59 protein-coding genes and 1 tRNA gene (2 of these 60 running past the window's edge) are annotated in these 54,464 nt (G+C 67.3%); 28 read left to right on the top strand and 32 right to left on the bottom strand.

Annotated features, from left to right (window positions below):
* From BKA03_RS13455 to BKA03_RS13440, 4 genes are all read right to left on the bottom strand, one after another.
* A protein-coding gene (locus BKA03_RS13455) for a DUF2254 domain-containing protein (RefSeq protein WP_062074387.1) crosses the window boundary here: on the bottom strand, positions 1 to 989 show its 5' portion. The gene continues 268 nt to the left of window position 1, outside the view; only the first 989 of its 1,257 coding nucleotides appear in the window; its start codon is at positions 987 to 989; the stop codon falls past the left edge of the window.
* Positions 990 to 1,066: 77 nt separating this feature from the next.
* On the bottom strand, positions 1,067 to 2,224 hold the full coding sequence (locus BKA03_RS13450) for a transglutaminase domain-containing protein (protein ID WP_083971216.1): 1,158 nt from the start codon (positions 2,222 to 2,224) through the stop codon (positions 1,067 to 1,069).
* A gap of 104 nt (positions 2,225 to 2,328) precedes the next feature.
* Positions 2,329 to 2,661: a hypothetical protein gene (locus BKA03_RS13445; RefSeq protein WP_152649485.1), complete on the bottom strand. Its 333-nt coding sequence runs from the start codon at positions 2,659 to 2,661 to the stop codon at positions 2,329 to 2,331.
* 140 nt (positions 2,662 to 2,801) lie between these two features.
* Positions 2,802 to 3,845 carry a DUF4190 domain-containing protein gene (locus BKA03_RS13440; RefSeq protein WP_062074384.1) on the bottom strand — a complete coding sequence of 348 codons (1,044 nt, stop codon included), beginning with the start codon at positions 3,843 to 3,845 and terminating at the stop codon, positions 2,802 to 2,804.
* A 258-nt stretch (positions 3,846 to 4,103) separates the two neighbouring features.
* Between BKA03_RS13440 and BKA03_RS13435 the strand changes: the two genes are divergently transcribed.
* Positions 4,104 to 5,540 (top strand): MFS transporter, encoded by a 1,437-nt coding sequence (locus tag BKA03_RS13435; RefSeq protein ID WP_062074383.1) that lies wholly within the window; start codon positions 4,104 to 4,106, stop codon positions 5,538 to 5,540.
* 1 nt (position 5,541) lies between these two features.
* On the opposite strand, the gene BKA03_RS13430 is transcribed toward BKA03_RS13435, so the two are convergent.
* Positions 5,542 to 6,537 (bottom strand): ADP-ribosylglycohydrolase family protein, encoded by a 996-nt coding sequence (locus BKA03_RS13430; RefSeq protein ID WP_062074382.1) that lies wholly within the window; start codon positions 6,535 to 6,537, stop codon positions 5,542 to 5,544.
* A gap of 544 nt (positions 6,538 to 7,081) precedes the next feature.
* On the opposite strand from BKA03_RS13430, the gene BKA03_RS13425 reads away from it, so the two are divergent.
* The 3 genes from BKA03_RS13425 (at position 7,082) to BKA03_RS13415 (ending at position 10,038) form a co-directional block, all read left to right on the top strand.
* Positions 7,082 to 7,636, top strand: coding sequence for a class I SAM-dependent methyltransferase (locus tag BKA03_RS13425; protein WP_179398101.1), 555 nt, complete (start codon positions 7,082 to 7,084; stop codon positions 7,634 to 7,636).
* Between the two features lie 106 nt (positions 7,637 to 7,742).
* Entirely contained in the window at positions 7,743 to 9,509 is a 1,767-nt protein-coding gene (locus tag BKA03_RS13420) for an AlkA N-terminal domain-containing protein (RefSeq protein WP_083971214.1), read from the top strand.
* Between the two features lie 34 nt (positions 9,510 to 9,543).
* Positions 9,544 to 10,038, top strand: a complete 495-nt coding sequence (locus BKA03_RS13415) for a methylated-DNA--[protein]-cysteine S-methyltransferase (RefSeq protein ID WP_062074380.1) — start codon at positions 9,544 to 9,546, stop codon at positions 10,036 to 10,038.
* 135 nt (positions 10,039 to 10,173) lie between these two features.
* Here the strand turns inward: BKA03_RS13415 and BKA03_RS13410 are convergent, their stop codons facing one another.
* On the bottom strand, positions 10,174 to 11,631 hold the full coding sequence (locus tag BKA03_RS13410; RefSeq protein ID WP_238579376.1) for an MDR family MFS transporter: 1,458 nt from the start codon (positions 11,629 to 11,631) through the stop codon (positions 10,174 to 10,176).
* Positions 11,632 to 11,699: 68 nt separating this feature from the next.
* Between BKA03_RS13410 and BKA03_RS13405 the strand changes: the two genes are divergently transcribed.
* Positions 11,700 to 12,350 carry a TetR/AcrR family transcriptional regulator gene (locus BKA03_RS13405; protein ID WP_083971211.1) on the top strand — a complete coding sequence of 217 codons (651 nt, stop codon included), beginning with the start codon at positions 11,700 to 11,702 and terminating at the stop codon, positions 12,348 to 12,350.
* Positions 12,351 to 12,394: 44 nt separating this feature from the next.
* Here BKA03_RS13405 and BKA03_RS13400 read toward each other — a convergent pair whose 3' ends face one another.
* Positions 12,395 to 12,913, bottom strand: coding sequence for an aminoacyl-tRNA deacylase (locus BKA03_RS13400; protein WP_062074440.1), 519 nt, complete (start codon positions 12,911 to 12,913; stop codon positions 12,395 to 12,397).
* An 86-nt stretch (positions 12,914 to 12,999) separates the two neighbouring features.
* On the opposite strand from BKA03_RS13400, the gene BKA03_RS13395 reads away from it, so the two are divergent.
* The 6 genes from BKA03_RS13395 to BKA03_RS13370 all read left to right on the top strand — a co-directional run bounded on the left by BKA03_RS13395 (position 13,000) and on the right by BKA03_RS13370 (position 16,728).
* Entirely contained in the window at positions 13,000 to 13,458 is a 459-nt protein-coding gene (locus BKA03_RS13395) for a hypothetical protein (protein WP_062074378.1), read from the top strand.
* Positions 13,455 to 13,928 carry a hypothetical protein gene (locus BKA03_RS13390; protein ID WP_152649484.1) on the top strand — a complete coding sequence of 158 codons (474 nt, stop codon included), beginning with the start codon at positions 13,455 to 13,457 and terminating at the stop codon, positions 13,926 to 13,928. The genes BKA03_RS13395 and BKA03_RS13390 overlap by 4 nt, the downstream gene beginning before the upstream one ends.
* Positions 13,925 to 14,224 carry a transcriptional regulator gene (locus tag BKA03_RS13385; RefSeq protein ID WP_238579375.1) on the top strand — a complete coding sequence of 100 codons (300 nt, stop codon included), beginning with the start codon at positions 13,925 to 13,927 and terminating at the stop codon, positions 14,222 to 14,224. The genes BKA03_RS13390 and BKA03_RS13385 overlap by 4 nt, the downstream gene beginning before the upstream one ends.
* A 204-nt stretch (positions 14,225 to 14,428) precedes the next feature.
* A complete protein-coding gene (locus BKA03_RS13380; RefSeq protein ID WP_062074376.1) occupies positions 14,429 to 15,502 on the top strand; it encodes an alanine racemase in 1,074 nt (357 codons plus the stop codon).
* A 189-nt stretch (positions 15,503 to 15,691) separates the two neighbouring features.
* Positions 15,692 to 16,042, top strand: coding sequence for an HNH endonuclease (locus BKA03_RS13375; RefSeq protein ID WP_062074438.1), 351 nt, complete (start codon positions 15,692 to 15,694; stop codon positions 16,040 to 16,042).
* Positions 16,043 to 16,182: 140 nt separating this feature from the next.
* The gene (locus BKA03_RS13370; RefSeq protein ID WP_062074375.1) at positions 16,183 to 16,728 is read left to right on the top strand and encodes a flavodoxin domain-containing protein; all 546 of its coding nucleotides are present in this window, start codon (positions 16,183 to 16,185) and stop codon (positions 16,726 to 16,728) included.
* Between the two features lie 53 nt (positions 16,729 to 16,781).
* On the opposite strand, the gene BKA03_RS13365 is transcribed toward BKA03_RS13370, so the two are convergent.
* A complete protein-coding gene (locus tag BKA03_RS13365; RefSeq protein WP_062074374.1) occupies positions 16,782 to 17,816 on the bottom strand; it encodes a P1 family peptidase in 1,035 nt (344 codons plus the stop codon).
* 162 nt (positions 17,817 to 17,978) lie between these two features.
* Here BKA03_RS13365 and BKA03_RS15615 point away from each other — a divergent pair, with 162 nt between their 5' ends.
* Positions 17,979 to 18,449, top strand: coding sequence for a hypothetical protein (locus BKA03_RS15615; RefSeq protein WP_062074373.1), 471 nt, complete (start codon positions 17,979 to 17,981; stop codon positions 18,447 to 18,449).
* Positions 18,450 to 18,800: 351 nt separating this feature from the next.
* Positions 18,801 to 19,196: an FKBP-type peptidyl-prolyl cis-trans isomerase gene (locus BKA03_RS13355; protein WP_062074372.1), complete on the top strand. Its 396-nt coding sequence runs from the start codon at positions 18,801 to 18,803 to the stop codon at positions 19,194 to 19,196.
* Between the two features lie 69 nt (positions 19,197 to 19,265).
* Here BKA03_RS13355 and BKA03_RS13350 read toward each other — a convergent pair whose 3' ends face one another.
* Entirely contained in the window at positions 19,266 to 19,853 is a 588-nt protein-coding gene (locus tag BKA03_RS13350) for a M15 family metallopeptidase (protein WP_083971204.1), read from the bottom strand.
* On the opposite strand from BKA03_RS13350, the gene BKA03_RS15875 reads away from it, so the two are divergent.
* Positions 19,749 to 20,129 (top strand): Fic family protein, encoded by a 381-nt coding sequence (locus BKA03_RS15875; RefSeq protein ID WP_083971277.1) that lies wholly within the window; start codon positions 19,749 to 19,751, stop codon positions 20,127 to 20,129. The two genes, BKA03_RS13350 and BKA03_RS15875, sit on opposite strands and share 105 nt — an antisense overlap.
* Positions 20,039 to 20,494, top strand: a complete 456-nt coding sequence (locus BKA03_RS13340; RefSeq protein ID WP_062074371.1) for a hypothetical protein — start codon at positions 20,039 to 20,041, stop codon at positions 20,492 to 20,494. Before BKA03_RS15875 ends, BKA03_RS13340 begins: the two co-directional genes overlap by 91 nt.
* 63 nt (positions 20,495 to 20,557) lie before the next feature.
* Here BKA03_RS13340 and BKA03_RS13335 read toward each other — a convergent pair whose 3' ends face one another.
* From BKA03_RS13335 to proC, 3 genes are all read right to left on the bottom strand, one after another.
* A complete protein-coding gene (locus tag BKA03_RS13335; RefSeq protein WP_062074370.1) occupies positions 20,558 to 20,890 on the bottom strand; it encodes a GRAM domain-containing protein in 333 nt (110 codons plus the stop codon).
* Positions 20,891 to 20,925: 35 nt separating this feature from the next.
* Positions 20,926 to 23,421 (bottom strand): GH36-type glycosyl hydrolase domain-containing protein, encoded by a 2,496-nt coding sequence (locus tag BKA03_RS13330; protein ID WP_062074369.1) that lies wholly within the window; start codon positions 23,419 to 23,421, stop codon positions 20,926 to 20,928.
* A 118-nt stretch (positions 23,422 to 23,539) separates the two neighbouring features.
* Entirely contained in the window at positions 23,540 to 24,382 is an 843-nt protein-coding gene (gene proC, locus BKA03_RS13325) for a pyrroline-5-carboxylate reductase (RefSeq protein ID WP_062074368.1), read from the bottom strand.
* Between the two features lie 27 nt (positions 24,383 to 24,409).
* Between proC and BKA03_RS15430 the strand changes: the two genes are divergently transcribed.
* On the top strand, positions 24,410 to 24,544 hold the full coding sequence (locus BKA03_RS15430; RefSeq protein ID WP_257020138.1) for a hypothetical protein: 135 nt from the start codon (positions 24,410 to 24,412) through the stop codon (positions 24,542 to 24,544).
* An 18-nt stretch (positions 24,545 to 24,562) separates the two neighbouring features.
* Here BKA03_RS15430 and BKA03_RS13320 read toward each other — a convergent pair whose 3' ends face one another.
* From BKA03_RS13320 to BKA03_RS13305, 4 genes are read right to left on the bottom strand one after another with little or no spacing between them, the layout of a single operon-like run.
* Complete coding sequence (locus BKA03_RS13320) at positions 24,563 to 25,309, bottom strand: ABC transporter permease (RefSeq protein ID WP_062074367.1); 747 nt, start codon at positions 25,307 to 25,309, stop codon at positions 24,563 to 24,565.
* Positions 25,306 to 26,037, bottom strand: coding sequence for an ABC transporter ATP-binding protein (locus BKA03_RS13315; RefSeq protein WP_062074366.1), 732 nt, complete (start codon positions 26,035 to 26,037; stop codon positions 25,306 to 25,308). Before BKA03_RS13315 ends, BKA03_RS13320 begins: the two co-directional genes overlap by 4 nt.
* Positions 26,038 to 26,048: 11 nt before the next feature.
* A complete protein-coding gene (locus BKA03_RS13310) occupies positions 26,049 to 26,723 on the bottom strand; it encodes a TetR/AcrR family transcriptional regulator (RefSeq protein WP_062074365.1) in 675 nt (224 codons plus the stop codon).
* Between the two features lie 3 nt (positions 26,724 to 26,726).
* A complete protein-coding gene (locus BKA03_RS13305) occupies positions 26,727 to 29,681 on the bottom strand; it encodes a hypothetical protein (RefSeq protein WP_179398099.1) in 2,955 nt (984 codons plus the stop codon).
* A gap of 81 nt (positions 29,682 to 29,762) precedes the next feature.
* Here BKA03_RS13305 and radA point away from each other — a divergent pair, with 81 nt between their 5' ends.
* Positions 29,763 to 31,139: a DNA repair protein RadA gene (gene radA, locus BKA03_RS13300; protein ID WP_062074363.1), complete on the top strand. Its 1,377-nt coding sequence runs from the start codon at positions 29,763 to 29,765 to the stop codon at positions 31,137 to 31,139.
* Between the two features lie 20 nt (positions 31,140 to 31,159).
* Here the strand turns inward: radA and BKA03_RS13295 are convergent, their stop codons facing one another.
* Complete coding sequence (locus BKA03_RS13295) at positions 31,160 to 31,780, bottom strand: hypothetical protein (protein ID WP_062074362.1); 621 nt, start codon at positions 31,778 to 31,780, stop codon at positions 31,160 to 31,162.
* A gap of 60 nt (positions 31,781 to 31,840) precedes the next feature.
* Between BKA03_RS13295 and BKA03_RS13290 the strand changes: the two genes are divergently transcribed.
* Complete coding sequence (locus BKA03_RS13290) at positions 31,841 to 32,749, top strand: iron-sulfur binding domain-containing protein (RefSeq protein ID WP_062074361.1); 909 nt, start codon at positions 31,841 to 31,843, stop codon at positions 32,747 to 32,749.
* A gap of 41 nt (positions 32,750 to 32,790) precedes the next feature.
* Here the strand turns inward: BKA03_RS13290 and BKA03_RS13285 are convergent, their stop codons facing one another.
* Entirely contained in the window at positions 32,791 to 33,810 is a 1,020-nt protein-coding gene (locus tag BKA03_RS13285; RefSeq protein WP_062074360.1) for an aldo/keto reductase, read from the bottom strand.
* Between the two features lie 17 nt (positions 33,811 to 33,827).
* Between BKA03_RS13285 and BKA03_RS13280 the strand changes: the two genes are divergently transcribed.
* Complete coding sequence (locus tag BKA03_RS13280) at positions 33,828 to 33,965, top strand: hypothetical protein (protein WP_179398098.1); 138 nt, start codon at positions 33,828 to 33,830, stop codon at positions 33,963 to 33,965.
* Positions 33,966 to 34,037: 72 nt separating this feature from the next.
* On the opposite strand, the gene BKA03_RS13275 is transcribed toward BKA03_RS13280, so the two are convergent.
* The 9 genes from BKA03_RS13275 to BKA03_RS13235 form a co-directional block, all read right to left on the bottom strand.
* Positions 34,038 to 36,611 (bottom strand): ATP-dependent Clp protease ATP-binding subunit, encoded by a 2,574-nt coding sequence (locus tag BKA03_RS13275; protein ID WP_062074359.1) that lies wholly within the window; start codon positions 36,609 to 36,611, stop codon positions 34,038 to 34,040.
* Between the two features lie 133 nt (positions 36,612 to 36,744).
* Positions 36,745 to 37,170 carry a D-aminoacyl-tRNA deacylase gene (dtd, locus tag BKA03_RS13270; protein ID WP_062074358.1) on the bottom strand — a complete coding sequence of 142 codons (426 nt, stop codon included), beginning with the start codon at positions 37,168 to 37,170 and terminating at the stop codon, positions 36,745 to 36,747.
* 3 nt (positions 37,171 to 37,173) lie between these two features.
* The gene (locus BKA03_RS13265) at positions 37,174 to 37,515 is read right to left on the bottom strand and encodes a DUF2516 family protein (RefSeq protein WP_062074357.1); all 342 of its coding nucleotides are present in this window, start codon (positions 37,513 to 37,515) and stop codon (positions 37,174 to 37,176) included.
* A 101-nt stretch (positions 37,516 to 37,616) separates the two neighbouring features.
* Positions 37,617 to 38,762, bottom strand: a complete 1,146-nt coding sequence (gene ygfZ / locus BKA03_RS13260; RefSeq protein WP_062074356.1) for a CAF17-like 4Fe-4S cluster assembly/insertion protein YgfZ — start codon at positions 38,760 to 38,762, stop codon at positions 37,617 to 37,619.
* A gap of 25 nt (positions 38,763 to 38,787) precedes the next feature.
* Positions 38,788 to 39,324: a heme-binding beta-barrel domain-containing protein gene (locus BKA03_RS13255; protein WP_062074355.1), complete on the bottom strand. Its 537-nt coding sequence runs from the start codon at positions 39,322 to 39,324 to the stop codon at positions 38,788 to 38,790.
* A 167-nt stretch (positions 39,325 to 39,491) separates the two neighbouring features.
* Positions 39,492 to 39,848: a DsrE family protein gene (locus BKA03_RS13250; protein ID WP_062074354.1), complete on the bottom strand. Its 357-nt coding sequence runs from the start codon at positions 39,846 to 39,848 to the stop codon at positions 39,492 to 39,494.
* A 1-nt stretch (position 39,849) separates the two neighbouring features.
* Positions 39,850 to 40,296, bottom strand: coding sequence for a DUF4395 domain-containing protein (locus tag BKA03_RS13245; protein ID WP_062074353.1), 447 nt, complete (start codon positions 40,294 to 40,296; stop codon positions 39,850 to 39,852).
* 46 nt (positions 40,297 to 40,342) lie between these two features.
* Entirely contained in the window at positions 40,343 to 40,774 is a 432-nt protein-coding gene (locus BKA03_RS13240) for a thioredoxin family protein (protein WP_179398097.1), read from the bottom strand.
* Entirely contained in the window at positions 40,774 to 41,508 is a 735-nt protein-coding gene (locus BKA03_RS13235) for a hypothetical protein (protein WP_062074352.1), read from the bottom strand. Before BKA03_RS13235 ends, BKA03_RS13240 begins: the two co-directional genes overlap by 1 nt.
* 54 nt (positions 41,509 to 41,562) lie before the next feature.
* On the opposite strand from BKA03_RS13235, the gene BKA03_RS13230 reads away from it, so the two are divergent.
* Positions 41,563 to 42,282, top strand: a complete 720-nt coding sequence (locus BKA03_RS13230) for a response regulator transcription factor (protein ID WP_062074351.1) — start codon at positions 41,563 to 41,565, stop codon at positions 42,280 to 42,282.
* 130 nt (positions 42,283 to 42,412) lie between these two features.
* On the top strand, positions 42,413 to 43,714 hold the full coding sequence (nhaA, locus tag BKA03_RS13225; protein WP_083971201.1) for a Na+/H+ antiporter NhaA: 1,302 nt from the start codon (positions 42,413 to 42,415) through the stop codon (positions 43,712 to 43,714).
* A 10-nt stretch (positions 43,715 to 43,724) separates the two neighbouring features.
* Here the strand turns inward: nhaA and nth are convergent, their stop codons facing one another.
* Positions 43,725 to 44,411 (bottom strand): endonuclease III, encoded by a 687-nt coding sequence (nth, locus tag BKA03_RS13220; RefSeq protein ID WP_062074350.1) that lies wholly within the window; start codon positions 44,409 to 44,411, stop codon positions 43,725 to 43,727.
* Positions 44,412 to 44,504: 93 nt separating this feature from the next.
* Between nth and BKA03_RS13215 the strand changes: the two genes are divergently transcribed.
* Positions 44,505 to 44,912: a hypothetical protein gene (locus BKA03_RS13215; RefSeq protein ID WP_062074349.1), complete on the top strand. Its 408-nt coding sequence runs from the start codon at positions 44,505 to 44,507 to the stop codon at positions 44,910 to 44,912.
* Complete coding sequence (locus BKA03_RS13210; protein WP_062074348.1) at positions 44,905 to 45,597, top strand: Crp/Fnr family transcriptional regulator; 693 nt, start codon at positions 44,905 to 44,907, stop codon at positions 45,595 to 45,597. Before BKA03_RS13215 ends, BKA03_RS13210 begins: the two co-directional genes overlap by 8 nt.
* Before the next feature lie 45 nt (positions 45,598 to 45,642).
* Here BKA03_RS13210 and BKA03_RS13205 read toward each other — a convergent pair whose 3' ends face one another.
* Both BKA03_RS13205 and sp36 read right to left on the bottom strand, forming a co-directional pair.
* Positions 45,643 to 46,101 (bottom strand): RidA family protein, encoded by a 459-nt coding sequence (locus tag BKA03_RS13205; RefSeq protein ID WP_062074347.1) that lies wholly within the window; start codon positions 46,099 to 46,101, stop codon positions 45,643 to 45,645.
* Positions 46,098 to 46,250 carry a Sp36 family protein gene (gene sp36, locus BKA03_RS13200; protein ID WP_152649477.1) on the bottom strand — a complete coding sequence of 51 codons (153 nt, stop codon included), beginning with the start codon at positions 46,248 to 46,250 and terminating at the stop codon, positions 46,098 to 46,100. Before sp36 ends, BKA03_RS13205 begins: the two co-directional genes overlap by 4 nt.
* Positions 46,251 to 46,339: 89 nt before the next feature.
* On the opposite strand from sp36, the gene BKA03_RS13195 reads away from it, so the two are divergent.
* The 4 genes from BKA03_RS13195 to BKA03_RS13180 all read left to right on the top strand — a co-directional run bounded on the left by BKA03_RS13195 (position 46,340) and on the right by BKA03_RS13180 (position 51,523).
* Positions 46,340 to 48,967 (top strand): penicillin-binding protein, encoded by a 2,628-nt coding sequence (locus BKA03_RS13195; RefSeq protein WP_062074346.1) that lies wholly within the window; start codon positions 46,340 to 46,342, stop codon positions 48,965 to 48,967.
* Positions 48,968 to 48,973: 6 nt separating this feature from the next.
* Positions 48,974 to 49,870 (top strand): metallophosphoesterase, encoded by an 897-nt coding sequence (locus BKA03_RS13190; RefSeq protein WP_062074345.1) that lies wholly within the window; start codon positions 48,974 to 48,976, stop codon positions 49,868 to 49,870.
* A gap of 59 nt (positions 49,871 to 49,929) precedes the next feature.
* A tRNA-Pro gene (locus tag BKA03_RS13185) sits at positions 49,930 to 50,003 on the top strand.
* Positions 50,004 to 50,290: 287 nt separating this feature from the next.
* On the top strand, positions 50,291 to 51,523 hold the full coding sequence (locus BKA03_RS13180) for an ROK family transcriptional regulator (protein WP_062074344.1): 1,233 nt from the start codon (positions 50,291 to 50,293) through the stop codon (positions 51,521 to 51,523).
* 21 nt (positions 51,524 to 51,544) lie between these two features.
* Here BKA03_RS13180 and BKA03_RS13175 read toward each other — a convergent pair whose 3' ends face one another.
* Together BKA03_RS13175 and BKA03_RS13170 are read right to left on the bottom strand one after the other, a co-directional pair.
* Positions 51,545 to 52,591, bottom strand: coding sequence for an aspartate-semialdehyde dehydrogenase (locus BKA03_RS13175; RefSeq protein WP_062074343.1), 1,047 nt, complete (start codon positions 52,589 to 52,591; stop codon positions 51,545 to 51,547).
* Complete coding sequence (locus BKA03_RS13170; RefSeq protein ID WP_062074342.1) at positions 52,588 to 53,856, bottom strand: aspartate kinase; 1,269 nt, start codon at positions 53,854 to 53,856, stop codon at positions 52,588 to 52,590. The genes BKA03_RS13175 and BKA03_RS13170 overlap by 4 nt, the downstream gene beginning before the upstream one ends.
* Before the next feature lie 110 nt (positions 53,857 to 53,966).
* On the opposite strand from BKA03_RS13170, the gene BKA03_RS13165 reads away from it, so the two are divergent.
* Positions 53,967 to 54,464, top strand: partial view of a carboxylesterase family protein gene (locus BKA03_RS13165; protein ID WP_062074341.1) — the 5' portion only. It continues 1,002 nt past the right edge of the window; 498 of the gene's 1,500 nt are visible here — the first part of the coding sequence; it begins with the start codon at positions 53,967 to 53,969; its stop codon lies beyond the right edge, outside the window.

Raw genomic sequence — 54,464 nt, 5'->3', positions numbered from 1 at the left:
CGCGGGAATCGAGGCTCGCCGTCGTCGGCCTCGGACTTCAGCAGCTCCGTCACCACGCGCTCGATGGCGCCAAGCACCTCGATCGCGGTTCCGGGATCATTCACGGCGGGGGACAGCGCGTGCGAGCCGATCTCGGCGAGCGCAATCAGGCCAAGGCGCGGATCCTGCTCATACGTCCGATGCTTCTCCAACCTGAACGCCCCGCGTATCCCCGCCGCGACGTCGTCGTCGAGAGGACCCACTACGCGCGCTAGCGCCGTCCCATGCCCCACCAAGGCCCCCGGCATCGCGTCGAGGTGCACCGTCACCCCTGCGGCATCGGCCACGCGTTGTAGCCGCCCGATGTCCACCCCAGTCACGTAGCCCACCTGCTCCGAGAGCGCCGTCAGTGCGCCATCGGGCACGCCGACGGGTGCCACCCCGCCCAGGTGGGGATCGCGCGCGTAGGCGTGGATCGCCTTGGTCGCTGCGCGCTCCACCCTGTCAATGACATCGGGCACCCTGCCAAAACCGGTGAGGTGGTGGATCCACCGCAGCAGCGTGGCCACCACCAGCGCGATCACGCCGAGCGTGCCGAGGAACAGCACGGACCGCCCCCCGTCGGTGAACGAGCCGGTGCTGAGCGCCACGATCCCCACGATCGCGAACACGAAGGTGCCCAGGAACGTGGACAGCGCGTTCTGCGAGGTGCGATCCGCGACGAGCAGTTGCGTGGCGCGGGGCGTGGTGCCCTGGGCAGCCGCCGCATACGCCGAGATCATTGCCGTCAGCGAGAAGGTGGTGACCGCGAGCATGGACGTCGCGAGAATCTGCAAAATCCGGTACGCGGCGTCCTGGCCGAAGTTGACGGAGAGCGTGCTTGGCAGTATTTTCCCGACGGCCAAAGCCGAGCCCACCAAAGCCAGTGCCGCCACGGCGAACACCACCAGCCGGAACCACATCCGCTCGGGCAGGCGCTTCACGAAGGTGTGCCAGTCGATCGCTGCCATGATTCCTCCGTCGGGGGGCGTCGAGCGTCGTGCCTCCATTGTGCTCCGGCCGCCTGCGGAACGACGGTCGCGCCTCGCTACCCCCCGTACATCCCCACGTCGGCATCGACCACCCAGTCCATGTCGACAGTCCGGGTCTTCATCAACGGGTCCTGGCTGCTAATCATCAGGTAGTCCGTGCCCAGCCGCGCGTCGGTGGCGTCGTCCCACGTGGTGTCGACCACGAGCCACTGGCCGCCCACCAACACCCGGTTCCACGCGTGCCCGCCCGTGGTCACCCCGCTGGTCGCGACGCCCGTCACCACCACGGATTGCAGGCCCGACGCTTGGGCAAGCGCCTGGAATGCCATCGCGTATCCGGTGCACACCGCAGTCCCTGCCACCAGGATTCCGTACGCCTGTTGAGACTGGGCCACCTCTGGCGAGGCCGCCGATGTCACGCCCGCAGCGATCGCGGCGCCCGCCGCCTTGTCGTATGTGGCGGCGCGCAGCACGGCATCGTGGATGGCCTTGACCTTGGCGCGCGTGTCGGACGCTTGCGCGACCGCGGGTGTCGCGACGATGGCCGCCACCGCGCTGGCGGTCGCGACGCGGCGCCGTTCCGCCTCGGCGGCCGAATACGTGTATTTCGGCTCCACGCGCACCCGCGCGGTCCCGATCGACATATTCCAGCCGTTGACGAACGCGTAGGGGTTCTGCAGCATCGCCTCATCCATCGCGTCCTGCACCACGGTCCTCACGTCGCGGCCCGATGCTTGAATCCACGTCACGTCGATCTCCGGCTCTTGAGCGACGAGGTTGCGCGCCAGGTAGGTCACCGTGTCGTTTGACCCGAATACGGGGTAGGCGACGGCGGGACCCGTCGGCATCGAGCGAACGAACTCCGCGGGCCACGGCACCCACGAGGGCAGGGCCCCCAGGTAGCCAGCCCCTCCCACCACGAGGAGCGCCACCAGTACGAACGTCAGGAACCCGGCGAACCCGCCGCCTTGCTTCTGCCGCGAGCGGCGGCCCTGTGAGAGTCGGCCCCGTGAGTTGCGGCCCTCGGTCTCGCCGGGATACCCAAGGGGCACGCGCTCGAGTTTGGACACGATGTCGCGGGTGCGCGCCGTCCAACTGGTCCCGTTCCAGAATCGCTCGAGGTCCATGCGGCTCGGGTCCGGCAGCCACCCAGGGCCAGGCAGGCGCGGGGCGCGCGGCTGTGGCACCTGGCCGTCGCCCTCTGAGTGCGTCATGGTTCCCCTAGAAGTGTGGAGTTCAGGGTAACCGGGCCGCGGGTCAGGTGATGGACGACCAGCGTGAGCGCCCGCTGGCCTTCAGCGGGACGCGCCACCGCCGCTTACGCCTTGCGGCGCGTGACCGATGCGAAGAGCGCGAGGGCGACGCCCACCAAGAGGACGATGAGCCGCACCGAGAAGTTGATCGAGTCGGAGCGGAGCATGTCCACCAGTTGAATGAGGGCGATGGTCGCCGCGACCATGGCCGTGTATCCGGTCGCGAGGCGATTCGACACGAGCGAAAACGCGATGACCCCGAGGGCCGCGATAAACAGGATGAGTGGCACGGTTTCCTTGATGGCCGCGCCCGAGAATGTGATGGTGTTGCCAGTGAGGAACACCGCGACGGCGATGCACATGCCGCCGACGACACCTAGGAATGTATTGCTTCTCATGACAGCCTTCCCAAGGCCTGGTGCGCGCGCTCCATTGCGCCCGCTGCTTTGACAGTAGGCGCAACGCTGTCAAAGGGCGAGCGGAATCTAGCCTGGTTCCGCGACGGTGTCGACTCGCGCCGCGCGACCCAGTACCGCGACTACTTCCCGACGGTGATTGCAGCCCACATCATCACGGCGAGCAGGGCCAGCATCCCGATGCTCAAGCCGATGCCTAACTTCGCTAGCCCGCCATTGCTCGCCTCGCCGCGGTGGGCGGCGCGCGCTCCCAGAATCCCAAGGACCAGACCCACCGGGGCGAAGAAGAACGTGAACGGCAGCAACACGGAGAGTCTCCCGAATAGGTTCTTGTCTCGCTGCGCGATCTCGCCGGTGCGCACGACCGAGGCGGTAAGGCCCGGCCCCGGTAAGTGTTCCCCAGGCATCGTCACGGGAGTTCCGGTCGGGTCCCGTAACACGGTCGCGCTTCCGGCCATCGAATAGTGAGAAAGCACCTGGTTGCTGATAGCGCCGCGCAGGGCCGCAAGCGACTCGAACCGACCGTCAATCTCCTTGATGCTTTGCGCGCTCAGTGGTGTCCACGTGCAAACAAAGCCGCCCTCGAAGAGCACCGGAACGCCCCGGAGCCGCTCGCTGGCGAAGAGCGCTCGCACCGCATCCGAGAGCATCGCCCGCGCATATTCCGGGTACCGACACCAGACCCGCCACGCGGCGTCGAACGCCGCGTCACCCGTGAGGAAGTCCGAGCCTCCGCCCATGGCCTTCGCGAACGCCTTCGTGTTGGGGATGACGTGCAATGCGGGCATGTTGCCTCGTAAAGCGACCGCCTCCACAGCAAATTGCGACCCCAAGAGCCACCGGCGCGCCTCATGGTCACGCCACCTGCCCACGCTAAGAGCCTGAGGCTTGAGCGTCAGTCGGAACGGATACTGCGTGCCAGGAATAGTCTCCACGGCCTCGGCCGCCGGGCGAGACGCCCACCCCATCGACGCGGCGATTCGTTTCGCCTTGATCGTCTCGGGCGCCACGCCCGTCCGTACGATCAAGAAACCTGCGCCAAAAAGGAGTAGGCCCGCATTCGTCGCGGTCCATGGGACCGCCCCAAACAGCGCTAATGCCGCGAGCGTGATGGTCAGAGGGGTCGCGAGCCACATCAGAACGCGGCCCCACACGACTTGCCTCATTGCCCGTCTCCCTCGTTGCTGAGAACCCTATCTACTGCGCGTGAAGTGGGGGCTACGCGCTGAGCCGACACCAAGGACACGTTGCGGCGCCGCGAAGCTCACCGCGCTGGTGTTGGTGATGCGCGCAGCGTAGGAGACCATGCCGCCGGGATCGGGAGCTCCGCAACGGACATTCCGCGCAACTTGCAAGTGGGGGACAAGGCCCGTCCGGCGCCTTTGTCCGCGCCGGGATATGCCCGTTGCACCTACCCTCAAGAGGTGTCCCGCAGCGCCACCCGCACCCCGCAGCAGCGCCTCATCCTGGCCATCGCCATCACGGCCAGCTTTGTGGCGTTCCTCGACTCGAGCGTGGTCAACGTGGCGCTGCCGGCGATCGTGAAGCAACTGGGCGGGGGCCTCACCACCCAGCAGTGGACGGTCGATGCCTACCTGCTGACTCTCGGCTCGCTCATCCTGGTCGCGGGCTCCGTCTCCGATGCCTTCGGCCGCCAGCGGGTGTTGCGCATTGGGCTGATCCTGTTTGGGATCGCCTCGCTGGCGACCGCGGCGGCCCCCACCGCTGGGGTGCTCATCGCGGCCAGGCTCCTCCAGGGAGTCGCGGGCGCGATGCTGGTGCCCTCTTCCTTGGCGCTCATCGCCTCGACCTTTGATGGGGCCGAGCGCGGCCGAGCCATCGGCACCTGGACCGCCGCGACGTCGGGCGCAATGATCGCGGGCCCCCTGCTTGGCGGGCTTGCCGTCGACCTCGCGTCGTGGCGATGGGCGTTCGTCATCAACGTGCTGCCGATCGCGGCGGCGATGTACCTCCTGACTCGGGTGGAGGCCGGCGACGTTCGCAGTGACAATGCACGCAGTGACAATGCACGCAGTGACAACGCTCACGTCGACCTGGTCTCCGCGGCCCTGTGCGCGTTGGGCCTGGGCGGCGCCGTGTTCGCGCTGATTGAGCAGCCCAACCTCGGTTGGGGCGACCCGGCGGTGTGGGGTGCGGGCCTCGGGGGAGCTGCGGTGTTTGGGGCGTTCGTCTGGAGGCAGGCGCGCATCGCCCGGCCTATGCTTCCGCTCGGCCTATTCGCGGCGCGCAACTTCGCGTGGGGCAACATCTCCACGCTGCTGGTCTACGGCGCCCTGGGCCTCAACGGCTTCGTGGTGTCGGTGTATTTGCAGGAGCGCGCGGGTCTCACCGCGACGGCCGCCGGGCTGTCGACCATGCCCATCACCGTGGCGCTCATCGTGCTGAGCTCCCGCGCGGGTGTCCTGGCCGGGCGCATCGGGCCCCGGCTCTTCATGACGCTTGGACCGCTCGCGATGGCCGGCGGCGCGCTGCTCATGCTGACGGTATCCGAGCCGTTTAACTATTGGACCCAGCTCTTGCCAGGGGTGATGCTGTTTGGCGTGGGTGTGGCCGCGACGGTCTCGCCGCTCACCGCGGCGGTGCTCGGCGCGGTGGACTCGGCGCGCTCCGGCATCGCCTCCGCGGTCAACAACGCGGTGGCTCGTGTGGCGGGCCTCGTGACGGTTGCCGCCCTTGGTGCCGTGGTGGGGGGTCAGCTCGACCTCGCGGGATTCCACCGCGCGGTGGCGTTCACCGCGGTGCTGCTGGCGCTCGGCGGGGTCGCGTCCTGGGTGGGCATCCGCAACGTCGGGTCCGTCCCGGAGGGGCGAGGGCCCGGGAATTCGCTAGTGCGAGAGTGACCTAGCGGGTCACGACGAGAGCGGCGTGGGTGAGACTCTCGAGCTCGGAGGCGCCGATTCCTGGCCATCCGTGCAGGAGGTCGAGCCAAGCCTCGGGAAGGGCGCTCGCGCCAACGAGCGCACCCGCGAGAGAGCCGGCGATCGTTGCGACGGTGTCGGTGTCGCCCGCGGCGTTGATGACGGCCTCGATCGTGGCGAGGTACGGCGTGAGCATGCCCTGAGCCCATGAGCTCCGCGTGGGTCCGGCGCTCGCGAGGGCCGAAACGGCCTCTTGGAACGCGTGCACCACCCAGCCGTTGTTGGGGAACGCGTCGGGTTGTGCAGAGCCCGCCTCCTGCACGAGCTGTTGCCAGCGAGGTCGCCTGGCCTCCGGAAGCGCCGCGAGGGCAGCCGTCCAATCGACGGCGCCATCGAGAATTGCCGAGCGCACGGCAAGCGACCACACGACGCACGCGTCTCCGGCATCGGAGTCATAGTGGGTGAGGCAGCTGATGGCACGAGCCGCGGCCGCCGTGCGAGCGGCGCCTTTGGGGGCGGCGAGATAGGCCAGCGCCACGGGAGGCGTCCGCATGAGGGCGCCGTTCCCGGCCGACCGGCCCGTCTCCCGGTGCACGTTATACGCGGAGATTCGGAGGTCGACCGCGCTCGGCCTGGCCATCTCGGAGAGCACGCGGCGCGTCTGCACCCCCACGTCCTTCGCATCCTTGGCCCAGGCCCACCACACCACCCCGATGCGGTCGAGAGTCTTGTCCGATGTGAGCTCGTCTCCGTCGGAAATGGCTTCAAGGACCGGCACGGCCATCGAGGTGTCGTCCGTCCACTCGCCCGGCCTCCAGCGGTGGGCGCCGCCGCCTGGGAAGTCATCCGCGGTTCCGTGCAGGGTCACTCCGGGCGAGGAGGTGCTGAATTCGTAGGGCGCTCCGAGCGCGTCGCCGAGGGCTGCACCGAGGATCGCGCCCGCCGCACGATCGCGTTGCTCGAGAGACAACTCCGTCATAGGCCAAGCCTGGCACCTGTTTGAACGCCAATCCCGCCGCAATCGCGGGCGAAAATGAGCCCGCGATGGTCGGCCTAGGTGGGCAGCGCCCGCGCCGCCTTCTGCTCCCTCGTCGGGCTCTCAAGAGAAATTGCCCGCACTCTTGGCAAAATCTGAGAATGGGGATGTCTACTTGTAGTTGAAGCGGCCCGGCAAACCCCCCCTCTGCCGGGCCGCTCTCCACGTCTTGGCCCAATCGGTGGCCGGGGCCGGTGGATCACGCGCGGCGGCATCGGCGCCGGATAGTTTTCGAAAATCCCCCCATTCTCAATCCTGAGACGCGTAGAATTGAATTGGCACGGTCCGGCGACCCCCCTCTGCCGGGCCGTGTCCTTTTCTCTGCTTTGGCGGGGCACACCACACCGCAAGAAGCACTGGAAGCGCGGCCGCCGTGTCGCCGTGTCGCCGTGTCGCCGTGTCGCCGTGTCGGCCCCCTCGGCCGCCGCTCTCGCGAGAGCCGCCTCCCATGAGAGCGGTCGAGCGGACGCCTCCCTATGATCGACGCATGGTGGATTCTCAGGCGGCCGTGCTCGTGCACAGCAGGCGGTGGGTTGCCTCGCGGGCGCTCGGCGAGACCCTCGAGATTGGCATCGGCGGCTGGCCATCCTTGGCCTTCTATCCGGCCGACGCCGTTCTTACGGGCCTCGATCGGCAGCCAAAGGCCGTCGCGAGGGCCGACCGCGCCGCCACCCGATTGGGGCGATCTGCCGCCGCGGTCGAAGGCGACGCCATGGCATTGTCCTTCGCCGATGCATCCTTCGACTCCGTGGTCTTCTCCTTCTCGCTCTGTGGTGTGCCCGAGGTGCGTGGCGCGCTGCTCGAGGCGCTGCGGGTGCTGCGACCGGGCGGCGCGTTGCTCATGGCGGATCACGTGGTCTCGACATCGTTGCCGCTACGGGCGGCTCAACGTGTGGTGGAGACGTTCACGCGGCCGGTTTTCGGTGAGCATTTCACGCGCAGGCCGTCTCTTGTGGCGCGATCCCTTGATATCGAGATCGTGGTGATCGAGCGGCTGGGGCGCGGCGCGATCGAGCGCCTTCACGCGACAAAGCCCTCCTAGGCGCTGGCGCCGCCGGCATGTGCGCGGCGTCGGCGGCTGACATGTGGCCATAGCCATGTCCGAAAACCGCTAGCGCCCGGGCCCAGGCCGGGGCATTCTTGAGGGCATGAACGCGATCCCGCTCGACGCCGACGCCTGCTACAGGGCATCGGCCGGGCGCGATCGGCGCTTCGACGGCCAGTTCGTGATGGCCGTGCGGACGACGGGGATCTACTGCAAGCCCAGCTGCCCCGCGCGCATGCCCCGGCCAGCCAACGTCGAGTTCTACCGCACGTCTGCGGCGGCGCATCTCGCGGGGTTTCGCGCGTGCAAGCGATGCCTACCCGAGGCGGTGCCTGGCAGCCCCGAGTGGGCGATCAGGGAGGACGTGGCGGCCCGCGCGATGCGGCTCATCGGCGACGGCGTCGTGGACCGCGAAGGAGTGCCAGGCCTGGCCGCGCGCGTGGGGTATTCGGGAAGGCAGCTGGGCCGCGTGCTCAGCGAGGAATTGGGCGCTGGGGCCCTGGCGCTCGCACGAGCGCAGCGGGCCCAGACGGCCCGCACGCTGTTGGTCTCCACCGCGATGCCGGCGAGCGATGTGGCCTTCGCGGCGGGGTTCGCGTCGATCCGCCAATTCAACGACACGGTGGCCGAGGTGTTCGGGATGACCCCCACGCAGGTGCGCGCGGCGGCGCGGCGGGTGGATCGGCTGGCGAATGCCGGGGCGGCGCGCTCCGGTGTGGCCCGGTCCGGCGTGGCCCGGTCCGGTGCGGCAGAGCCCGGCGTGGCTCGGTCCGGTGTTGCTTACCCCGGAGCGGCGTTCCGAAGTGCCGGGACTCCCGCTCCCCAGGGAGCAGCCGCCGGTCTGGACAAACCCGCGGACAGCCCCGGATCCGGCACTTCTGCACACCGAGGCACGGCGGCCATCACGGTGCGTCTCGCCGCCCGCGAGCCCTTTGACGGAGCGGGAGTGCTGAAGTGGCTTGCTACCAGGGCAATTCCTGGAATCGAGTCGGTCCAAGACGGGGCGTATACGAGGTCAGTGCGGCTGGCAGGCGGAATGGGCGTGGTGAGCGTGACCCCCGAGCCCGGTGCCGTGAGCGTGACGGCCCGTCTCGCCGACCTTGCCGACCTGCCGTCGCTCCTGGCTCGCGTCCGCAGGCTCTTCGACCTCGACGCCGACCCCGCCATGTATGAGGCGGCGCTCGCGGCTGACCCCCGGATGGCAGCATCCATCGCGACCACCCGGGGCATCCGCATCCCCGGTGCGCTCGATCCCGTGGAGATGGTGGTGCGCGCGATCCTTGGCCAGCAGGTGACGGTGGCCGCCGCGCGCACCGCGGTGCGGAGGCTTGTGGCCGAGCTCGCGGAGCCGCTCCCGCCCGCGTTGGCTCCGATGCCGCTTGAGGTCACCCACCTCTTTCCCACTGCGGCCACCCTCGCGTCGGCGGTGCGCGACGTCGTGACGGGGCCGGGCAGGCGTCGCGAGGCGCTCGCGCTCGCATGCGAGGCCGCCGCATCCGGCGAGCTCCCCCTCGACGTGGGCGCGACCCGCGACGAGCTCACGTCCGTCCTTGAGGCGATCCCAGGCATCGGCCCGTGGACCTCGAACTATGTGGCGCTGCGCGTGCTTGGCAGCCCCGACCTGCTGCTCACGGGCGACATCGCCGTGCGCAACGGCGCGGCCGCGCTCGGCCTCCCGCGCGATGCGAAACCCCTCTCCGAGGCTGCGGCGGCGTTCGCTCCGTGGCGCAGTTACCTGATGATGCACCTGTGGCGGGCGGCGGCGTCGCCCGTGAGCGCACCCCCAACCAGCTCACCCACCGCACGCCCCGCACGCCCCGCACGCCCCACCGCACCTCGAACCCCCGCACCTCGAACCCCCGCACCCTGACCAGCTCACCCCCCTCACTCCCTGGAGGACCATCGTGACCACCTACACGGTCGAGACGCTCGACACCCCAGACGGCCCCTTCACTCTGGTCGAGAATCCCGAAGGCGCCGTGGTCGCCGCGGGGTGGTCGGCGGATGTGGAGGGCGTGGCCGGTCGCGCACGCCTTGCGCCAGCGGATCTCACCGCGGGAGCGTGCCGCGCGTCGGCCGCGGTGCGGGCTTTCTACGCCGGAGATGTCGAGGCGCCCGCTCGCGTGCCCGTCGCCCAACACGGCACGGCGTTCCAGCGTGCCGTGTGGACCGCGCTGCGAGAGATTCCGCGTGGCGAGGTGCGCCGCTATGGCGAACTCGCGGCCGAACTCGGCAGCCCAGGCGCGAGCCGCGCGGTCGGCGCGGCGTGCGGCCGCAACGCGGTCGCCCTGTTCGTGCCGTGTCACAGAGTGGTGGGCGCGTCCGGCTCGCTCACGGGCTTCGCTTGGGGTGTCGAGGTGAAGCGCGAGCTGCTGACGCGCGAGGGCGCAACCGTCTAGGCGCCCCCACTCCCCAGCAAGTGGGTCACCACGTACCCGTTCGCGCGGCGACGGTGTCGTAGTGGGTCACCACGTACCCGTTTCCCTGGCGGACGTCACCTAGTGGGTCATCACGCACCCGGCCCCCGCGGCCGGCTAAACCTCCGCGTCGACGAGCTCGAGCGGCGGCGCGGCCTGGGTCATGGACTTGCCTGGCAGCAGGGGCGACACGGCCAGGCCCAGCGCCATGAATCCCACGGCCCACCAGAACGTGTGGCTGAACGCGTGCGCCGCCTGCGCGGGCGAGGACACGTTGCGCACCTGGGTCTGCAGCACCACAGCTAGCACCGCGATTCCGAACGACCCCCCGATCTGTTGCGACACACGCGTCACGATCGAGGCGTGCGGAATCTCCTCGTGGGACAGGCCCACGTACGCGGTGGCCATGAGCGGCATGAACACCGCGCCCACACCAAAGCCGCGAATGAACAGAATGGCGCCGAGGAACCAGGCATTGGTGCTGGCGTCGGCAAAGGCGAAGGGGATGGTCGCGGCGGTCATGATGGCGAATCCCGCAATCACCACCACGCGCGAACCGATCGAGTCGGTGAGGCGCCCCGCGATGCCGCGCGACGCGAGCGAACCCACACCCTGCGGGATCAATAGCAGCCCCGTGGCGAGCACGTCGGAGCCACGAAGCTGCTGGTAGAACAGCGGAATCATGAACATTGCGCCATACAGCGCTGTGCCCGCAAGGAACATCAGCAGCGTGGAAGTCGCGAGCGGTCGGTGCTTGAGTAGCGCCAGGTCGATGAGCGCGTTCTCGCCGCGGCGCATCGAATACGCGACGTACCCAAGCGTGATGGCTAGGCCGCCGATGCCGGGGATCAGGACGTCGGCGTGGCCGAAGCCGCCGTCGCCGGCGACGTTCGACAGTCCGTAGATGAGCGACACAACGCCCACGGTGGACAGCACGGCACCCAGCCCGTCGAGCCGCGGGCGTTCGGTGGCGCCGTCGGAAGGGAGCATGCGCACCGCCATGAACAGCCCGAGCGCGCCCAGCGGGATGTTGATCCAGAACAGCCACGACCAGTGGACAAAGTGCAGGACGATGCCGCCGATGACCGGACCGAGGATGGGCCCGAGCGCCATGGGTAGCCCGACCACGGCCATGAGCCTTCCGGGGGCGCGCCCGCCCGCGGCCTGCATGAGGATGGTGGCCATGAGCGGGATGATGATGCCGCCACCGAGGCCCTGCAAGGCCCGGAACGCGATGAGGCTCGTGGCGCTCCACGCGAACCCGCACAGCAGCGAGCCGAGCGTGAACAGGCTGAGCGCCGCGATCCACAAGTGCTTGCCGCCGAAGCGGCGCTGCGCCCAGCCGGTCAGCGGGATGACCGCGAACATCGCGAGCAGGTAACCGGTGACGACCCACTGAATGGTGTTGAGAGGCGCGTTGAAGTCCTTGGTCAGCGTGGGGATCGCGATCGACAGGATGGTGGTGTCGAAGACGACGGCCATAGCGCCCACCATGATGGCGATGATGCTGCGCCTCAGGACCGGGTCCTTGAAGGGGTCGACGGCGGGATCGAGCATGGGGGTTGAGGCTGACACCTTGATACTCCTAGGGGACGGCGTGTATCTTATGAATCACACGGTACATCGGGCGGAGAAGATACGCAATGTCTCTTATTAAGGACGACGGCAACGACGCCGACGCCCCCGAGCCAGACGCCCCCGCGCCCAAGCATCGGCGCCGCGGCGAGGACCTCGAGATTGCCCTCCTCGACGCCGCCTGGGAGGAGTTCAAGGCGGTCGGGTTCTACGACCTGACGATCGACGCGGTCGCGCAGCGCGCGGGCACGAGCAGGGCAGTGCTCTACAGGCGCTGGCCAGGCAAGGTCGAACTCGTCGCGGCCGCCGCGCGCCACGTGATCCTGAAGGGCCGCGGACCGGCACCGGAACCCACTGGTTCCCTGCGCGAGGACCTCATCGAAATGATGCGTTGGGCCAACCGCACCGATGTGCGCACGCTCATCGACGCCACTCAGCACGTCGGCATCTACCTGGCCGGGGAGGGCCTCACGTTCGCGGATATCAGGCAACTCTTTATGCAGGGTCGCCCCGTCAGATCCTTCTCGCCCATCGAGCTCGCCGTTCAGCGCGGTGAGGTCGACCCCAGGAACGTCACCGCGCGCACGGCGTCGCTGCCCTTCGACCTGTTCAGGCACGAGGTCATCCTCAACGCTCAGCCGCTCAGCGACGAGACCATCAACGAGATCGTCGACGACATCGTGCTCCCCTTGCTGACGCGCAAGCGGGACGACGCCTAGGCCGTCTTCGGCCTGTGTGGGCCCCGGCTTACAGGGGCTCCGGTTTACAACGGCTCAGTCACGTCGGCCACTTGAGCGCCGAGCGCGGCGACCAGGTCGTCGGTTGCGACGCTCGCAGCCACCCCATGCGCACCCGCGCCGATGCTCACCGGGCCCGGGCGAGAGGCCGCCAGGGCATCGGCGATGACGGGCCACGGCGTGCCCGCGGGAGACTGAAGAGAGCCGAACGGCGTGATCGTGCCGCGCTCGTAGCCCGTGGCCGCGCGGGCGACCTCCTTGTCCGGCATCGACAGGCGACTCACGCCCAGGAGTGTGCGCAGCTTTGGCCAACTAATCTGGCGATCGCCCGGCACTAGCACCAGCAAGAAGTCGTCGTCGGCCTTGCGCACCACGAGCGTCTTGAGGATCTGCCACGGCTCGAGCCCCCTCGCCGCCGCGGCTTCCTCCAGGGAGTTCACTCGCCCGTGGACGGTCACGGTGTAGCCGATGCCCGACGCGGCAAGCGCCCTGGTGGCGGGGGTGTCGGGCACGGATGGGTCAAGTGGAGCGGTCGCGTCGGTCATGATCGTGACAACGTCGCCGATGCCGTGGCTCTTCCGGCCGATGCCCATCACTTGACAACATGGAAAGTCAGGCTTAACTTTCCATTATGGAAAGTGACGTCGACGGCGAGAGCGAAGAGTTGACCCCGGCAGAGTCTCTCGCGAGCGCGAAGGCGGCCCGCGAGCGCCTTGCCCGCCGCGTCAAGGTTCCGTGGGTGTGGGACGCGTTCCAGGCGGTTGGCGCAGGCGCGGTGGTGGGCTTAGTGATGTGGTCTCCCAGCCTAGGTTTCTTGGGCGCGGCCTTCTACTTCACCTTTAGATGGTTGAGCAGCGCGCGTCAGCGACGCGTGGGTGTGGTCTCCGAAGGGACAACGAGGCGCACCTTCGACCCCCTGCAGTTGTGGATGATCTTGGCGGTCTTGGCCACCTTCGCGACCGGGTTCGCGGTTCGCACGCGGTGGGCGGCCACTCCCCTCGTCGCGGCCGTGTTCATCGCTGCGGTCGTGTTCCTTGGCTCCCGCTGGATCAACCGCCGCGCGATCGCCAGAATCAGGAGCGCATCGTGATGGAAAGTGAGGAAAGTGACGACCTCGCCGAGCGCGAAGACCTGAGCCCAGCGGAGGCGCTCGCCAGCACCAAGGTCGCCCGCGAGACTCTCGCGCGCCGGGTCAGCGTCCCGTGGACGTGGGATGCCTTCATGGCCACAAGCATTGGTGTGGTGCTGTGGTTGTCGCCGGATTTTCCGACGACGGCCCCGTTCGTTGTCGTTCCGTGCGCCTTTGCGGTGTTGTGGATGAAGCGCGCGCGCCAGTGGCGCATCGGCGTGGTTTCCGACGGCCGCACGAGCCGCACCCACGACCCACTTCACTGGTGGGTACCACTAGTGGCGCTGGCCGTGGGCGAGACCGGACTCTGGAACTATGACACCTGGGCGCCCGCGGCCCCCGTCGCGGCCGTGCTCGCCACCGCCATCGTCTATGTGGGCTTCCGCTGGATCAACCGTCGAGCGATCGCCAGGATCAGGAACGCACCGTGACGGAGCGACGCATCACCGAGCCCCGCTTCGACCAGACCATCCACGCGGCGCTGCGCCTGCAGCTCTGCGCGATGCTCGCCGAGGTCGACGCGATGGACTTCGCGGCCGCACGCGAGGATCTCGACGTGAGCGACTCGGTGCTCAGCAAACACGTGAAGGTGTTGGCGGACGAGGGTTACGTGGTGATCACGTCGCACACATCGGGCGGGCGGTCGCGCAAGCGCTTGGCACTGACCCGCGCGGGCTCCGAGGCCTACGCGGGCCACGTCGCGGAGTTGCGCCGCCTGATCGGCTAGGGCCAAACAGCCCCCATCGCGGCCTCCGCGAGGGCGCTCCCTACGCGTACACTGGAGTTCCACCACTTCTTAGTGGGGACCTCTCGTTGATCCCGGCCCCCTGGTCGGCACGATCCAGGGCGCCTCCTCTGAGTCAGACTCGAGGCCCCGCGCCATGCGCCCCTTCCGCACCCCCGTGACTCGCTGGCCCTCGAAGGCCGCAGCGTGAGAACGCCGCGCATCGAGATCGATCTGAGCGCCGTCGAACACAACGCGCGCGAGCTCGTGAAGCGTCTGCATGCTCGCGGGATCGACGTCACGGGTGTGACTCAAGCGACGCTCGGCTCGCCCGAGGTGGCGAAGGCAATGATCAACGGCGGGGTCAAGCGGCTGGGTGACACCCGCATCGAGAACATCGAGGCCTTGCGCGACGCGGGTATCAAGGTGCCCGTCATCTTGCTGCGCTCGCCGTCGCCCGAATGGGCAGAACGCGCCGTCGCTTGCGCCACCCACTCGCTCGTCAGCGACCTCGACATCGTCACTGCGCTGTCCGTCGCGGCCGGTAAGCGCGCGCTCAATCACGGCATCGTGCTCATGGTCGAGATGGGTGACCTTGGCGAGGGCATGATGACGGCCGATGTCCTCGACGCCGCCCGCATCATCTCCCGTACCAGGCACGTCACCTTGACGGGCATCGGGACGAACCTCGCTACCCGCAGCGGCGTGGTACCGGGCGACGACCAGATGCAGCAGCTCACTGGCCTCGCATCGACGATCAGTTCCAAGTTCGGAGTCGACCCCGCGATCATCACCGGCGGCAACTCGGCCAACCTCGGTTGGGCGCTCGGCGAGGGTCGCGTCGGGGCCATCAATGACCTCCGCCTGGGCGAGTCGATCCTGCTTGGTGTGGATCCGCTCACCCGCAGGCCCATCGAGGGGCTGCGCGGCGACGCGTTCGCCGTCGTGGCGCCCGTGATCGAGTCGATCGAGAAGCCGTCGGCCCCATGGGGTGTGCGGGCAGGCGTCGCCGTTGGCGCCGCCGCGCAAACGCGAGAACGCGGCACCATCATCCAGACCATCGTCGCGCTTGGTCGCCAAGACGTGGACCCCGACGGACTCAAGCCGCCCGCTGGCGTCACGGTGCTGTCCGCGAGTAGCGATCACCTGGTGCTTGAGACACCCGTCCGCTTGGCCGCGGGCACCGAGATTCGCTTCGGCGTGGACTACTCGGCGCTCATCCGTGCCATGACCTCGCCGTTCGTCGTCGAGCGCCTGCTGACCCACACGCCCGCGCGCTAGGCCCGTCGGCGCCCCACGCCGTGCGGACCCCGGCCCCGGTGTCGCCTCGCGCGGCCTAGTTTTGCGCCCTGTGCGCACATGGCACACGGTTTTGACCCCGCGACCTTGCGTCAGGTGCGGATAGGGCGCTGCCGGGACCCTGGCGTGGGTTGCGGTCGCCAGCAGCGTCGCCTCAGTACGCTCGACACTGTGGCAATCAGTCAGACCCGTCGCGCTCGGGCCGCCCGCAAGAGAAAGCGTCGCGTCGACGCCGCGGACAACGACCTCACGTCGGCCCAGTGGGAAGCAATCCTGGTGGCGTGGGGTGGCTGCGCGTATTGCGGCGCCCAGGCATCGGCCGATGCCTCGCTCCAGCGGGACTGCGTGCTTCCCATATCGCGCGGAGGCCGCTACACCGCCGAGAGCGTGGTGCCCGCGTGCAGGTCATGCAACGCGAGCAAGTGCAACGAAGAGGTGACGCACTGGCTGCGCCGCAAACGCCTCGACGAGCGGGCCTTCCTGGTGCGGCTCTACGAGATCAACGCAGCCCGTGAGCGGTGAGATCCCTTGCCGTCTTATGAGTCACCGTCGGCGCGGTCGTCGTAGTTCCACCACGAGAGGGCCTTGTAGCAGGTACACCGTTGCGGTATAGATGAGAGGTAGCGGAGGGCTTGGCCCCCTGCTCAGAGCGGAGGAACGTCATGAACGTCCTGGTCGCCTACTCGTCGCGGCACGGAGCCACCGCTGGCATCGCCGAGCACATCGCCACCCATCTCGGCAAAGCAGGCGTCCCCGCGACCGCGCTGTCCGTCGACAAGGTGACAGATGTCGAAGGCTACGACGCGGTGGTGCTCGGGGCGTCGACGTACATGTTTCGCTGGCAGAAGGAAGCCGTGCGCTTCGCCCGCGAGTACGCCGAGCACCTCGCCAAGCACCCGTTGTGGCTCTTCAGCAGCGGCCCGATCGGCACCGATCTGGTCAACAAGCAGGGCGTCGACGCGTTGGTGGCTAGCCGCCCCAAGGAGTTTGACGAACTCGTCGACCTGCTCCACCCCGTCGCCGAAAAGGTGTTCTTCGGCGCCTACGATCCCACCGCGCGGCCCATTGGCATGTCGGAGCGGCTCATCCGCACCATGCCGGCGGCACGCGACGGACTTCCCGCCGGCGACTTCCGCGACTGGCCCGCGATTGAGGCTTGGGCGCAGGAAATAGCCGCCGAGTTGAAGGGTGAGGCGGCGAGCGCCTGACCGACTGGCCACCTCGTCCACGGGGCGGCGTCAAGCCGACCTGACCCCGTGCGTCAGCCGCCCACCGCAGGCACGATGCCGCCGTACGCCGCGTCGAAGGCGACGGTCTTCGCCTGGCGGCAAGCGTCGTAGATGCTCTCTTGGACGGCGGTCGCCGCCGCGTGGCCCAGGATGTCGACCTGCAGGTGGATGTCGCTCGTCCCGGTGGTGAAGAGCGGACCGTCGGCGTTGAGGGGGTTGCGAAGTTCGGCGGTCGAGAAGACGAAGATCGAGTCGCCGTCGCCCGAGGTGTGGACCGGATTGATGGCGCGCACCTGACCGTGCGAGGCGAGGTGGGCAACCTTCTCGTAGTGCTCCGTCGAGCCGAGGTCGACGTTGATGCCCACGACCGTGATGGTGGTGTTCTGCAGGTTGCGGGTCACGCGCTCGCCCACGTCCTCGAATCGCTTGAAGCCGCCCTCGCCGTCGCGGTTGCCCGCCAGTACGGAGCCGTCGGGGAGTACCACGTTGCCCATGGCATTGACCACGGTGAGGGCCGTGACGATGATCCCGCCTCCCACATCCACGCGCGCCGAGCCGATGCCGCCCTTCATGGCACCCACCTTGGCCCCGCCGTCGAGCCACAAGAACTTGCCCACCGCCGCGCCGGTGCCCGCGCCCACGTTGCCGCCCACGACGGGGGCATCGGTCGCGTTGCGGTAGGCCTCGGCGCCGTATTCGGCGTCGTAAGGAGCGATGTCCATGCCAAGGTCGTAGATGGCCGCGCCCGTGACGGACGGGTTGACGATCCCGCCGTCGGGGCCGGACCGGGACCCGCGACCATCGGCGCGCAGGCACTGCATGATCGACGTCGCGCCCATAAGCCCGGTGCCGCTGCCGCCGGTCACGAAAATGCCGTTGAGCTTGTAATTGGTCTTTCCGCTTTGCAGGCCCTCGGTGTTGTAGCCACCCGCGCCGCCGCCGTACGACTGGAACGCGACCGTGAGGCGCTTGTCGAACATGATGGCAGTGCAGCCGGTGAGCTTGTCCAGGTGGGTGGCATGGCCCACGCGCACTCCCGTGAGCGCGGTGAGGGTGTTGTTGGTCATGGAGTGACAGTAGTTCACATGCCCGCCGCGCCCCACGGCCAGCGACCGCTCCCAGGACGCCGACAGCGGCTTCACACAATCTTCACGGAAGCGCACCCCTGATCTGCATGTGGCGCAGGTGGAATGGAGGCATCCAGTCACCACCAAGGAAAGGAGCACATCATGATCAAGACAAGGACTTGGGCAATCGCAGGGGCCTCGGCGGCACTGATTTTGGTACCCGCCGGCGTCTCTTACGCCGTCACCAGTGCGTCGGACGGCACTCAACCGACCGTCACCGAGCGCGTGCAGGCGCGTGAACAGCTGCACGCAGACCAACAGGTCAACTACGGGACGCCCGCGGGCGGAATGTATGGCGCCGCCAATGGCAATCAGGTACAGAGCCAGGCCGGCAACCAGGCACAGAGCCAGGCCGGCAACCAGGCACAGAGCCAGGCTGGCGACCAGACACAGAACCAGACCCGCAACCAGGTGCGCGACCCGGCGCAGGACCCGTCGGGGGACCAGACCCGCGACCAGGTGCGCGACCAGCTTCGTGACACCGCGAACTGCGACGGCAACGGGCCCATCGGCGACGGGCCCCAGGTCGGCGTCGGCGCCGGGCAAGGCGGCATGATGGGCGGACGCAGCTGAGGTCGTTGACCTGAGCGACGGTCGGACGCGGCGACGACTCCCGCAGACGGCAGCGGCGGCGGTGCACTTCGGTGCATCGTCGCTGCTGCTCGTTGGCCGCAGGTAAGCCGGCGCCGCAGCCTTTTTCGCCACATCCCCTGCCGCTACATCGGCCGGTGCCACCCACCCCGGCATCGGCACGCCCAGGCGGACTGCATCCCTGTGTCAGGGACGGTACGTCGGACCCATGTGGGGAACTGCAGGCGGGCCGGCTTGGCCGACACGCGAACCGGCTCCGGGCCGAGTCTCGCCTAGGCTTGTCCCAGAGCTGTTGCGCAGACCGCGTGCCGAGACCCAATCCGAGGAGCCGATATGAGCACCCTTCCCCAGATCACCCGCGCCGCCAATGGCGCCCCCTCCGTCGACTTCGCCGGCGCGATCAAGCCCGAGGGCCTCGTCGTCGAGGTGCTTGAGGCAGGCGACGGCGCCGCAGTGGTCGAGGGCCAGCAGATCACCGTGCATTACGCAGGTTGGCTGTGGGACGGCGCCAAGTTTGACGCCTCGTGGGACCGCGGCGAGCCCATCTCGTTTGGCATCGCGCGCGGCTCGCTCATTGACGGCTGGGTAGAGGGCATCGTTGGCCAGCCCGTGGGTTCCAAGCTGCTGTTGTCAGTCCCGCCCGAGAAGGGCTACGGCGCGCGCTCGATGGGCCCCATCCCCGGTGGATCGACGCTGGTATTCGCCGTGGACGTGCTCGAGGCCGAGTAGGCGCGGAGCGGGCCACTTCCCGCCGTCGCGATCCTCGTCGCGGAGGGCCGATCCCGGGTCACTGCTAGCTCAAGATGGCCGGGGCTGGTCCACGGGTCCGTAGAGCGCGTGGGGCGCGCCGGCGGCGAGCGCCCAGTAGCGGTCACCGTAGGTCCAGTGCCACCACTCGGTGGGGTAGTTCACCAAGCCGACGGCGGTGAGTGCGGACGCGAGGATGTCACGGTTGGCCCGGGCCTCGGGTGACAACCCGTCGACGTCGGTGTAGCAGCGGCCGTCGCTCTCCTCGGGCGAGGCGTTGACGCGAGTGCCCATATCGAGTTCTTTGCCCGCGCTGTCGCACAGCGTGAGATAGACGGCTGCGCCGCTCGAGTGCGGCGCGATCTCGGGCGGAGACACGTAGCGGCTGGCGAGAGACGCCAACTCGGTTGCGCCGAGGCCAGGGTGTAGCGCGCGCAGTTCGTCCAGGTACTCATCGAAGTAGCGCCGATGCAGCGCATTCGGGAGCTGTCCCAGCATCCGCTCACGCCCGACATGGTGCTTGAGCTTCACCGCATCGTCACAGACGGAACGCTCGACCATCCGGAGTATGCGGGGCGTCTGCAGGACGACGAGCGCGAGCGCGTCTCGGTGGGGGGTGACGGCGACCAGCTGCTGCATCGGCCACCGCCGGTGACGGAGCTTCCCCAGCGGCTCGATGCGCTGTGCGCCTTTGCGAACGGCGAGGGTGACGCGCCCTACATGCCCAAGGTGCTGCGCGCCATCACCATCCACTTCATGATGGGCTATGACCACTACTTCGAGGACGGCATGGGCGCACGGCGCGCGCTTTGTTCTATTGGTCGATGCTGCGCGAGGGGTACTGGCTCACCGAGTACTTCTCGATCTCCTGGATCCTGCGCAAGGCACCGTCCCAATACGCGCAGTCATTCCTGATGACCGAGGACGACGAAGGCGACCTCACCCACTTCTACGCCTATCACCTCGACGTGATTCGCCGCGCGATCGAGGAACTGCACGAGTACCTGGCCGTGAAGGCTCAGGAGATCCGCAAGGTTCAGTCCAGACTCAAGGGCCTGCCGGGAGAGTTCAACCATCGGCAATTGGCGCTCCTCGAGCATGCTGCCAGGAATCCGTCGGCCCACTACACCGCGAAGTCCCACGGTGGCAGCCATCGAGTGACCATCGAGACCGCCAGGCAGGACCTGCTGGCGCTTGAGGCTCGGGGCTTGGTCGAGCGCTTCAAGGTCAGCAAGCAGTTCGCGTGGCGGCCGGTTGCTGACCTGGCCGAGCGGATTTAGGGGCGTTCTCCCAATCTTCTCCAAGTGTGACTTGGACTTGGAGAATCGGCCCAGCCATCCGAACTAGAGAGTGAGCCCCAACGGGGCGAGCTCCGTCATCCACGAGCCGATGCCATTGAGCGTATACAGCTGTGAGTCTCCGGCCTTGGAGGTGACGAGCAGCGCGTTCTTGAACATGCGGATGAATCCAAACAGCTTCGTGTACGTCTGCTCAAGCGACTGGATGTCGCTCAACTCCACTGCCACCGCACCTGTTTGGATGTTGAATCCGTGGGACTCAAAGACGAGGCGTTGATTAGTGAAGTAAAACATGCCGCCGACCGCTTCGATGCCGCGGCGCAGTTTGGCACCGCCGCTCTTGATGGTGGTTTCGCCTTCGCGGAGTTGAGTCTTCATGGGCCCACTGTATCGCCGCCGACTGCGCCAGTTGCCTAACCCATCGTCACCGTAAGCACGTCCCCGTCGGCAAGCGCCTCGACGGGCACGAGCGCCCCGCGCTTGCCGTCGTCGAAGGGGGCGACCTCGATGCCTTCAATCGTCACCGAAGACACTCCCGTCGCGAGCCCATCAACGTTCACCACGTTGATCGTCAGGTTCATCCCGCGGAACCGGCGCGTTATGGCAAAACCGCCCCAGCCCTCGGGCAGGCACGGGTCGATGCGTAGCCCATCGAGCTCCGGCCGGATGCCCAGGATGTACTGGGTCACGCCCACGTACGACCACGAGGCCGTGCCGGTCAGCCACGGGTTGCGGGCCTGGCCAAAGCGCGGGGACTCGGGGCCGTGCACGAACTGTGAGTAGACATACGGCTCGACCTGGTGGAGTTCCGCCTGATCGTTGTACTTGGCGGGCAGGAAGGCGCGGTAATACTCATACGCGCGGTCGCCCCGGCCCAGGACGCCCTCGGCCACGATGGTCCACGCGTTCGCGTGGCAGAAGATGCCGCCGTTTTCCTTGTGCCCCGGCGGGAAGACCAGCAGCGACAGGCCGACGCCGGGGACCTCCTTGGTATGCGCGGGGGCACACAGCGCGACGCCATGTTCGGTCGAGAGGCGCTCGTAGACCGAGTCCATCGCGCCGACCGCTCGGGCCTCGGGCACGGTGCCGGAGATGGCGGCCCACACGTTGGGCTCGAGGTAGATCTTGCCCTCGTCCAAGGCATCGGAACCCAGCTTGGCGCCAGTCGAGGAGATGCCGCGGATGTACCACTCGCCGTCCCACGCGTTCTCGAGCACTGGCTCCAGCCCATCCAATACGTGCCGTGCCCATTCGGCGTCGTCGTGGCGGCCGGTTTGGTCGGCGAGCTCCGCGATGACGCGCATGCCGTTGGCCATCAGGAACGTCGAGAACATCGACTCGCCCGTGGTGCCAAACTGGATGCAGTCGTTCCAGTCGGCCTGCAGGCCCTGGACCAGCCCGTTGTTTCCCAGGTGGTTGAGCGAGAACTGGATGGCCTGCTTGAGGTGCTCGAACACCGTCGCCTCGCCGTGGTCGGCGTAGGGCAGCACCTGGTCCAGGTATTCGACGTCGCCCGTCTCGTACACAAAGTTCGCCACCGTGATGGGCAGCCACAGTGGGTCGTCCGAGCGATACTGCTCAAGCGTCGGCGTCTTCTCGTGGCCGGGGTTGTGCGTCAGCGGCTTGACGAGAGGCATCGCGCCGCCCTCTTCGGTTTGGCCGGTGAGGATCATATTGAGGCGCTCGCGGACGGCGTCAGGGATCGCATGGATCACGGCGAGCATGTCCTGCACCGTGTCGCGGTAGCCGAGGCCGTCGCGGTCGCCGGCCTCGATCAGCGAGACGCCGCGCGACCAGTTGAACGTCATGTGCGTCTGGTACGCGTGCCAGACGTTGATCATCGAGTTCATCTGTTCGTCGGGGGTCGCGACCTGGAGGGGGGCCAGATATTCGCGCCACTCCTCGCGGATCGCCTCAAGTTCACGCGAGACCGCCTCGGGGGTGCCGAACTCGGCCATGATCTCCCGTCCGGGGCGCAGGGCGACGCCGTCGGCGTCCTCCCATGAGGCATCGGGCGCGCCGACGCCCATCATGTAGATGACCTGGCGGGTCTCGCCGGGAGCCAGCTCGAGCCTGGCCTGGATGGTCGAACACGCGTTGTCGCCGGTGGTCTCGGAGCCGGAGCACGCGCCGCGCTCGACCGCGATGGGGGCCGACTGCGTCCGGTACGCGCCCAGGAATGCGTCGCGGTCGGTGTCAAACCCGGCGACATCGGCGCCGGCCATGCCAAACCACAGCTCCGAGGTGCGCTCACGCGTGGAGTTGAGGCGATGGATCATGCCGTCCTTCATGCGGCACACCACCACGTATTGCGAGTACTGGAGGTTCTCCAGGTCCTGGCGGTAGTTCCACTCGTTGGACAACTCGGCGTAGGAGAAGAGCGAGACGGTGCGCGGTGCGTCGGTCGTGTTGGTGACCTTCACCGACCAGTACTCGAACGCCTGGCCCTGGGGGATGAAGAACGTCGCCTCGGAGTCGATGCCGCGGTACGACGAATTGAAGATTGAGTACCCGAGGCCGTGGCGCACGGACGACGCCTGGGTCGGGTTTCCCGCCGCGTCGAGCGTCGCGTCGTCGGCGTGGGCCTCGACGGTGCCGCGCAGGGTCTTGCCCACCGGCTGCCAGGACGCCGACCAGAAGTCGCCATCGGCATCGTCGCGCAGGTAGACAAACCGGCCGGGCTCGTCTTGAGGCACGCCGTTGAAGCGGAAGCGCAGCACGCGGCCCGTGCCGCCCGACTTGTAGAACGAATACCCGCCTGCGCCCTGCGTGATGATGCCGCCGTACAGTCGCGACCCCAAGTAGTTGGACCATGACCGCGGGGTGTCCGGGCGAGTGATGACGTACTCGCGCGCCGCGTCGTCAAAGTATCCGTACTGCATCAAAGCCTCCGTGCGGGGTGGTGCCATTTGGGGCCTTCCAAGCCGGGCCGACGCCGCGGCGGGAGAGCGCTCACCAGCGTAGCGCCCCGGGGGGACGACGATGTGGGGGTGCGGTGCGCGACACGGCCACCCGGGTTTGCGCGCCCTAGCCGGCGAGTTCGACGGCCATCTCGCGCGTGCGCCTGGCCGCTGCCGCGAGGCCGACGGCCACCACGGTCTGGAGTCCGGCGTCGGACATGGCTCCCAGCGCGGCCAGCGTCGTGCCGCCCTTCGATGAGACGCGGGCGCGCAACTCGCCGGGGCCCTCTTCGGACGATTCCAGCAGGGCGGCCGCGCCGATGAACGTCTGGATCGCAAGCTCAGTCGCGAGTTTGCGTTCGAGGCCCTCCGCGATGCCCGACTCGATGATGGCCTCGACGAAGGCGTAGAAGTACGCGGGGCCGGAGCCGGACACGGTCCCGACGGCAACGATCTGGTCCTCCTCGACCTCGACGACGAGCCCCGTCGCGGAGAGCACCGACGCGGCGAGCGCCATGTGCGCGGGGGTGGCGCGGGCACCGGGCGCGATCGCGGTGGCGCCCTTGCCGATGAGGGCAGGCGTGTTCGGCATGGCCCTCACCACGGGAGTTCCTGCCGGTAGCCGAGCCTCGTAGAACGACGACGGTAGGCCCGCGGCGACGGTCAACAGGATGGTGCCTGGGCGCACCGAGGTCGCGAAGGCGTCGAGCGCTAGGGCGGCATCCTGCGGCTTCACGGCGAAAACGATGATGTCCGCACCCGCGGCGGCCTCCGCGAGGTCTTGGGTGGTGCTCACACCGAGTGCCGATGCGAGGGCGGCAAGGGCGTCGGCGTTCTTGTCGGCGACGGTCACTTGCGCGGCGGTCCAACCCGCGGCGCGCGCGCCTGCGGCGATAGCACCGCCCATGACGCCGCCGCCGAGGACGGCGATGGATGTGGTTGGGGCGGGTGCTGCGGTTGCGTCAGTCATGGGTCCAGGCTAGCCCCGCGCGGTGACGTGAGTCTCAAGATCGGCTCGCGGCGCCGATGCGCCGATGCGCCGATGCGCGGACGTGCCGATGCGCGGCTGCGTGGACCTGCCGAGTACGTGATGACCCACTGTGACGCCGATGCGGCGCAAACGGGTACGTGATGACCCACTTCCGGGGGGCTAGGTGGTGCGGCGGCGCAGCGTGAGCGAACCGAGCACCAGAGCGCCCGCGATGAAGGCCACCAGTATCGCCACGGGCGCCCAGATCGCATTCCCGTCGCCGGCGAGGATGCTGTTCACCGCGTCGATCGAGTAGCTCACCGGCAGTGCGTCGGAGACGTAGGTGAGGCCCGCGGGCATGTCGGTGCGGTTGACGAACAGCCCGGCCAGCAACAGCTGGGGGATGATGACGAGCGGCATCATCTGCACGGCCTGGAACTCCGTCTTGGCAACCGCCGAGGCCAACAGGCCAAGCGCCGTGCCCACTAGTGCATCGAGAACCATCACGATCCCGAGGTGCCACAGGCCGGTGGGAATCTCGAGCCCGAGCGGCCACACGGACCACGCGGTCATCACGATGGCCTGCACCGCCGCCACCAGGCCGAATGCGAGCGCGTAGCCGAGGATCACGTCGGCCTTGCCGGTGGGGCCCACCATGAGTCGCTCCAGGGTGCCGGATTGGCGCTCACGGAGCATCGTGATCGACGTGATGAGGAACATCAGGATGAGGGGGAACAGGCCCATGATGCGCGGACCGATGGTGTTGAAGATCGGGCCCGTGGGCGGCACGGGCGATTCGGAGAACATGTACTGAAGCAGCCACGTGAGCCCTGCGGGGAGCACGATGAGCATCACGAGCGTGCGCGGGTCGCGGCGCAGTTGCGTCAGCACTCGTTTGGCGGTGTTCCACGTGAGCCCCGGGCTCATGCTGCGGTCCTTTCGGTCAGAGCCAGGAAGGCGGCATCGGCGTTGTCGGTGCCGGTGTCTGCCAAAATGTTCTCGAAGGTGTCGTCGGCGAGGATGCCGCCATCGCGCACGAACACGAGGCGGTCACAGCGGCTCGCCTCGTCCATGACGTGCGAGCTGACGAGCAGGGTCTTGCCGGAGTCGCGCAGCTCGTGGAAGAGTCCCCAGAGGTCCCGGCGCAGCGCGGGGTCGAGGCCAACGGTGGGTTCGTCAAGCACCAGAAGCTCCGGGTCGCCCACGAGTGCGGCGCCAAGGGAGACCCGCGACGCCTGACCGCCGGAGAGCGTCGAGACCGGGCGATCGGCTACATCGGCCAGGCCGATGTGGTGCAGCGTCGCGGTCACGCCGTCGGAGACCACGCCCACCGTCTTGGCGAAGTAGGCGAGGTTCTCGCGAGCGGTCAGGTCCGGGTAGATCGACGCGGCTTGGGTGACGTAGCCAATGCGGCGGCGCAACGCGGGAGAACCAGCCTCGATGCCGAAGACCTCGACCGACCCGCCCGCGATGATCTGCGCGCCCACGATGGCGCGCATGAGGGTGGTCTTGCCGCCGCCTGACGGGCCAAGTAGCCCGACGATCTGGCCGCGCGGAACGTCCAGGTCGATGTGCGGAAGGACGAGGTTGCCTCCGCGGATGACGCGCAGGCCGCGGATCGAGACGGCGGCGTCGGGTTCGGTGTTATTCCTCATGCGGGGAATTATCAACCTGTCTGTAGGGGGCTGTCAACAGCAACGCCCAAACGGAACCGTGATGAGGTGGTTTGTTTCGTGGTGGAGTCGCCGCTCGCGTCCGTGAGCAGTCGCGTCAAGATGGGTCCGAACCTCGCGATCAATTCATCCCCCGGCTCGGAAGCCAGCGGCTCGATGTGGGCCGCATGCCGCAACATCGCCAGCCCGATCACCTGGCTGGCCGCCGTGGCCGCGGCGCGCGCGGGATTCGGGGCTCCCACAGCCGCCGCTACACGCTGGATGACCCCCTCGATGACGAGGGTTCGCACGAACTCGGCGACATCGGGATGATCGAGGGCCGCGCGCATGAGTTGAATGATGCGCGGGCCCCGCACCGGGTCGTCCCATACCTCGACAAAGAACGCCATCACGCGGTGCCCGACGAGTTGGGGGTCGCCCTCGGTCATGCGCGTCACTTGCTCGGAGAGATCGAACGGCGGCCGAAGCGCCTCTACGAAAAGTTCGCTCTTGGACGCAAAGTAGTGCCGCACCAGGGCCGGGTCGACGCCGGCCGCGCGCGCGATGCCCCGCACCGAGCCTCGCTGGTAGCCGTCCCTCGAGAAGACGGCGGCCGCGGCCTCCAGGATCTCGGTCCTGGTGTCGGTTCCTCCCGGCCGAGGCCCCCTGCGTATGGCGCCCGTCGCCATCAGTTAGACGCCGAAGTGCTCGAAGAAACCAAGAACGTCGCTGGCGGGACCGGTCAGGTCAAAGACGGCAGTGCCGTTGCGCCACACCACCGTGCCTTTGGACCCTGTCGTCGAGAATGCGCGCTTGCCGACGGTCGTGCCGTTGACTACGACGTCCTTGACGTCGGTCGCGCCCTTCGCGTACGAGTCGTACGCGGTTTGGGCATCGGTCTGGTTGTAGTGCTGGTACGCCTCGACGGTGAAGACCGTCGACGACGAGCCAGGGCCGTAGTCCAAGGTGACCTGTTCAGCGGTTCGCGCGGGCATCGTCGAGTCTCCGACGGTGTCGGTGACCGTGTAGTCGATCAACACGTCGGTGCCCACGACGGTGGGCATTGCGGTAGCAAAAGCGCTCGCGTTCGTGATCGCTATCGGCTTTGCGGTGGGGGCCGGAGCCTCAGCCGTGGCGGTCGGAGTCGGCAAGATGACGGGGTCGGGCATGAAGTAGAGCCGGTATGCCAGGAAGACGGCCGCGCCAGCGACCAGGGCACCGAGGACGATCCACACCACCAGTCGTCTGCGTGTGTGCGCCTTCCGGGTCTTGACGGCTTCCTCCGGGTTGTGGCCTGTTGCCGTCGCTTCCGTTGACGATCCGGCGGGTGTCACCGTGTCGGTCGCCTTCAGTTCGGTGGTGTCTGCAACTCGCGCCATGCCGTCCACCTGTGTAACGGCATCGGCAGGTGCGAACACGGGCCGCGACCATGCGCCAGTTGACGGCGTGTACGCCGTTGCCGTGGTGCGGACCGGCTCCAAGCGAAGGGGTTCGTTGGGGATGGACGCGGGTGCCGATGCCTCGACGGGAACGGACGCGGGTGCCGATGCCTCGACGGGAACGGGGTCGACCGACGGAGTCGCGAGCGCGGCGGTCTCGGCGTTGTCAGCGCGATGGGCGCTGCGCGCTGCCGTTGCCGCGAAGAAGGACGCGACGGGGGTGACGGGGGTGACGGGCGTGACGGGCGCGGCGGGAGTCTCCGGGGTTGCCGCGGGGGTTGCCGCGGGGGTTGCCGGGGGGGTTGCCGGGGTTGCAGGCGGTGTTGCAGGCGGTGTTGCCGCCGGGCTTGCGAAAGCTGGTGCCAGCGGTTCAGTGGAGGCGGCTTCGGTTTCCGTGGACGGCCCGGTCGGATCCGGTGCAAGGTCGTCGTCCGCCACAGCGGCCTCGCTGCCCGCAGGCTCGGCCGCCACATCGGCGACGGGAGGGAAGCTACCGGGCTGAACAGTGACCGGAACGTCGTGCGGCGCGGGAGCCTGAGGGGTCACGGTCTCGCCCCCCATGATGCCTTCCCACGAAGGCGCCGTTGGTGTGAGGGGGTTCCCGGGCGCACCATCGTCGAGGCCGTCGACGGGATCGAGTGCCTCGGAGCCGAACGTGCCGACCTCGACACTGAGCGGCTCGCCGTCGACGAATTCGAACTCAGTTGGATCGACCGCCGCCCATGGACGTACCGGTGCGGTTGCGGGTGCGGCCGTCGTCGTGTGGGCGTCCTTGTCCTTGCCGACTTTGTAAGGAAATTCCGTGTCGAGGAACTCCTCCTTGGGCGCGTAGGCGGGTCCGTCGGACTCGGGAATCGCGATGTCGGCGAGCGGCGACTGGGGCCGCGTTGCCGGGCTGGGGGTCGTGAAACTCACGGTGGGCAACGGCGCGGGGGCGGCACCGCCAAAGGGTTCAAACCTGGGAACGAACGGCTCTTCCTCGCCAAACGAAGGCACAGCGCCGCGGTCTCCACCGCTGAGGGGGACGCCTTGTCGTGGAGTGGGGGCGCCCGCAGCTTCGAGGCTCGCGGTTGAGAGTGCCGATTCTCCGAGTCGCCTCACTGGATCGGCGGCGTCCGGAATGTACTCCTGGGTTGAGCCCTGCGGTTCGGCAGGGGTGCGAGTCTCGGCGGTCGCGGGGGCGCCGAATGAGAGCAAAGGGTCGGCGCCTCGAGGTTGGATCTCCGTAGCGTCAGGAGGCAGGACTGGCGCGACAATATCGGCCTCCTCTGCCTCAACGGGCGTCGGCACGAGGCCGCCTACCAGCATCGGGGCGTCCAATTCCTGGGCGGGCAGGGGCTCCTGCGCGAATGTGGGAGTGGGAGTGGGTTCCGGCTCGGCTTCCACCGTTGGCGTTGGCGTTGGCGTTGGCGTTGGCGTTGCAGTCGGAGTCGGAGTCGGTGTGGTGGCGGGGACCGGAAGCTCTACCTGCGGGATCGCGCCCGTCCACGGTGCGTAAGGAATAGGCGGTTGCGCCTCAGCCTTTGGCATGTCCAACACGGCAGGGCTCGGCTGTTCGATGGGTCCAGTGGAAGTTGGTGGAGTCGCAATCGGTCCGGTTGCGGGGAACCCTGCGCGACGGTCAGGGCGCCAGGCCTCGTCGGCGCTGTATGTCGGTGCGGGCGCGGCGGACGGCTGTGCGTAGGGGTTGGCGAACGCGGCGGGTGCGGGCGCGGCGGACGGCTGGTAGGCATCCGCGGCGGCTGCGGGTGCGGGCGCGGCGGGCGGTTGGTAGGCATCCGGGACGGGTGTCCGCTCAGGCGGGGTGGCCTGAAAGGCGCCCGATGTGGGCGGTTCGTAGGGGCCTTGGGGAATGCTCGGCCTGCCGGCGCTGAGGTAGGGGCTGAGAGCAGGGGGCTGTTGGCTCAGACCCTGCGGGCTCGGATCCTGCCGGGTGACGTTGGGGATGGGGGCCGTCGCGGGTCGCGTCATGGAAGGCCGCGACGGAGTGAGATCGAACGGGCGCGCACTTTCGGGCGCTCCGGCAGACGCTGCCCGCTCGGGCGCCACAACATCATCGAAAGAGGGCATGGCGGCAGGAGGTGTGGTGGCGGGCGCCGCTGGTGGGGCAGGCTCGGCGGTCGCGTCCACGGCGGCTGGGGCGTCGTCGAGCGGTTGCCCCTCCGGCTGGATGGGGAACCATGGTGATTTCTGTTCGTCACTGGCCATGGTGCAAGGTTATGTCCTGGAGTCGGTCTGCGCTCGGGGCTGCGCGCCGCGCGTGTCAGATTGCGGCGCTACGGTGGCCCAATGGCGATCACCAAGAAGGCTCCGACCGGCTACCGCTGCAGTGAGTGCGGGTGGACTGCCGTCAAGTGGGTCGGGCGTTGCGGGGAATGCCAAGCGTGGGGAACTGTCGTCGAGGTGGGGGCCGCATCCGGACCTGCGACCAAGGCGAGCGCGGTGACAACCCCCGCGAGGCCCATCGGCGATATCCCGGTCTCGGAATCGACGCGCCACCCCACTCATGTGGCCGAATTCGATCGAGTTCTAGGCGGGGGGCTCGTGGTGGGCGCCGCAGTGTTGCTCGCCGGCGAGCCAGGAGTGGGCAAGTCGACCCTGCTGCTCGAGGTTGCGGCGCGCGCTGCACGGGAGGGACGCAATGTCCTCTACGTGAGCGGCGAGGAATCGGCGGGTCAGGTGCGCTTGCGGGCGGAACGCATGGGCGCCCTCGAACCGCGCCTCAAGCTAGCTGCCGAGACGGACCTCGGAGTGGTGCTCGCCCACCTCGCCGCCGAGGCCCCCGACCTTGTGGTCGTCGACTCGATCCAGACGATCTCCTCGGGAGCGATCGAGGGTTCGCCTGGGGGAGTCTCTCAGGTGCGCGAGGTCGCGGGTGCGCTGATCCAGGCGGCGAAGGCCACGGGAACACCGATGGTGCTTGTGGGCCACGTCACCAAGGACGGCTCGGTCGCGGGGCCGCGGATCGTCGAGCACCTTGTGGACGTCGTGTGTCAGTTCGAGGGCGACCCTCATTCGCCCTTGCGGCTGTTGCGCGCGCTCAAGAACCGTTTCGGTTCCGTCGACGAGGTGGGGTGCTTCCAACTGGTTGAGGCGGGCATCGAGGAGGTGCCCGATCCCTCGGGCCTGTTCCTCACTCGCACCGATGAGGCGATTGCGGGCACGTGTCCCACGATCACCCTCGATGGCCGCCGGGCGCTCCCCGCGGAGATCCAGGCGCTCGTGGCTCCTTCGGCTCTCGCGAACCCGCGCAGGGCTACGTCCGGAATGGACTCGGCCCGCGTGGCAATGATTCTTGCCGTGCTTCACCGTCGAGTAGGCGTCGCCCTCGCCGCGGATGATGTCTATGTGGCGACCGTCGGCGGCGCTCGGGTCGCAGAACCGGCGGCCGACCTCGCGCTCGCGCTGGCGCTCGCGTCGGCTCGGGCGGACCGACCCGTGCGCAAGGGGCTTGTGGCGATCGGCGAGGTGGCGCTCTCGGGAGCGGTGCGTCCCATCAGCGCGATAGGGACGCGGCTTTCGGAGGCCGCTCGACTTGGATTCACGCACGCGATCGTGCCGGCTGGTGTGGCCGACGCCGCGCGCGAGGCATCGGGCGGCAAGGTCACCGTCCTCGGGGTTGAGACCCTTGCCGATGCCGTGCGGGCAGGGCTCCAGCCCGAGTAGTTCGCGCCTCTCGCGTCGTTCTAGTTACTCAGCGTGAACGTGGCGTCGTTTGATGCGATCCCCTGGATGGTAAGCACCGCGTGGTAGGTCCCCGCGCCAGGCGCGGCCGTTACTGTGGTGCACTGCGGCGCTGTCCTCTTGCGGTCCCAGGTCACCTGGAACGTCTCGTTGGCAGCGGGAGCGAGCAAGAACTGGCGGGCGTTGATGGTCCCGTCCGTGGGGCAGTCGAGGGATGAAAAGATCCTGTCGGTTCCGGACGTGATCTTGAGCTCGGTGCCAGTGGCGGCCGTGTCAAGGCGACAGGGCGTTGGGCCTGCCTGTTTGATCCCGACATTGAACATGGGTAGAGCGACCCCGGCGAAGTCCGTCGGGTTGGGCGTCAACGTCAGCTTCACATCCGCGGAGGTGCACGGGCGCGAGGTGGCGGCGCTGGGATCCGCGCTCGGATTCGCGCTCGGATCTGCGCTTGTCACTGGCGGGGTCAAGCCGGATGCCGTGACGTCAGTCTTCTTTCCGCCCGGTGAGGACGCAAGGAAATAGATCACCACGATGACAAGCACCACACCGATCGCCGCAACGATGCGCCGACGCCAGTAAATCTCAGGCGACTTGCCGCCCACGGGATCACGAAGACCGTCCATGTCCAGACTCCTTCCGACGCTCCCACCGTAGTCGTGGATCGGCCTGGAACAATGAAAGCCATGCCGACGTCTCAAGAACACATTTTCGGCCTCGACGCGCGTCGAGTGGCCCTGGTACTCGGCTGGTTTGAAGCGTCGGCGCGCGATCTGCCCTGGCGTCAGCCGGACTGCTCGGCCTGGGGAGTGCTCGTGAGTGAGGTCATGCTGCAGCAGACGCCCGTCGCTCGCGTGTTGCCGGCGTGGGAAGAGTGGATGAAGAGATGGCCGACGCCGGGGCACCTCGCGGCAGCCAGTCAGGCCGATGCGGTGCGTGCGTGGGGAAGGCTCGGCTACCCGCGCCGAGCCAAGCGACTGTGGGAGTGCGCGCGCGTCCTGGTCGATCGTCACGGCGGCGAGGTGCCCGCCGACGCCGATACCCTGCTCTCGCTTCCCGGCGTCGGCGATTACACGGCGTCGGCCGTGCGGGCCTTCGCGTTCGGCGAGCGCGCCGTGGTGCTCGACACCAATGTGCGGCGCGTGCTCGCCAGGGTGTGGGGCGGCGAGCCGCTACCGGCGACCTCAGTGCGCGCTGGGGAAAGGCAGCTTGCCGAGCGCGTCACCCCGCTCGATCCCGCGAGTGCTGCTGCGTGGGCCGCCGCGTCGATGGAGCTTGGCGCACTGATCTGTACCGCCCGCGCCCCGCGCTGTGAGGAGTGTCCCGTCGCGTCATCGTGCGCGTGGTTCGCCGGCGGGCGCCAAGGGCTTGAGGAGGCGCCGCGCAGGACCCAGGCGTGGCACGGCACCGACCGCCAGGTGCGGGGCCGGATTCTCGCCTTGCTGCGGGAGGCCGACGCCCCGCTCATCGTCGAGGGGCGCACGGCACTCGCCGATGTCGAGCCCGGCCAGGTTGAGAGCTGCCTAGAATCGCTCCTGGCAGATGGCCTTGTAGCGCTCGTGGACGCGGAGCGCGGGCTGGTTGCTCTCGCCTAGAGCCATCCCGTTGAGAGCCACCCCGCCTAGAGCCACCCCGCCTATAACCATTCAGTCCCGTGGACGGCATAGGGCTCGATTGCGGCGATCTCGTCGCCGGTGAGCGGGTCAAAGCTGAGGGCGGCGACGTTGTCGCGCAACTGCTCCACGGACGATGCGCCCACGAGCGCCGACGTGACCCGGTCGTCGCGCAGTACCCATTGGATCGCCATCTGGGCGAGCGACTGGCCGCGCTTGGCTGCGATGTCGTTCAGGGCGCTCGCGCGCTCGAGGTAGACCGTGTTCTGGGCCTGGCCCTCGTTGAGGAACTGGGAGTGCGTGATGCGCGATCCGGCCGGGATGCCCTTGAGGTAGCGGTTGGTGAGCAGTCCCTGCGCGAGCGGGGAGAACACGATCGAGCCGACCCCCGCCTCCCCGATCACGTCGAACAGGGCCTCTTCGGGGCGCCGGTCGAACATGCTGTAGCGCGGCTGGTGAATCAGCATGGGCGTGCCGAGGCCCTGCAGGATGCGGATGGCCTCCTCGGTGTTGGCCGCGTCGTAGTTGCTGACGCCCGCGTAGAGGGCCTTGCCGGAACGCACGATGTGATCGAGCGCGCCCATCGTCTCTTCGAGGGGCGTCTCGGGGTCCGGACGGTGGTGGTAGAAGATGTCCACGTACTCGAGGCCCATGCGCTGCAGCGACTGGTCGATCGAACTGACCAGGTACTTCCGTGAGCCGAAGTCGCCATAAGGGCCCGGCCACATGCCGTAACCGGCCTTGGAGGAGATCAGGATCTCGTCGCGGTAGGGCCCCAGGTCGCGTGCGAAGATGGCGCCAAAGTTGCGCTCGGCGGCACCCGGAGGCGGGCCGTAGTTGTTGGCCAAGTCGTAGTGGGTGATACCCATGTCGAAGGCGGCGAGGATGATGTCGCGCTGGCGTTCGAGCGGAGTGGCATCGCCGAAGTTCTGCCAGAGGCCAAGCGAGACGCCTGGAAGGTGGATGCCTGATCGCCCGCATCGGCGATAGGTCATGGAGTCGTATCGGTCCTCGGCAGCGACATGTGGGGAGTGAATGCTCATGCTGCGAGCCTATCGCCGTGTTCTCAGAGCCTGCGCTGAGGCGCCCCGTCATGGACGGCGAGGGACTGAAGGGCTCGATGCCCGCGATCGTTCTGGGTGTGCTGGCGCTGATCGTGGCCAGTGGCCGCATTTGGTTGGCCCCTTTCGGCGGCTAGCCGTGGAGCCGTGCGCGCAGAAGGCCCCGGCCCCCTGATGGGGAGCCGGGGCCTTCTCGCGTTGCGGGTGTTCTAGGACTCGGTCGAGGCGACCTCGTCGGCGGGACCGCTCGCGGCGCTGGCCTTGTCGGCCGATGCCGGCACGGGGGCCTTGGTGAGCGGCTCGCCCATCGTTTCGTCCCTGCTGACACCCTCGAACGTGAACTCGCCGAGGATGCCCTCGCCCTGAGCGTCCACGCGGATGATCTGGCCCGACGTGACTTCGCCGAACAGGATCTTCTCGGACAACGGGTCCTCGATCTCGCGCTGGAGAGCCCTACGCAACGGACGGGCACCGAGGACTGGGTCGTAGCCGCGCTCGGCCAACAGCTTCTTGGCCGCGTCGGTGAGCTCGATGCCCATGTCCTTGTCCTTCATGCGGGTGTCCAGGCGGGCGACCATGAGGTCCACGATCTGGATGATCTCGTCCTGAGTGAGCTGCGGGAACACCACGACGTTGTCGACGCGGTTGAGGAACTCGGGCTTGAAGTGCTCCTTCAGCTTCGTGTTCACCAGCTTGACCATCTCGTCGTACGACTGGCTTCCCTCGGTGATCATCGAGAATCCCGTCGCCTGACGCTTCGAGATTGCGTCGGCACCCAGGTTGGTGGTCATGATGATGACGGTGTTCTTGAAGTTGATCTCGCGGCCCTGAGCATCGGTCAACTTGCCGTCTTCCAGGATCTGGAGAAGCGAGTTGAAGATGTCGGGGTGGGCCTTCTCGACCTCGTCGAACAGGACCACGGAGAACGGCTTGCGGCGCACCTTTTCGGTGAGCTGGCCGCCCTCTTCGAAGCCGACGTAACCAGGAGGCGCACCGAACAGGCGGGCCACGGTGTGCTTCTCGCCGTACTCGGACATGTCGAGGCTGATGAGCGCGCTCTCGTCGCCGAACAGGAACTCGGCAAGAGCCTTGGCAAGCTCGGTCTTTCCGACGCCCGTGGGGCCAGCGAAGATGAACGAACCACCTGGACGCTTGGGGTCCTTGAGGCCTGCACGCGTGCGGCGGATGGCCTGAGACAGCACCTTGATCGCGGCCTCTTGGCCCACGATGCGCTTGTGCAGCTCCTTCTCCATCGACAGCAGTCGCGCTGACTCGTCGGAGCTGACGCGTGCCACCGGCACGCCGGTCGACATCGCCAGTACCTCGGCGATGAGGTCCTCGTCAACCACGGCGGCGACGTCGAGGTCGCCGGACTTCCAGGCCTGCTCCTTGGTGGAGCGCTCCTCCGTGAGCTTGCGCTCGACGTCACGCAGCGAGGCGGCCTTTTCGAAGTCCTGCTCGTCGATGGCGCCCTCCTTATCGCGGCGCACGTTGGCGATCTTGTCGTCAAGGTCGCGCAACTCGGGGGGCGAGGTCATGCGGCGGATGCGCAGGCGCGCGCCAGCCTCATCGATGAGGTCGATCGCCTTGTCCGGAAGGAACCGGTCGCTGATGTAGCGGTCGGCCATCTGCGCGGCGGCCACGATCGCGCCGTCCGTGATGGTGACACGGTGGAACGCCTCGTAACGGTCGCGCAGGCCCTTGAGGATCTCGATGGTCTGACCGAGTTCCGGCTCAGGCACCTGGATGGGCTGGAAGCGGCGCTCGAGCGCGGGGTCCTTCTCGACGTGCTTGCGGTACTCATCGAGCGTCGTCGCGCCGATGGTCTGCAGTTCGCCTCGCGCCAGCATGGGCTTGAGGATCGAGGCGGCGTCGATCGCGCCCTCGGCGGCGCCCGCACCCACGAGGGTGTGGATCTCGTCGATGAACAGGATGATGTCGCCGCGGGTGCGGATCTCCTTGAGTACCTTCTTGAGGCGCTCCTCGAAGTCACCGCGGTAGCGCGAGCCAGCGACGAGTGAGCCGAGGTCGAGCGTGTAGAGGTGCTTGTCCTTGAGCGTCTCGGGCACGTCTCCGCGCACGATCGCCTGGGCGAGGCCCTCGACGACGGCGGTCTTGCCGACGCCGGGCTCGCCGATCAGCACCGGGTTGTTCTTGGTGCGACGCGACAGCACCTGCATCACGCGCTCCATGATGAGCTCGCGGCCGATGACGGGGTCGAGCTTGCCCTCGCGCGCTGCCTGCGTGTAGTTACGGCCGAACTGGTCGAGCACGGTCGAGCCTGCGGGGGTGCCCTCTTGAGGGCCGCCCGAAGCTGTGCCCTGGGCGTTCGGGGTGTCCTTGCCTTCGTAGCCAGAGAGCAACTGGATGACCTGTTGGCGCACTCCGCCAAGGTCGGCGCCCAGCTTGCCGAGCACCTGGGCGGCGACGCCCTCGCCCTCGCGGATCAGGCCGAGCAGGATGTGCTCGGTGCCGATGTAGTTGTGGCCAAGCTGCAGTGCCTCGCGCAGGGACAGCTCGAGAACCTTCTTGGCGCGCGGCGTAAAGGGGATGTGGCCGGACGGGGCGTGTGAGCCCTCGCCGATGATCTCCTGCACCTGCTCGCGGACGCCGTTGAGCGAGATATCCATGGCCTCGAGGGCCTTGGCGGCGACGCCTTCGCCCTCGCGCACCAGGCCGAGGAGAATGTGCTCGGTGCCGATGTAGTTGTGGTTGAGCATGCGTGCCTCTTCTTGGGCAAGCACCACTACGCGGCGAGCGCGGTCTGTGAACCGTTCGAACATCGTGACCTCCTTGGCCATGCATGGGGACGCTTGGCGTGCTCCCAGGCTAACCACGCACCCCCCATTACCATTGCCATGTTCGCGTTGGGCGTGAGAAGTGTGACCAAGCCGAAATATGCCGGAAGGCCTCGAGCTACGTCTCCAGGAGGATCGTCATCGGCCCATCGTTGGTGAGACTCACCGCCATGTCGGCACCAAAGACGCCCGTCCCGACGGTAAGTCCGGCCTCCCGGAGGGCGGCCACGACGGCATCGACCAGCGGCTCGGCCACGGGTCCAGGCGCGGCCTGGTTCCACGTGGGGCGACGGCCCTTGCGCGTGTCCGCGTAGAGCGTGAACTGGCTGACGACGATGATGGGCGCGCCCGCCTCGAGGGCCGATGCCTCGCCATCGAGAATGCGAAGGTCGTGGATCTTGCGGGCGATCAGCGCGACTTCGGCTGGGCCGTCGTCGTGAGTGACGCCTACCAGGGCGACGATGCCCTGGCGGTCAAACGAGGCGACCTCCACCCCATCGACAATGACCGACGCGCTCGATGCGCGCTGGAGTACGGCACGCACGGGCTACCAGCTGCCCTTGTTGCTGCGCCCGCCACCCTTCGGTCCCTTGCGGTGCGCACCCAGCGCGGGCTTGACGCCCACGTGGTAGACGATCACGGCGGCCGCGGCAGCAAGCCCGATGATGTTGAAAGGTCCGCCGCCCCCGCCGAAGGGAATTGGGAGCGAGATGAAGAGGACGGCCGTGGCGACGACCATGATGACGAGCCACAGGATCTTGGTCTGCTTGCCTGCGCTGACAAACGCCTCTGATCCGCGGCGCATGATGTCGATGATCGCCCACACCCCGCCGATAAACGCGGCGTACGAGACGACGTTAAGAATAACGAGTTGCAGAAAACCAACCATGGAAACCTCCGGGTCACACGGTAGCGGACGAGCGTGGAGATCGAAATCCCCTTTGCGGCGCCGCTAGGACTACTCGACGTCGCCGCTACTCGGCGTCCTTGTTACTCCATGTCCCCGCCGTCGGCCGCGCAGCCCTTGCCCATGAGGAGGCCCTTGGCGGTGGGCCCCGGCTTGGGCGGGCGGTCGGCCGAGAAGCCATCGGCGTTGACGATGATTTCTTGAGACGCGTCGATGGGGCCGTCGTCTCCGACGACCATGAGTGTCGCGGAGGGGTCCGTCGAGCGCTTGAGGACGGCCAGTGCAATGGGTCCAAGCTCGTGGTGACGCGACACCGAGGTCACACGCCCGACAGGTGCTTCGGCGCCAGGCAGCGTGACGGCCGCACCAAGCGAGGGAAGATCCGCCCCGGAACCGTCGAGGTGCAGCAGCGTGAGCCTGCGCGGCGGACGGCCGACGTTGTGGACCTTGGCAACGGTTTCTTGGCCCCGGTAGCAGCCCTTGTGGAGGTGGACCGCGGTGCGCAACCAATCGAGTTCATGCGGAAGCGAGGTCTCGTCGACCTCGGTCGCGGCGCGCGGCCGGTGGGCAGCGATGCGTAGCGCCTCGGTCGCCCACGTGCCCGCAAGGGTCGCGCCTGCGGCAAGGCGTCCATCGACCACGGTGTCCAGATCGCCACGGGGGACCAGCACGAGTCGCCACGGGCGGGCCTCGCCGGGCGCGGCATCGGCGGGCGTGTAGGACGTTCCTCCGGCGCCGATGTGCGGCCACGGGTCCACCCAGGTCACGAATTCGGCGTCTGGCGCGGCCACGGGCTCGCCCAGGGCGGCCCAGTCGGCGGTCGCATCGGAGACCTCGACGCGGAGCATGAAGCGCATCCGGTCCAGGTGCGCCGCAAGGCCCTCCGCGGTCTCGGTGATAAGCCACGCGGTCTCGCCGTCGTCCACCGCGCTTGCCACGTGCTCGATGCGGCCCTGAGGGCTGAGGATCATCAGTTCCGTCGACACTCCGGGCGCGAGCGAGGCGACCTCTTGGGAGCTGAGGGAGTTGAGCCACGTGAGGCGGTCGGGCCCCGTCACGGTCACCAGCCCCAAGTGAGATTGGTCCACCACGGCGCGGCCGGTAACGAGCGCCCTTTGCTCCGCCGTCGGGTCGCCGTAGTGCCACGCGACCCCCGCGTCGGGCCCCTCGGCGGGAACGGCGCCGGTGCGGGCCAGGAGTGGGGAGGTCGTGTCGAGCAATGAGGTCATGATGGGTCAACGACGGGCGAGGCCATCATGATTCCTCGACCCGCGACAAACGACCGGATGCGTAGCTCTGCAGGTCGTTGCCGAACGCCGCAATGTCGAGAGCGAAGAGCAGCTCGCCGGCGACACTTCCGTACAGCCTCGAGGCGCCGCCAATGTCGGGTGCGCTCGCGCTCCTCGCCATGAGATCGGTGGCCAACTCGATCTTTCCGTTGCCGACGGCGCCCAGGTAGAGCGCAACCGAGCCGGAAGCATCGGCGACAAGAAGCTCCACCGGGTGTTGATTCTCGTTGAGCTCCAGGCCGTCGGGCGCGGCGGGCGGTACACGCCAGTAGCCCTGCTCGCTAGACCACACGGCCGTGTCCTCGCCGTCGGGGCCAATCGCCGTCAGAGTGGACCGGTAGATCAGGTACGGGCCGCCATCGTGGTCGAAGACCGTGTCGGCACGAAACTCCGTGCGAGGGATGTCGGGGTATTCGATGAACCCGCGGCCCGACCACGTCCCCACGAGCCACGCGAGCGGGAAGACCTCGGGCGCGAGGCCTTCTGGAAAGGTAAAAGTCACCGCTTGGGAGCCTTGAGGACGCGCCACAAAACGATGCTTACGACCCAGGCGGTCGCGCTGAAGGCGGCGATGGCGAGGGCGACGAACGTGGCTTCAAGTCCTGTCATGGTGTCTCCATCATACGAACGCGACGGCGCTTGGCGAGCACCTTCAGTACACGATCTCGGTCAATAGACGAGAACCGTCGCATCGGGCGCGAGTGATTCCTCGAGGAATGTCGCCGCTCCCGCGATGCGCACACCCTCGATGAGGTCGTCCGCCGCGATGTCGCGCCGTTGGGCGCACTGAGTGCACAACGTGAGGGTTCCGCCCGCCATCACGGCCTCGCGCAACTCCGACAGCGGTGCCGCGTGGGGGAGCTTCACGTCCTCAGTGCCAGGCAGGGCGAACAGGCTCGCCTCGCCGGTAAGCCACATGCTGACGTCGATGCCGCTCGCCGCCGCGGTCGCCGCGACGGTGAACGCCTGAATGAGGGTTTCCTCGCGCTCGACTCCCCACGTGCACTTGACGACGAGGCGGGGCATGTCAGGCGGCCTTGGTGGTGGCGCGCTTGAACAGGAGGTAGATCTCGCAGCCCGCGCAAAACCCGAACACGCCGTTGAGGAATGACGCAACGGTCACGAGCGCGGCGAACACGAAGAACCCTGCGGTGACGCCCGCAAGCCCGAGGACGAGGGCGGCGCCCGCCATGACGAGGCCCATCTGCTGCGCGAAACGGGGCGGGCGGAAGCTCTCGGTCTCGGTAGGTGAACCGATGCGCGGGCGAATGTACGCGCGGAATATGAAGGACTGCAACGTGACCTGGGGACCCACGGTCGCGCCGGGCAGGAACAGCGAAGTGAGCATCGCCATGGCGAGCAGGCCGACAGGGTCGGGGCCGAACACGAGGGCGATGAGCGCAAACGCGAGGGTCACGAACGCCCCGAAGCGATAACCGCGGGGATCGATACGGATGTCGTCTGTGGGGGACACGGCACCTCCTTGTGGAGGACCAGTCTAGGGCGAGGGGAGTTGAGCGCTAGATCGAATACTCCGTGGGAGGCGGGACCTCGGCGAGAGCCTCGCGCGCCTGTGCCTCCGAAGGGGCGCCGTTCATGCGCGAAACGACCACGCCGTCGGCGTCGAGAACGAGCGTCGTCGGGGTGCGCATGATGTCCAGCCTGCGAGCGAGATCGAGGTGTTCAGAAGCGTCGATCTCGATGTGGCTCACGTATGGGTCGTCGGCGGCAACGCGCAAGAGCAAGTCCCGAGTCGGCGGGCACTTGGCGCACATGGGAGTCGAAAACTGCACGAAGGTCGCGCGTTGACCGCGAGGAGCACCCAGATCGGTGGGAGTGAGGGCTCCTGCCACGGCCACGTGCTGCACGCGTCCCTGCTGGCGTGACCACCACGCATAAGCGACCGAAGCGACGGCAAGCAATACGCCGACGGCGAGAATTCTGAGGAGCATCAGCCCACCAGCAGGCGGCCGCCGAGGTACACGAGAACTCCCGCGGCAAGAACCGGAGTGATTCCCGAGGCGACCGAGGCGAAGAAGTGACGTGGCGCGGGCTCGCGGTGCGTGAGTTCCGTCACGAGCAGGACCGCCGAGGCCGAAACGAACCCTACGAGTGCGCCGCCCGGCCACCCAATCGAGTCGAAGACGACGCCCATGCCCCCGCCCGCCGCGGTGCCGAGCGTCAAGGCGATCACCGCATTCAGTCCGGGATTCGAGGTAAGAACAGATGCGATGCCCGTGATCGCGAGCGAGGCGGCGCCTGCCACCACAAGGTCGCTCGCCCCGGGTGTTCGCATGGCGGCGACCCACGCTCCGCCGGAAACGGCAACCATCGCTCCGGCCATCATTCCCGTGACCGACGTGACGGCTCGCCCCGGCGGAGACGGGAAAAAGACCTCGGCTGCGAGCGCGAGCAGCACGGCGGCTCCTGCCGCAGCGACTCCGTAACGCAAAAATGGTTGGTCGCGGCCAAGACCAATGGCGATGACGGAGATGGCGCCCGACGCCCCAATAATGGCCGTGCTGACGCGGCGCCGATAGACGCGAAGCAGTCGCGGCCAGCCGAACGCCGCCACGGCGATGAGTGCGCTCACGCCGATCGCAAGATAGCGAGTTCCAAGGGATCCCGTGACGGCGACAACGGCTGCCGCGCCGGTAGTGGCGGTGGCTCGCGTCAAGGGGTTCACGCGCGTAAGTCTCGCATGAGTGCTACCGGTACAGTGAACCCAACCGGAGGTGCCATGGCCGACCTGCTCGTGCTGACGCCGTCTACTGACGGCGCCGCTGGGGTTCTGCCTGCGCTTGCACTCCTCAGCCACCGTACACGTGTGGTCGCCCCCGAGCCCTCGGCGATGCTCGACGCCCTCGATGCGGATGTCCTCGTCATCGACGCGCGCAATGACCTCGCGGAGGCCCGCAACAACTGCAAACTCGTGCAGGTCACGGGGGTCCAAGTGCCGTTGCTCTTGGTGCTCAGGGAGGGCGGAATGTCGATCGTGACGGCGGATTGGGGGGCAGACGACGTGGTCCTCACCGACGCGCCGCCTGCCGAGGTAGAGGCGAGAATCCGGCTTCTTATCGGTCGTGCATCGAGCGCCGACCCGCTCGACAAGGCCGCAGAGTACTCATCAGGAGAGCTCAATGTGGACGTCGGAGGTTACACGGCACGGCTCAAGGGCCGCCCTCTGGACCTCACGTATAAGGAGTTTGAGCTTCTCAAGTACCTGATGCAGCACCCCGGTCGTGTGTACACCCGCGACCAGCTTCTTCAAGAGGTGTGGGGCTTCGACTACTACGGCGGCACGCGCACCGTCGATGTCCATGTGCGGCGCCTGCGAGCCAAGCTCGGCGCGGAGCACGAGCAGCTCATCGGGACCGTCCGCAACGTCGGCTATCGCTTCGATCCGCTGCCTGCCAAGCCCACCGCGGACGCAGCCCCCCCGCAGCTCGCCGACGCCTAGGTTCCAGACCGCACCTCGCGCGCGGGAAGCGCACGACGTCCCTGGGGCGTTGAGGCTCGTGACGGCGTCCACCTGTGCTCGGTAGGCTGGGTAGACCGTTCCTGTTTGTCCCACCAAGGAAGAGGCCACGATGGCGCGCACGCGTGCGGGAAGACTGTTTAGTCGACTGACACCGTCGACCGAGCGGACTCTCTCGGATGTGTTGCGCACCGAGCGTGCCGGCGGAATTCTGCTGCTTCTCGGCACCATCGCCGCGCTGCTGTGGGCAAACAGCCCATGGTCGGGTGCCTACGACACGATGCAGAACACGGTGGTGGGACCGCACGCCCTTCACCTGGACTTGACTCTCTCGACGTGGGCCAAGGACGGGCTGCTTTCCATCTTCTTCTTTGTGGTGGGACTCGAACTCAAGAGAGAAATCGTCGCGGGCGAACTTCGCAAGCCAGCGACTGCCATCGTCCCCATCGTCGCCGCGATCGGCGGAATGCTCGTTCCGGCGACCATCTTTTTCGTGATCAACGCAAGCCAAAGCGGTGGCGATACCGCCGGATGGGCAGTGCCGGTGGCGACTGACATCGCCTTCGCGGTGGCAGTGCTGAGCATCGTCGGCAAGTGGCTCCCCAACGCGTTGCGAGCCTTCTTGCTCACGCTCGCGGTGGTCGATGACTTGCTCGCAATCATCATCATCGCGGTCTTCTTCAGCGACGGACTCTCCTTCGGATGGCTCGGCGCCTCGCTCGCATGCATCGCCCTCTTCTGGTTCCTCATCAAGAAGGGCATGACCAACGCGTGGATACTCACGCCGTTGGCGCTCCTGGCGTGGGGCTTCATGCACGCATCGGGAGTGCATGCCACGATTGCCGCAGTCGCGCTTGGCCTTGCGGTGCCCGCGATCAAGCGTTCCGGTGAAAGGCAAAGCCTCGCCGAGCACTGGGAGCACTGGTGGAGGCCCTTGTCGGCTGCGGTGGCGGTCCCGATCTTTGCGCTCTTCGCCGCGGGCGTCACGATTGACGCGGAGGCGCTGCGAAGCGCCGCGACCGATCCGGTAGCCCAGGGCATCGTGGCAGGTTTGGTGATCGGAAAGCCCGCGGGGATCCTGCTCTTCACCTACTTGGTCGCGACGTTCACTCGGGCGTCCCTTGATCGCGGACTCAGTTGGTGGGACGTGCTGGGGATGGCATGTCTCGCTGGGATCGGCTTTACGGTGTCACTACTGATCGGCGACCTCGCGTTCGCGGGTGACCGCGCGTCGGCGGTCAAGATGTCGGTCTTGGGTGCGTCCCTGCTCGCGGCGACCATCGGCTCTGTGCTGCTCATGTGGCGAGATCGCTTCTACCGCAGGGTCTATGCCAGTCGCTCTACTCCCGCCGTTGAGCCGAAACTGCTTCCCGCGGCGCCCAGCGGCGACGCGGCCGAGAAACTGCCGGCCTGAAACTGCCGGCCTAGAACTGCCCCGCCGAGGGGCACAGGCGCGCTATCTCACAACCGCCACAGTCGGGCTTCCGCGCCGTGCATCGGCGCCGTCCGTGAAAGATGATCCTGTGCGACCACAGGGTCCACTCACGGCGCTCGATCAGCCGTGCCAGGTCCTTCTCGACGGCCACCGGATCTTCGTTGACAGTGAGACCCAACCGCCGGGAAAGCCTGCCCATGTGGGTGTCGACCGTGATTCCGGGGACGTCGAATGCGTTGCCCAGCACTACGTTGGCGGTCTTCCGGCCGACGCCGCGGAGCGTCACCAGGTCCTCGAGACGCCCGGGAACGGCGCCGTCATACCGCTCCACCAGCTCACGGGACAAGGCGAGCAGGCTTGTTGACTTTGAGCGGAAGAATCCGGTCGACCGGATCAACTCCTCGAGTTCATCGCGGGACGCCGACGCCATGGCCTCCGCGTCTGGAAAGCGAGCAAACAGCGCGGGGGTGACGAGGTTGACGCGCACATCCGTGCACTGGGCGCTCAGCACCGTTGCGACGAGCAACTGGAACGGACCCCCATAGTCGAGCTCGCAGCACGCCTCGGGGTAGACCGCCGCGAGGTGGCGGTTGATGGCGCGCGCCCGACGCACCAAGGCGGTGGCGGGGGCCTCGTCGCGTGGGATGGCGACGGCAAGTCGCGAAGGCAAAGCCATGGCCACACTCTAGGCCGCGCTCAAGGCGCGTCGCCCTGACGCCGATACATCGAGCGGATGGTTCCTGAGGTAACTGAAAGCCAGGTGACGCATATGACGACAAGTCTCGACGCGCGCTTGGCGCAACTGCGCCATCAGCGACGGGAGATGCGCAGGGAGCTGGCGAGAATCCGGTGGTGGCTGCGTCTCCTCCAAGCCAGGAGGGACCTCCTCATCGCGCACATCGCTTTCCCCGGCGAAACCGGCGCGATCGACCTGGACGCCGCATGGGAGGCTCTCGCCGCCGATGCTCCGACGTCGCGCGAACTCGCCGAGGCCATATGGACCGAGGCTCCCAAGGGGATACCGGGTAGCATCGACCGCATCGACGCCCTAGTCGCGCGCCTGCTCTCCTACGAGGCGCGTGTGAGTGAGAATGCAGAGACGGTGACAGCCGACGTGGTGAAAGCAATGGGAGAGGCGCATCGCGCCTCCGTGGCACATAAGGTGAATCATGCCTGAAAATCCCCGTGAAGAGCAGTTGTTGCGCTCAGCCCCGCTGTTCGGCGGGATGGATGCCGAAAACGCGCGCTCACTGATCGCGATGATGACGCGCTGCGAGGTATCCCGGGGCGAGACGATCTTTCGTGAGGGCGACGACGGCCACGCGATGTACGTCATCGTGCGCGGCAAGGTCAAGCTGGCGCGAACCGCACGCGACGGCCGCGAGAACCTCCTCGCCCTCCTTGGAGTGGGCGACATGTTTGGCGAGTTGTCGGTTTTCGACCCGGGCCCGCGCATGTCTCGAGCCCACGCCGTCGAGGACTCCGTGGTTTACGAGCTGCCCAAACCGGCCTTGGACACGTGGCTCGACGACCACCTCGACATGAGCACACACATGCTGCGTGCCCTTGCACAGCGCATTCGCCGCACGTCCAACACGATGGCGGACCTGATCTTCTCCGACGTTCCGGGCCGCGTCGCCAAGGCAATCCTCGACCTGGGACACCGTTTTGGTCGCATGGAGCGCGGGCATGTGACAGTGCGTCACGGCCTGACTCAGGAGGAACTGGCCCAGCTCGTCGGCGCCTCGCGAGAGACCGTCAACAAGGCGCTCGCGGACTTTGCGTCGCGCGGCTGGATCGACGTCCACATCGGCGCCGTCGAGGTCTACGAGCCCGAGCGGCTGCGCGCCCGGTCGCGCTAGGACGCGACCGACGATCGCGCGCGGAAGGTTTCGCTCGCTCAAGGCTCAGCGCAGGGCAACCATGATCTCGACCTCGACCGGAGCGCCCATCGGTAGGGCGGCCACCCCGACGGCGGAGCGCACGTGCTTGCCGGCCTCCCCAAAGATCTCCGTCATGAGATTCGACGCACCGTTCATCACGGCGGGCTGCCCGCCAAAGTCGGGGCTGCTCGCGACGTAGCCAACGACGCGCACCACGGAGGCGATGTGGTCGATCCCTCCCGCAGCCTGAGCGGCCGCGGCAACGGCGTTGAGGGCCGCCGTCCGTGCGTAGTCGGCCGCGGCTTCCGGCGTGACGGTCGACCCGACAATGCCGGTGGCCTGAAGCGCACCGTCGATAAAGGGCAACTGGCCAGACGTCGAGACGAGACCGCCGTGACGGATGGCAGGAATGTAGGCGCCCGCCGGTGTGGCCACGGGGGGCAGGACGATTCCTGCCTCCGCCATGCGCGCGGAATGGTTCATGACTTGGCGCGCTTCATGTACGCGACGAGTCCTCCCGTGGGGCCGGTCACGACGGTTACGAGCTCCCAGCCGTCGGAACCCCATTGGTCGAGGATTTGCTTGGTGGCGTGCTCAATGAGCGGAACGGTGGAATACTCCCAGGTGGTCATGCGACGAGCCTAGACCCCGCGGAGGAACGCGGTGCGGCCGCCGCTCGTTGGTCTTCGCAGCCGGCTGTCTCACCACGTAAGGTTCTCTCATGGGTCTGTTTACTTCTGAACGCGCGCGCCGCGACGGCAGAGTCACGTTCGTCCAATTGGTGACCTCGGTGGCAGCCTTTCTCCTCTTTTCAGTGATGGGGGGCGTGCTGCTCGCGGGGCTCGCTCTGCCAGCTGTCACCGTTGCGGGTCAGGCGACAAACGGGACCTCAAAGCTCTTCGAGGCGCTTCCTCAAGTCTTTGACCAGACGACACTGCCCCAAGCGTCGAGCATCTACGCCTCCGACGGCACCACGTTGTTGGCGACGTTCTATGACGAGAACCGTGTCGTCGTTCCGCTCGAGGACATCTCCCCTTGGATTCAAATCGCCCAGGTAGACGTCGAGGACAAGCGGTTCTGGGAGCACCACGGCGTCGACGGCGATGGCCTCGTCCGCGCGGGCTACCAGTACCTCGTTCACAATGGTCAAGAGGGTGCATCGACCATCACCCAGCAGCTTGTCAAGAACACGCTCCTCGCCGCCGCCCAAAACATTACGGACCCAACGCAACAGCAGGCGGCGATCAAGGTGGCCACCGATTTTAGCATTAGTCGCAAGATCCGGGAATGGAGTTACGCGCTCGCGTACGAAGACAAGGTCAACAAGGAATATGGCACTAACTGCACGGCCGACCCCAAGGTCGACTGCGGCAAGGAGTTCATTCTCCAGCAGTACCTGAACATCGCACAGTACGGACCCAGCGTCTACGGTGTCGAAACGGCCTCCGAGTTGTACTTTGGCAAGCACGCCAAGGACCTCAATGCGATCGAGGCCGCGACGATCGCGGGTATCACTCAGAACCCCACTCAGTGGGACCCTATAAAGCACCCTGACCAGGCCAAGATCCGCCGCGACCACGTCCTGCTGACGATGCACGACCACATCAACCCTCAGACTGGCGAGCGGGACCTGAGTTCCTCGGATTACTTCGCGGCGATCAACACGCCCGTGGAGGCCACGCTCAACGTCACCTACCCCAAGGCTTCATGTGCGGCCTCAACGCTCGCGCCGTTCTTCTGCGACTACGTCACCAGGATCATCGCTGGCGACCCCGCGTATAAGGGTGAGGGCCAGGCGCTTCTACTCAAGGGCGGACTGAAGATCGTGACGACCCTCGACGCGGCCAAGCAGGCGGACGCCAACGCCGCGGTCACCGCCGGGGTGCCCCCGAGCGATCCGTCGCAGCTCGAGGATGCGCTCGTGTCGCTCGACAACGCCACGGGAAACGTTCTCGCGATGGCGCAGAACCGCCCGTTTGACCCCACGGGAAAGACGCCGGGATCGGCGGCCATCAACTACTCGGTTGACCACATATTCGGCGGCTCAAACGGCTTCTCGCCCGGTTCGTCCTTCAAGCCCATCGTTCTCGCCGAGTGGCTGGACTCCGGACACGGACTCAACCAGGTGGTGACCGGTCAGAAGACGAAATTCGACATGACCAAGTGGAAGGCCAGTTGCCTGCCGCCGAATTCATTGACAGGTATCTGGCCTGTGTCCAACTCGGAGCCATCAGAGGCGCGGCAGATGTCCGTTCTCAAGGCCACCACGCTCTCGGTCAACACGGCGTACGCGTCAATCTCCTCCGAGTTGGACCTGTGCAGTGTGCGTGACATGGCCTCCAAACTCGGGTTTGAACGCGCCGACGGCGCCGACATCCAGCTCGTCCCTTCGATCACGCTCGGGTCACAAAATGCTTCACCGTTGGATATGGCGTCGGTCTACCAGACCTTTGCCAACGGGGGCGTGCACTGCGAGCCGCGTGTCATCGAGTCGATCGCCACGCTTGACGGATCGCCAGTCACCTTCAAGGACGGCACCGAGGTGGTGCCGCCTCCCACGAAGTGCTCGCAGGTCATCCGGCAAGAAGTCGCCACCGCCATCTCGTATGCCCTCCAAACGGTCCTTAAGCCGGGCGGAACGGCCCCCACCGCTGGCATCGGGCGTCCGGCCGCGGGCAAGACTGGAACCTCTGAGGAAAACAAGCACATGTGGTTCGTTGGCTACACGCCGCAAATCACTACCGCTGTGTGGGTGGGCAACGCCGAATATGACGTTCCGATGCAGGGCAGCAGGGTGAATGGGCGGTACCAGTACTTCGTCATCAACGGGGTGGCGAAGAGCGCCTGGTATGGCGGCACGATCGCCGCGCCGATCTGGCAGGCCTACATGGTGCCCGCGACCGCTGGAATGGACCCCTTGGGCTTCCCCGCCATCAGTTCGCAGATGCTCACTGGCGTGAAGACGCTCGTTCCAGACGTTCGCAACCTGGCCGAGAAGGCCGCGCAGGACGCCATCAACAACGCTGGATTCAGTTACGCGCTGTCCGGTGAACTGATCTATGACCCGAGTGTCCCCGCAGGCACCATCGTCAAGCAGTCGCCGGATGCCGGCTCGATGGCGCTTCCAGGCTCGACCGTGACCTACTACATGTCTAGCGCCTCATACCCCGCTTGGTGGTACAACTGGCCATCCGGTTGGGACCAGACCGTTCCGCCCTCGGACTGGTGGGGTGGCGCCGGTAACTGGCCGCCGGTTCAGTTCAAGACGAACCCCCCGACCGGCTGGGTCACGAAGACCGCGCCTGTTCCGACGCCGACTCCAAGTCCGCCGCCCAATAAGAAGAAATAGGCAGCGGTGTCTCGCTTGCTGGGGGTCGCCGTTGGCGTTGCCGCGGCCGGCGTGGCGTGCGTCGGCTGGGGTGTCGCGGAGGCGCACGCCTTCACCACGAGGCGCGTCGCCGTTCCCGTCCTGGAGCCGGGTGCTACGCCCATCCGCGTGCTCCACGTGTCCGATCTTCACTTCACGACGTCCCAGCGTGACAAGGTCGCTTGGGCGTCGTCCCTTGCGAAGGAGGCACCTGACCTCGTCGTCGTCACGGGCGACAATTTGGGCCACCCCGATGCCGTTCCCACGGTTGCCGAGGCGCTCGCCCCCCTGCTTGGTCTCCCTGGTCTCTTCGTGTTCGGTTCGAATGACTACGTCGGACCGCGCCCAGTGAACCCCTTCGCCTACTTCGGTGGCCCGTCACGGATACACGCGGACCGCACCCCGCTTCCCACCGAGGATTTGCGCGCGGTCTTCGTCGACGCGGGATGGAAGGATCTCAACAACGCGCGTGCAGTGATCACCGTGGCGGGCGTTGAGGTCACGGCAGTGGGGATGGACGATCCGCACATCGGCAGGGACGCGATGCCCGCACCGGATGGCGATCGGGGCGCGCTCCACCTTGGCGTCGTGCACGCACCGTACGCGAGGGCGCTGCAGGCGCTCACGGACGACGACGCTGACATCATGTTTGCGGGCCACACTCATGGCGGCCAAGTCTGCGTGCCCGGTTTTGGTGCACTCGTGACGAATTGTGATCTGGATAGGCGCCGAGTCAAGGGGCTTTCCTCGTGGCCGGGAGCCCTGGGCGACCCGGAGTCGACGTGGCTGCATGTCAGCGCCGGAGCCGGAACGTCGCCCTACGCGCCGGTGCGATTCGCTTGTCGACCGGAGGCAACGGTGCTCACGCTGGTGGCGAAAGCCTGATCCCGGGCCGCCGATTTCGCGTGGGGGTGCACGGGGAGATATCCTAAGCAGGCTTTTCACGGGGTGTGGCGCAGTTTGGTAGCGCGCGTCGTTCGGGACGACGAGGTCGCAGGTTCAAATCCTGTCACCCCGACTGAGAGAGTGAACAACCGAAAGGGTCGACGCGTAGCGTCGGCCCTTTCGTGTTGCGAGCGAACGAGGGAGGGGTTGACCGGAGCGCCGTAGGCGCGGAGGGAACACCCCGACGCCGCCGGTGACGTTGCGGACGCCCCGGCACCCCGACGCCGCCGGTGACGTTGCGGACGCCCCGGCACCCCGACGCCGCCGGTGACGTTGCGGACGCCCTTGAGGGTCAAGCGTGAACCGGTTTGATCGTTGCCGGTATGCTTGTGCTCACAACAAAGCCATGAACGGACGACAATGACCGACAACGACGTCGATGACCGGGTGGCTCGGGGGAGCCGCAACGAAGAGACGCGCCAGCGCAACCTTGCACTCATGCTGTCGAGCGTTCACAGCCGCGGCTCTCTGTCCCGAGCCGAACTTACGCGCCACTCTGGCCTCAATCGGTCGACGGTCGGGTTTCTTGTGGCTGAACTCGTTGAGCTCGGCCTCGTCCTGGAGACCGAGCCCTCCGCCGAGCGGCGAGTGGGCAGGCCTAGCCCGGTTGTCATTCCCAGCCCCGATGTGGTCGCCATCGCCATCAACCCGGACGTCACGGGCCTCACCGCTGGGGTCGTCGGTCTTGGCGGAGACGTTCGAATGCGAGAGACGATTCTCACGCCGCAAATCATGACGCCCGAAGACGCCGTGCTTCTCACGAGGGACTTCGTCACCCGCATTGCCGCCGAGCTTCCCGATACGACGCGGGTAGCGGGCATCGGCGTTGCCGTTCCCGGGCTTGTGGATGAGCGCACCAACTCGATCGCTGTCGCCCCGTACCTCGGGTGGCGGGATGAGGCTTTCGCGTCGATGCTCGAAGAGGAACTTGCTTTACCCACGTGGCTCTCGAACGACTCAACTCTGGGCGTTATCGCCGAGACCCACTATGGCGCGGGCGTCGGTTGCGACAACGTCATGTATCTCAACGGCTCCACCTCTGGACTCGGAGGGGGAGTGATCTCCGAGGGTCGTCTCATGCGTGGCGCCCACGGCTTCGGGATCGAACTCGGGCACATCTTGCTGGACCGCGACGGTGCCGTGTGTCCGTGCGGTCGCACCGGTTGCCTCGAGACCGTGGTCAACGTCCGTCGCATCTGGGGCGCCGCGGGGCGAGGGGTGATCGGCCTTGACGAGTTGGATGCGCTGTACTCGAGCGGGCCGGGAGCGGCGGTCGAGGCCGAGCTCGACATACAGGCCGATGCCTTGGCTGCGGGTATCGCGTCACTCGCTTGCGTGTTCGGATCGGAGCGCGTCATTCTGGGCGGCCACGTTGGCTCGCTGCTTGAGGCGCGCGGCGATCGAATTCGTGCAGAGGTCGAAAGGCAGTCATTCGGCCCGCTTGGACGCGACCTCACGATTGTTCGCAACGGGCTACGTGAGCGGATGGTGCACATTGGCGCCGCCGAACTCGCGTTTGGCACACTCCTGAACGATCCTGCGCACGCCCCCCTGTTCCACGTGGCGGAACTCCGCGTGGGCGTCAAGCGGTAGGCGGACCGACGGAAGGAGCGCCTAAAGCGTTGCGGCGACGAGTTCCGCAATCTGGACGGCGTTGAGGGCCGCGCCCTTGCGCAGGTTGTCGCCGCTAATGAACAGGGCGAGGCCTCTGCCGCCGGGAACGCCCGGGTCCTGACGGATGCGCCCCACGAGGCTTACGTCGCCTCCAGCGGCCTTCAGGGGCGTCGGAACCTCGTCCACCCTGACTCCCGGCGCACCGTCGAGCAGAGCGTAGGCGCGCGCGGGCGTGATCGACTCAGCAAACTCGGCGTTGATAGACAGCGAGTGGCCGGTAAACACCGGAACGCGCACGCACGTGCCGGAGACCAGCAGATCCGGGAGGCCCAGAATCTTGCGCGACTCGTCGCGAAGCTTGCGCTCCTCGCCCGTCTCGTTCGAGCCGTCGTCGATCACGCTGCCCGCCATGGGGATGACGTTGAAGGCGATCGGCTCGACGTACATGACAGGCTCAGGGATGGCGACTGCAGAACCGTCGTGCACCAGCTTCGTTGCCTCGGGCGACGCCGCCTTGATCTGGCCGTCGAGCTCGCGCACTCCGGCAAGTCCGGAACCGGAGACGGCTTGGTAGGTCGACACGATGAGGCGCGTGAGGCCAGCCTCCGCGTGTAGCGCCTTGAGGACGGGCATGGCGGCCATCGTGGTGCAGTTGGGGTTGGCGACGATGCCCTTGGGGATTGACGCCAGGGCCTCGGGGTTGACCTCGCTCACGACGAGCGGGACGTCGGGGTCCATGCGCCAGGCCGACGAGTTGTCGACAACGATGGCGCCGGCGGCAGCAAAGCGCGGGGCGTACTCGGTGGACGGTCCGCCGCCCGCAGAGAACAGGGCGATGTCGATGCCCGCGTAGTCGCCGCTAGCGATGTCCTCAACGGTGACGTCTGCGCCTAGGTGGGGAAGCGTCGTGCCTGCGGAGCGTGCCGACGCAAAGAAGCGCACCTTGGCATCGGGAAAGCGTTCCGCAACGAGCGAACGCATGACGGCGCCGACCTGTCCGGTGGCGCCTACGACGGCGACAGTAAGGTCAGCAGCTGCGATGGTCATCGGCCGGAACCTCCGTAGATGATGGCTTCGCCCTGGAGCGAGTCGAGGCCGAAAGCGGTGTGGACGGCGCGCACGGCGGTATCGACGCTCTCGGCGCGCGTCACCACGGAAATGCGGATGTCCGACGTCGAGATCATCTCGATGTTGACCCCTGCGTCGCGAAGTGCCGCAAAGAAGCGGGCCGAAACCCCAGAGTTGGAGCGCATGCCTGCACCGATCAGGGAGATCTTGCCGATCGCGTCGTCGGACACGAGCTCGGTGTAGCCGATGAGGGGCCGGTCGGCCTCAATCGCGGCGCGCGCCTCCGCGACGGAGGCCATGGGAAGAGTGAAGGAGATATCCGTGACGCCGGTGGCGACGGCCGAAACGTTCTGGACGATCATGTCGATGTTGACGTCCGCGTGCGCCACGGCCTCGAACAGCCGAGCGGCGGAACCGGGCACGTCGGGGACTCCGATGACCGTGATCTTGGCCTCGGAGCGATCGTGTGCCACACCGGCGATGATGGGATCTTCCATGGTGTCTCCTTCAGTCTCGCCCACAACCCACGTACCCTCAAGTCCCGAAAAGGACGAGCGGACGTGGATGGGCACGTTGAAGCGGCGGGCGTACTCGACACAGCGGGGCATCAACACCTTGGCGCCGGATGCCGCCATGTCGAGCATTTCCTCATACGTGATGTGCGCCAGCTTGCGGGCGCTTGGCACGATGCGGGGGTCGGCGGAGAACACGCCGTCGACATCGGTGTAGATCTCGCACACGTCGGCGCCCAGGGCGGCCGCGAGGGCGACGGCGGTGGTGTCGGAACCGCCCCTGCCGAGCGTCTGGACGTCCTGGGTTTCCTGGTTGAGGCCTTGGAAGCCCGCGACGATCGCAACCTCTCCCGCGTCAAGGGTGGCACGGAGCCGCCCAGGAGCGACGTCGATGATGCGGGCTCGACCGTGAGCACCCGTGGTGATCACGCCCGCTTGCGGCCCGGTGAACGACTGGGCGCCCACGCCAAGGTCGCGCACGGCCATCGCCAGAAGGGACATCGAGATGCGCTCGCCTGCGGTGAGGAGGATGTCCATCTCGCGAGGGTGCTCGGAGCCCGACACCTTCCGCGACAGGTCGATCAGGTCGTCGGTCGTGTCGCCCATCGCGGAGACGGCGACGACGACCTGATTTCCCGCACGGTGGGTCTCCGCGACGCGACGCGCCACGCGCTTGATCGCGTCGGCATCGGCGACGGAGGAACCGCCGTACTTTTGCACCACGAGAGACATGCTGAAACTCCGCAAATAATGAGGGGGGTGCGTGACTTCGCCACACGTGGCAACATTCTAGAGCCACGCGGATAGGGTCGGATTATGCCGCGTTGCGACGGGAGCTCCCGATGACGACCTTGCCCGAGACCAGGATCGACTCCGGGAGAGTCAGGGGGTTGTGGCGACTCCATCGCGGCGCCGATGGCTCGGTCACCAGGCATGCGATCTTCTTAGGTGTCCCGTTCGCCGCGCCGCCGGTTGGCGAGGTGCGCTTCGATGCACCGCGTGCGGTCGCCGCTTGGAGCGGCGTGCGGGACTGCTTCCTCCATGGTGCGACGTCCCAACTGCGCTCGCCTTGGGACCCGCCCCGCATCCCCGAACCATCAATCGCGGGGCCCGCCACGCTCAACGTGAACGTCACGACGCCGAACCCCGCCCGCGGCGCGCGCATGCCCGTTCTGGTGTGGATCCACGGAGGCGGCTTCATCTCAGGGTCGCCGGCGAGCCCGTGGTACGGCGGCCAAGGGTTCGCGCGCGATGGGGTCGTCACCGTCACGATCTCGTACCGGGTGGGGTTCGAGGGCTTTGGCTGGATGGCCGACGCAGTGAATAACCGAGGGGTCCTC

Origin of the sequence: Demequina lutea, assembly GCF_013409005.1 — a bacterium.
Taxonomy (GTDB): Bacteria; Actinomycetota; Actinomycetes; order Actinomycetales; family Demequinaceae; genus Demequina; species Demequina lutea.
This window is presented reverse-complemented; position numbering and strand designations above follow the sequence as displayed.

Excerpts from the sequence above, each read along its gene's own strand:
- BKA03_RS13290 (WP_062074361.1), top strand. The coding sequence starts at position 31,841 with ATGCCGACGTCTCAAGAACACATTTTCGGCCTCGACGCGCGTCGAGTG.
- BKA03_RS13320 (WP_062074367.1), bottom strand. The coding sequence starts at position 25,309 with ATGAGCCCGGGGCTCACGTGGAACACCGCCAAACGAGTGCTGACGCAA.
- BKA03_RS13170 (WP_062074342.1), bottom strand. The coding sequence starts at position 53,856 with ATGTCTCTCGTGGTGCAAAAGTACGGCGGTTCCTCCGTCGCCGATGCC.
- BKA03_RS13450 (WP_083971216.1), bottom strand. The coding sequence starts at position 2,224 with ATGACGCACTCAGAGGGCGACGGCCAGGTGCCACAGCCGCGCGCCCCG.
- BKA03_RS13370 (WP_062074375.1), top strand. The coding sequence starts at position 16,183 with ATGAACGTCCTGGTCGCCTACTCGTCGCGGCACGGAGCCACCGCTGGC.
- sp36 (WP_152649477.1), bottom strand. The coding sequence starts at position 46,250 with ATGACCACCTGGGAGTATTCCACCGTTCCGCTCATTGAGCACGCCACC.
- BKA03_RS13420 (WP_083971214.1), top strand. The coding sequence starts at position 7,743 with ATGAACGCGATCCCGCTCGACGCCGACGCCTGCTACAGGGCATCGGCC.
- BKA03_RS13395 (WP_062074378.1), top strand. The coding sequence starts at position 13,000 with ATGGAAAGTGACGTCGACGGCGAGAGCGAAGAGTTGACCCCGGCAGAG.
- BKA03_RS13205 (WP_062074347.1), bottom strand. The coding sequence starts at position 46,101 with ATGAACCATTCCGCGCGCATGGCGGAGGCAGGAATCGTCCTGCCCCCC.
- BKA03_RS13275 (WP_062074359.1), bottom strand. The coding sequence starts at position 36,611 with ATGTTCGAACGGTTCACAGACCGCGCTCGCCGCGTAGTGGTGCTTGCC.
- ygfZ (WP_062074356.1), bottom strand. The coding sequence starts at position 38,762 with ATGACCTCATTGCTCGACACGACCTCCCCACTCCTGGCCCGCACCGGC.
- radA (WP_062074363.1), top strand. The coding sequence starts at position 29,763 with ATGGCGATCACCAAGAAGGCTCCGACCGGCTACCGCTGCAGTGAGTGC.
- BKA03_RS13405 (WP_083971211.1), top strand. The coding sequence starts at position 11,700 with ATGTCTCTTATTAAGGACGACGGCAACGACGCCGACGCCCCCGAGCCA.
- BKA03_RS13210 (WP_062074348.1), top strand. The coding sequence starts at position 44,905 with ATGCCTGAAAATCCCCGTGAAGAGCAGTTGTTGCGCTCAGCCCCGCTG.
- BKA03_RS15615 (WP_062074373.1), top strand. The coding sequence starts at position 17,979 with ATGATCAAGACAAGGACTTGGGCAATCGCAGGGGCCTCGGCGGCACTG.
- BKA03_RS13350 (WP_083971204.1), bottom strand. The coding sequence starts at position 19,853 with ATGCAGCAGCTGGTCGCCGTCACCCCCCACCGAGACGCGCTCGCGCTC.
- BKA03_RS13215 (WP_062074349.1), top strand. The coding sequence starts at position 44,505 with ATGACGACAAGTCTCGACGCGCGCTTGGCGCAACTGCGCCATCAGCGA.
- BKA03_RS13265 (WP_062074357.1), bottom strand. The coding sequence starts at position 37,515 with ATGGTTGGTTTTCTGCAACTCGTTATTCTTAACGTCGTCTCGTACGCC.
- BKA03_RS13250 (WP_062074354.1), bottom strand. The coding sequence starts at position 39,848 with ATGCCCCGCCTCGTCGTCAAGTGCACGTGGGGAGTCGAGCGCGAGGAA.
- BKA03_RS13175 (WP_062074343.1), bottom strand. The coding sequence starts at position 52,591 with ATGACCATCGCAGCTGCTGACCTTACTGTCGCCGTCGTAGGCGCCACC.
- BKA03_RS13400 (WP_062074440.1), bottom strand. The coding sequence starts at position 12,913 with ATGACCGACGCGACCGCTCCACTTGACCCATCCGTGCCCGACACCCCC.
- BKA03_RS13230 (WP_062074351.1), top strand. The coding sequence starts at position 41,563 with ATGGCCGACCTGCTCGTGCTGACGCCGTCTACTGACGGCGCCGCTGGG.
- BKA03_RS13180 (WP_062074344.1), top strand. The coding sequence starts at position 50,291 with ATGACCGACAACGACGTCGATGACCGGGTGGCTCGGGGGAGCCGCAAC.
- BKA03_RS13430 (WP_062074382.1), bottom strand. The coding sequence starts at position 6,537 with ATGACGGAGTTGTCTCTCGAGCAACGCGATCGTGCGGCGGGCGCGATC.
- BKA03_RS13365 (WP_062074374.1), bottom strand. The coding sequence starts at position 17,816 with ATGACCAACAACACCCTCACCGCGCTCACGGGAGTGCGCGTGGGCCAT.
- BKA03_RS13285 (WP_062074360.1), bottom strand. The coding sequence starts at position 33,810 with ATGAGCATTCACTCCCCACATGTCGCTGCCGAGGACCGATACGACTCC.
- BKA03_RS13330 (WP_062074369.1), bottom strand. The coding sequence starts at position 23,421 with ATGGCACCACCCCGCACGGAGGCTTTGATGCAGTACGGATACTTTGAC.
- BKA03_RS13440 (WP_062074384.1), bottom strand. The coding sequence starts at position 3,845 with ATGAGGCAAGTCGTGTGGGGCCGCGTTCTGATGTGGCTCGCGACCCCT.
- BKA03_RS13425 (WP_179398101.1), top strand. The coding sequence starts at position 7,082 with ATGGTGGATTCTCAGGCGGCCGTGCTCGTGCACAGCAGGCGGTGGGTT.
- nhaA (WP_083971201.1), top strand. The coding sequence starts at position 42,413 with ATGGCGCGCACGCGTGCGGGAAGACTGTTTAGTCGACTGACACCGTCG.
- BKA03_RS13445 (WP_152649485.1), bottom strand. The coding sequence starts at position 2,661 with ATGAGAAGCAATACATTCCTAGGTGTCGTCGGCGGCATGTGCATCGCC.
- BKA03_RS13315 (WP_062074366.1), bottom strand. The coding sequence starts at position 26,037 with ATGAGGAATAACACCGAACCCGACGCCGCCGTCTCGATCCGCGGCCTG.
- nth (WP_062074350.1), bottom strand. The coding sequence starts at position 44,411 with ATGGCTTTGCCTTCGCGACTTGCCGTCGCCATCCCACGCGACGAGGCC.
- BKA03_RS13195 (WP_062074346.1), top strand. The coding sequence starts at position 46,340 with ATGGGTCTGTTTACTTCTGAACGCGCGCGCCGCGACGGCAGAGTCACG.
- BKA03_RS13295 (WP_062074362.1), bottom strand. The coding sequence starts at position 31,780 with ATGGACGGTCTTCGTGATCCCGTGGGCGGCAAGTCGCCTGAGATTTAC.
- BKA03_RS13240 (WP_179398097.1), bottom strand. The coding sequence starts at position 40,774 with ATGCTCCTCAGAATTCTCGCCGTCGGCGTATTGCTTGCCGTCGCTTCG.
- BKA03_RS13340 (WP_062074371.1), top strand. The coding sequence starts at position 20,039 with ATGCTGCGCGAGGGGTACTGGCTCACCGAGTACTTCTCGATCTCCTGG.
- BKA03_RS13305 (WP_179398099.1), bottom strand. The coding sequence starts at position 29,681 with ATGGCCAGTGACGAACAGAAATCACCATGGTTCCCCATCCAGCCGGAG.
- BKA03_RS13310 (WP_062074365.1), bottom strand. The coding sequence starts at position 26,723 with ATGGCGACGGGCGCCATACGCAGGGGGCCTCGGCCGGGAGGAACCGAC.
- BKA03_RS13355 (WP_062074372.1), top strand. The coding sequence starts at position 18,801 with ATGAGCACCCTTCCCCAGATCACCCGCGCCGCCAATGGCGCCCCCTCC.
- proC (WP_062074368.1), bottom strand. The coding sequence starts at position 24,382 with ATGACTGACGCAACCGCAGCACCCGCCCCAACCACATCCATCGCCGTC.
- BKA03_RS13335 (WP_062074370.1), bottom strand. The coding sequence starts at position 20,890 with ATGAAGACTCAACTCCGCGAAGGCGAAACCACCATCAAGAGCGGCGGT.